Raw genomic sequence first — 55,669 nt, 5'->3', positions numbered from 1 at the left:
GCGACGGTATCGCCCAAGATGATGGGGGTGATCCGCGAGCAGATGGGCTTTGAGGGGCTGATCATGACTGACGATATTTCTATGAAAGCCCTTAAGGGCGATCTGGGAGAGTTGTCGAAGGCGGCCATCGAGGCAGGCTGCGATGTGATCCTGCATTGCAACGGCACGCTGGACGAGCGCAAGCAGGTGGCCGAGGCTGCCGGTGTCATGGGCGACGTGGCGCAAAGACGCGCCGAGGCGGCGCTTGCCGCGCGCCATGAGCCGGACAGCATTGACATCGAGGCGCTGGAGGCCGAGCTTGACCGCCTGATGGGCGGAAAGGTTTATGGCTGAGGACGAGTTCACCGAAGAAAAGCTTTCAGTCAGCGACCGCCTGGCCGCCGAGGCGCTGATCGTCGATGTAGACGGCTTTGAAGGGCCGCTCGACGCGCTCTTGATGCTGTCGCGGACGCAGAAGGTTGATCTGCGCAAGATCTCGGTGCTTGATCTCGCGCGGCAATACCTTGCCTTCGTGGACCGGGCCAAGCAACTGCGTCTGGAGCTGGCCGCGGATTATCTTGTCATGGCGGCCTGGCTGGCGTTCCTGAAGTCGCGGCTGCTCTTGCCACCCGATCCGGCGGATGAAGGCCCCTCGGGCGAGGAACTTGCCGCACACCTTGCTTTCCAGCTCGAACGTTTGCAGGCGATGCGCGATGCCGCTGCCCGTCTGATGGCGCGGGACAGGTTGGGGCGCGATTTCTTTGCGCGTGGGCAGACCGAAGTAGTCGCCCGTGTGCGCAGCGTGAAATACACGGCGACCCTGCTGGACCTGATGCAGGGCTACGCCCGCATTCGAACTCGCGACGAATTCCGACCCTTTGTCATGGACCGGGACAATGTCTTTACCATGGAGCAGGCGCTTGACCGGATGCGGGGTCTGATCGGCTATGCCGCCGACTGGACCGAGATTTCCAGCTATCTGCCTGAGGGATGGGAGATGGACCCGGTGCGCCGGCGTTCGGCCACGGCGGCAACTTTCGCGGCCTCGCTTGAATTGGTAAAGGAAGGGCATCTTGAGATCCGCCAGAGCGAGGTCTTTGCCCCGATAGAATTGCGCAAGAGGACCTAATGGCCGTGAGCGAAGAGACGGAACCGCAGGAAGATACGCTGTTCGAAGCGCCGGTCATGGCTGAGCAGGAGCGCATGGTCGAAGCGGTTCTGTTCGCGAGCACCGAACCGATCACCGTGCGCGAGCTGGAATCGCGGATGCCGCATGGGTGCGACGCGGCCGAGGCATTGGTGCGGCTGCGCAAGCGCTATGAAGGGCGAGGCGTGCGGGTGGTCAAGATCGACGATGCCTGGGCCATGCGTACGGCACCGGATCTGGGCTATCTGATGCAGAAGGAAACGGTAGAGACGCGGAAACTGTCGCGTGCCGCGATCGAGACACTCGCGATCATCGCCTATCACCAGCCCGCCACCCGGGCCGAGATCGAGGAAATTCGGGGGGTTTCCGTGTCGCGCGGCACCATCGACCAGTTGCTTGAAATGGAATGGATCCGATTTGGCCGTCGCAAGATGACGCCGGGCCGCCCGGTGACCTTTGTGGTCACGCCCAGCTTCCTCGATCATTTCGGGCTGGAAAATGCCCGTGATCTGCCGGGGCTCAAGGAATTGCGCTCGGCCGGGTTGCTGGAAAACCGTCCGCCCCCGGGGGCGTTCTCGGTTGCCGAAGAGGAAGATGAGGACGAGGCAACCACCGGCCAGTCCGAACTTTTCGAGGATTAATCGGGATTTTACCCTAAAATCTGCAAGATTGCGGATTAGGTTACGCGCGAAAGCAAGGGAAACCGCCATGAATGCAAACCAGATCCTCGACATGATCGTCAAAACCGTCGTTCGGCGGCTGGTTGGCACGGGAGTCAAGGCCGGTATGGATGTGGCGAGCGGCAAGATGCGCCAGCGCGGGCGCGGGCAGCAGGATCGCTATCTGGCAGATGAGCAGGAAAGCGATATCCGTCCCAGCCCGATGCAGCCCGGAAACGCGCCCAAATCTGCGGAAGAACAGGAAGAGCAACGCCGCCGTGAAGCGCGACGCGCTGTACGGCAGGCACGGCGGGCCGCGCGTGAGAACAACAACGGCTGATTTGCCGTTCAGGTGCTCTTGAAATGCTTACTGAGCTTCAGGCCTTGGCCTTGGTAGTTCGAGGCGATCCCCGCCCCATATAGCTGGGTTGGCAGGTGGGCCATGCGTTCGTAGACGAGGCGGCCGACCACCTGACCGTGCTCAAGTACAAAGGGGGCTTCGTGACAGCGAACTTCGAGCACGCCGCGCGAGCCTGAGCCTCCGGCAGCGTCATGGCCAAAGCCCGGATCGAAGAATCCGGCGTAATGCACACGGAACTCGCCTACCATCGCAAGATATGGCGCCATCTCGGCGGCATATTCCGGCGGGATATGAACGGCTTCGCGGCTGACAAGAATGTAAAATGCGCCCGGGTCGAGGATGATACGGCCTTTGTCGGTGTGCACTTCTTCCCAGTATTCGCGCGGGTCATATTCACCGATACGGTCCAGATCGATAACGCCGGTATGCGGTTTGGCACGGTAGCCGACGAGCGTCGTGTCCTTCAGCGCGAGATCGACGGAAAAGCCGAGACCTTCCTTGATGACGGCGGGCCCGTCCACAAGCGGTGTCTTTTCGTGGAGCGCGGTCAATTCGGCATCGCTGAGCACCGCCTGACCCGAGCGGAACCGGATCTGGTTCAGGCGCATGCCGGGACGGACCAGAACCGAAAAGGAGCGCGGGCAGATTTCGGCGTAGAGCGGACCGTTGTAGCCGGAGGGAATCCGGTCAAACTCGGTTCCGCCATCGGTGATCGTGCGCGTGAGCAGGTCGAGCCGACCGGTGGAACTCTTGGCGTTGGCGACCGCCTGAATATCGTCCGACAGGGCCAGAGATTCCATCAGCGGAACAAGATAGACGCAGCCCTTTTCCAGAACGGCGCCGTCGCTGAGGTCAATCCGGTGCATCTCGAACTCGGCAAGCCGCTCGGTCACAGTCTTGCCACGCCCGGCCAGAAATGAGGCCCGGACACGGTAGGCAACCGTTCCCAGCCGCAGGTCCAGGCTGGCCGGCTGAACCTGCGCGGGGATCACCGGCGGATCGGCCCTGATGGCACCCTTGGCGATCATCGTCTCGATAGTCTGGTTTGGGCAAACGCCGGTCAATGCACACACTCCCGCCCACGAGGGGGAGAGGGGCGTTGATATCGTCGGTAGATTTTGGTCGGGCTAGCAGGACTCGAACCTGCGACCTTCCGTCCCCCAGACGGACGCGCTACCAGGCTGCGCCATAGCCCGACGATGGGCGTTACATACCCGTTTTGAAGCGGGGGACAAGAGCAAATCACCACATTATCCTCAGGAGATGCGCGTACCCGCAGCCCGATCCAGCCAGCGGCGCAATTCCTGTGTCAGCGCGGCGACCTCGCTCCGGTTTTCTTTCGGAATAACATTCGTGCGGGACAGCAGAGATAGGGTTCCGGCGGAAACGGGCAGGGCGCTTTCATCCGCGACCTCAGGTACATCGACGATTTCCGGGCGCAGGTTGTCGATAGAATCACCCGAAGGCTCCGACCCGGGGAGGGCTGCATCTTGTTGGAGATTCGCGGGTTCGTCCTTAGCCGGGGAGCGCATTTCGTTCTCGCCGAGCGATGTCGTAGCGGCATCGGCGGTTGCGGGTTCCAGTCCTGCGTTGTCTTCCGAACCGAACATGGTGGATGGTGCCGGGTCGGGGGTCTGCGTAGGCTCGGGGGCGTCAAATTCCGCAGCATCCGAAGAAAAGGATTCGTCAATTTCGACTGGCGCGGAGGTATCTGCGCCCGTTGTTTCCGTGCTGGGTTCGTCGGCCCGAGAGTGGGGCGCGGCGGTCTTTTCTGCCTGCCGGTGTTGGGGCATGTCCATCGGCAGTTCGGGCGAGGTGAAATCCTCTCCGGTTTGCATCGTGGCATTGCTCTGTTCCGCCGCCGGCTCTGGATCCGGGCGGGATTTGAAGGGTAGGACGGTACCCGCCCGAGCGCCGGTTGCCACTGAAGCCGCAGTTGCATCGAGCGTTTCGGGAGCCGTCGAACCGTCGAAGGAGTCGAGCGGTTGAGAGAGGTTGCAGACATGTGCAACCCCTTGTTCACGAATGATCTTTTGGGCGCCTTTGATGGTCATCCCGTCTTCGTGCAAGAGCTGTTTGATCCCGCCAAGAAGCTGCATGTCGGCGGGGCGATAGTAACGGCGGCCGCCCGCGCGTTTCACCGGCTTGATCTGTGCGAACTTGCTTTCCCAGAAACGCAGGACATGAGGCTGAAGGTCAAGCCAGTCCGCGACCTCGCTAATGGTGCGAAATGCATCGGGGGACTTGCTCATCTTTCAGTGCCCAGTTCAGGATTTGTTACCGTCGGCAACACGATCTTTCATTAGATGCGACGGGCGGAAGGTCAGGACGCGCCGCGGCTGGATTGGTACTTCTTCGCCGGTCTTGGGATTACGCCCGACCCGCGCCGATTTCTCACGCACGCTGAACGTACCGAAAGAAGAGATCTTGACTTGTTCACCACGTACCAGAGCGTCGGACATGTATTCGAGCATGCTTTCGACGAGTTGTGCGCTTTCATTGCGAGAGAGGCCGACTTCACGGAACACGGCCTCGCTCAGATCCATACGAGTCAGAGTCTTGTCGCCCATTGTGATCCCCCTGTGGTTTTATTCAGCATAGGGGCTGCACAATTTGCGAGTCAACATCAATGAGTTGTAAGGGCTTGGAATTGCTATTTAATGCAAAGCTTTGGCGCTACCAACGCAGGACAACGGCGCCCCATGCCAGCCCGCCGCCAATGGCTTCGGTCACGAGCAGGTCGCCCTCTTTGATCTGCCCGCGCTGCTTTCCGACGGACATGGCCAGCGGAATCGATGCGGCAGAAGTGTTTCCGTGATCCTGAACCGTGACCACGACCTGGGACATGGGCAGGGCCATCTTCTTGGCCGTGCCTTGGATGATGCGAATGTTTGCCTGATGCGGCACGATCCAGTCAACATCGGAACTGGTTAAGGAAGCTTTATCAAGAGCTGCCTCGGCAGTGGCGGCCAGCTTCTCGACCGCGTGTCGGAACACTTGGTTGCCCTGCATGCGCAGGTAACCGGTGGTTTTGGTGGAAACTCCGCCATCGACGTAGAGGAGGTCGCGGTAGCGACCGTCGGAATGCAGATCCACGGAAAGGATGCCACGATCATCGGAGGTGCCCTGACCTTCTTTCGCTTCGAGGATCAGCGCGCCGGCGCCGTCACCGAAGAGCACGCAGGTGGACCGGTCCGTCCAGTCCATGATCCGGCTGAAGGTTTCGGCGCCAATCACGAGAATCCGGTCGCACTGGCCCGAGGCGATCAGCGCGTTCGCATTGGCCAGCGCATAGACGAACCCGGCGCAGACAGCCTGAACGTCAAAGGCAAAGCCGCGCGTCATGCCAAGAGCGGCCTGAACCATTGTCGCGGCGGACGGAAAGGTGAGATCGGCAGTCGAGGTCGCGAGAATGATCGCATCAACGGAATCAATCTCGATTCCTGCGTCTTTCAGAGCGGCCTGCGCGGCCTTGGTCGCAAGGTCCGAGGTGCCTTCGCCTTCGGCGGCGAAATGGCGTCGCTCGATACCGGAACGGGAGCGAATCCATTCGTCGGTTGTGTCTAGCGTGGCTTCGAATTCGGCGTTGGGTACTACTCTCTCGGGGAGGTAGTGGCCAACCCCCGTCACAACCGCTCTGCGTGTCATGCCCGTCCTTCTTTTCTTTCTTCCGTCGGCTTTTCGGACGGAGCCTGACCATCATGGGAAAGCTCGCCGACAGATGCAACCCGAGCCGCCAGTTTTTCCGAGAAGCCGGACTGGGCGAGTTGAAAGGCAAGTTTGATTGCAGAGGAAACGCCGGTCGCATCGGCGCTGCCGTGCGATTTGACAATAGTACCGTTCAGACCGAGGAAAACTCCGCCGTTCACCCGCCGGGGATCGATGCGTTTTTTCAAGCGCCGCAAGGAGGTTATCGCCAGAACCGAGGCAAGACGCGACATTGGGGAGTACTTGAAGGCCTCACGGAGCAGGTCTCCGATCAGGCTGGCGGTGCCTTCGCCGGTCTTGATGGCGACATTGCCGGTGAAGCCGTCGGTGACAATCACATCTGCGACATCGCCGGGGATGTCGGAGCCTTCAACGAATCCGACAAAATCGAACCCGTTGTCATCGGCAACCTGAGAGATCAGGCCGTGCGCTTCTTTCAGCTCGGTGCGACCCTTGTGTTCCTCGGTGCCGACATTGAGCAGGCCGATCCGGGGGCGCGACAGGTTAAGCCCGTTGCGCGCGTAGGAGGCGCCCATAAGAGCGAATTGCAGGAGGTCGCGGGCATCGGCACGCACGTCGGCGCCGACATCCAGCATGACATTGAACGCCTGCGGATTTCGGGACGGCCACATGATGGCAATGGCGGGGCGGTTGACGCCGGGCAGGCGGCGCAGGCGGATCGTCGACAGCGCCATGAGCGCGCCGGTATTGCCGCAGGAAACGGCTGCCGCAGCTTCGCCTTCGCGCACCGATTCGATCGCGGACCACATGGAGGTGCCTTTACCATTCCGGACGACCTGGCTTGGCTTGTCCTCCATCGTGACGACATCGGCGGCATCGCGGAAGGTTACACGTTCAGAGAGGCCGCGCCGACGCGCGACCAGCGGTTCAAGCTCTGACTTGGGGCCGTGCAGAATGAACCGGATTTCCGGGTTCTTCTTGGCAGATTCGGCGATGCCGGCGACAACAGCTTGTGCGCCCGCATCCCCACCCATCGCATCCACGGAGATCGTGGTGCGTCGGTCAGCTCTATTGGTTTGATCAGGCTGGGCTGTCATTCAATTGCCCGCCGCCTTTGCTCAAGCCGCGTCTTCGTCCAGGTCGATTTCGTCGACTTGTGCAACAATTTCCTTGTCGTCATAGTGACCGCAGGCGGCACAGACGTGGTGAGGACGCTTCAACTCGCCGCAGTTCGGGCATTCGTTGGGGTTCGCCGCGACCAGTGCGTCATGTGCGCGGCGGTTGTTGCGGCGCGATTTCGATACTTTGTTCTGTTGGACGGCCATGTCTCAACCTTTATCTCATGTTACGTCGCGGGCGATCCCGGCGACCTCTGTTTCAATTCTTCAGCAGTGTGAAGCGGCGTGACGTGCGTTTAGGGCGGTACCCCAGCAATGTCCAACCATAAATCCGATGAAGGCGCGAAAATACGTCGAAATCTGCATAGTGCAAGTTCTTTTTCACGCGACCCTGCGGAACATGATCGGCAGCTGGCGCTCAGCTATCCTTTTTCAGCGCGTCCCGCAACCCGGCAAGCCCGGCAAAGGGCTTCACGTCCTCGTCGCTGAGCGGCGTCGTACCGGGCGCGGCATACGTTGCATCGCCGGATTCCGCATCTTCTTTCCGCGGGTAGAGGGGCAGGGAGAGGGCCAGCGCTTCGGCCATGACAACGGCGGGATCGATGACACTGCCCAGTGGTTCGAGGGTTTCGTCCTCGGGCATCTCTACCTCGTCGCCTTCGGGTTCGGGCATATTCGCAAGGTAGGTGCGACGGACGGCAACATCGATCCGGGTGGTGACCGGCTCCAGTGTCACGACGCAGGGCTGAACGACGGTGGCACCAAGCTTGCCGGTCAGAACCCAGTCGCGTTTGCCTTCGGCCGCGATTTCTCCGGCAAAAGAAAGCTTGCGCAGGGCAAGCAGATCAAGCTCTTGTGCCATTGCCTCAAGCTGTGCGGAATCGGGCCGAAGCTCGAAGGGAGTCGGCGTGTTCTGGGAAAGGTCGGCAACCCGTAGGGCAGAAGGTCTGGTCATATCGGCGCTTTCGTTTCTTGAACCGGTGGCGCGAAGCCGTTATGCGACATAGAAGCCATAAGTGGTCAAGGCAAGAGGGTGACAAGCGTATGATACCAGTACACGGAAAGTATGTACGGCAAGCGGTATTGGCAGGAATCGTCGCCTTGACCTGTACAGCCTGCGCTTCGATCTATCGCAATCACGGGTATGTCCCCACGGCTGATGACCTTGCTGCCATCCAGGTTGGCGTTGATACACGTGACACTGTGACCGAGGCAATCGGAACGCCGGGCGCGAGCGGTGTGCTCGACAGCAGCGGCTATTACTATGTAGCGACCCGGATGCGCCATTACGGCGGGTTCGCCCCCAAGCCGGTTTCCCGCAATCTCGTTGCGATCAGCTTTGATCAGCGCGGCGTTGTCCGTAACATTTCGCGCTACGACCTTGAAGACGGGCGCGTGATTCCGCTGGAACGTCGGGTCACAGATAATGGCGAATCTGACAGCACCTTCCTGCGTCAGCTGCTGGGGAACCTTGGCCGCATCGGACCGGGAGCGCTCGTTCCCGAAGAATAAACGGTGATTATGCCCATTCTTCACGGCACTGATACATCTTGTGGATAGCCGGGGTCGGGACTAGCGTTTCAGGTACCGTCAGCGCGAGGCCCCGATGCATCCTGCCATGCCCCCAATGACTCGTGGAAACTATCGCGTTTACGTGGCGCAAACACGCGAAGATATCGCCGAGGCGCAGGTCTTGAGAGGGCTTGCCTTTGGTTCAGGCGGTGTTGATCGCGACGACTATGATGATTCCTGCGCGCATGTTCTGGTGCGGGAGATGCAAAGTGGGACGCTGGTCTGCTGTTTTCGGATGCTTCTGCTGGAAGACGGTCGGGACGTTTCCCGCAGTTACTCGGCCCAGTTCTACGAGTTGTCCGCTTTGCAGAACTTTACCGGTCGGATGGTCGAGATGGGACGATTCTGTATCCATCCAGACTGGTATGATCCGGACATACTGCGGCTAGCCTGGGGGGCGATGACGGCTTTTGTCGATGCGAACCGGGTCGATATGCTGTTTGGGTGTTCTTCCTTTGCCGGAACTGAAACCGGTGACTATCTGGACGCTTTTGCCATGCTCAAGGCGCGGCATCTGGCGCCGAAGCGTTGGTGGCCAAGGATCAAGGCTGCCGAGGTCTTTCGTTATGCCGCGCGGTTGCGGCGCAAGCCGGATCTGAAGAAAGCGATGTCGGGCATGCCGCCGCTGCTGCGCACTTATCTGTCGATGGGAGGCTGGGTCAGCGATCATGCGGTGGTCGACCGGCAGATGAACACGCTGCATGTTTTTACAGGTGTCGAAATCTCGGCAATTCCACCGGCCCGCAAGCGGTTGCTGCGCGCTGTCGCGCAATAGGGCACGGGCGATATCGGCGACTCGTTGACAGTTCTGCGCCTATGTCATAGCGCAGCGAAATGGCCCAGATCCCCCTTTTACAGCTCTCCGATATCTCCCTGACATTTGGCGGCGACCCGTTGTTCGACGCGCTCGATCTGGTCGTTCAGCCGGGCGACCGGGTGGCGCTGGTCGGGCGTAATGGATCGGGCAAGTCGACCCTAATGAAAGTCATGGCCGGGCTGGTGGAACCGGACGGCGGCACGATTGTGGTCCCGCCGGGCCGGACCGTGGGCTACATGGAGCAAGACCCGGATATGGCGGGTTGCGAGACTCTGGGGGAATTCGCGACCCGCGATCTTGATCCGGGCGAGCTTTACAAGGTCGAACGCGCCGCCGAAGGGTTGAAGTTCGACCCCGACCGGCTGGTTTCGACCGCCTCGGGCGGAGAGCGGCGGCGTGCTGCGCTGGCCGCTCTGATGGCGCGGGCGCCTGACCTCATGCTGCTGGACGAGCCGACCAACCATCTTGATATCGAGGCGGTGCAATGGCTTGAGCGCGAGTTGGAAACGACCCGCGCCGCTTTCGTCATGATTAGCCACGACCGTGCCTTTCTGCGTGAATTGTCGCGCGCAACGCTCTGGATTGACAGGGGAAGCGTGCGTCGGCAGGAAAAAGGGTTCGAGGCTTTCGAGGCCTGGCGCGATCAGGTCTGGGAAGAAGAGGACATGCAGCGCCACAAGCTGAACCGCCTTATCAAATCCGAGGCGCGTTGGGCGGTCGAAGGCATTAGTGCGCGGCGTAAACGCAACCAGGGCCGGGTGCGCGCCCTTGCGGATCTGCGGGCCGAACGGGCGAACCAGATCCGACGGCAGGGCACGGCGGATCTGAACCTCGATTCGGGACCGAAATCCGGCAAGAAGGTCATCGAGGCCTTTGATGTCTCGAAGTCATTCGGTGACAAGAAGATCGTGACTGATTTCAGCCTGAGCATTCAGCGTGGCGACCGCGTGGCCTTTGTCGGGCCGAATGGCGTAGGCAAGACGACCCTGCTCAAGGTGCTGCTGGGACAGGAAACACCCGACGGCGGTGAGATCCGGCATGGCACGAATCTGGAAATTGCGGTCTTCGATCAGGCGCGTGCGCAGCTTGATCCCGATATGTCGCTTTGGGAATCGCTGACCGGCGAAAGCGATATGCGCGTGTCCGGTCAGGCGGATCAGGTGATGGTGCGGGGCAATCCGCGCCACGTGGTCAGTTATCTCAAGGATTTCCTCTTTGACGAGTCGCAGGCGCGGGCACCGGTGCGCGCCCTGTCTGGCGGCGAAAAAGCGCGGCTTTTGCTGGCGCGGTTGATGGCGCGGCAGAGCAACGTGCTGGTGCTTGACGAGCCGACCAACGATCTGGATGTCGAAACGCTTGACCTGCTTCAGGAGGTTCTCGACGATTATGACGGGACCGTCCTGCTGGTCAGCCACGACCGCGACTTCCTTGACCGCGTGGCCTCCACCACCGTGGCGATGGAAGGCGACGGCCAGGCTGTCGTCTATCCCGGAGGGTGGAGCGATTACGTGCGCCAGCGTGGAGAACGAGCGCCAAAGGTGGAAGAGAAATCAAAGTCCTCTGAGGTGAAGGTAAAGCAGTCCGGTGAAAAGAAGAAAGGGCTGTCCTTTACCGAAAAGCACCGGCTGGAAGCATTGCCGTCGGAGATCGAAAGGCTTGAGGCAGAGATCGCCAAGCTGGAACAACTTATGGCGGATCCGGAGCTTTACAGTCGCGAACCGCTGAAATTCAAGAAAGCGACCGAGGCGTTGGTCGAACGGCAGGAAAAGCTGTCCGCCGCCGAGGAAGAATGGCTGCTGCTTGAGGATAAGGCCAGCGCGGAAGCAGGTTGATCCGCGCTGGACCCGACGCGATCAGCGCATACGCAGCGCGCCGTCGATCCGGATGGTTTCGCCGTTAAGATAGCCGCATTCGACAATGAACCCGGCCAGACGGCCATATTCCGACGGATCGCCAAGGCGCGGCGGGTTCGGCACATCGGCGGCGAGTTGCTTCTGCACATCTTCCGGCAGGCCAGCCAGCATCGGGGTCATGAAAATGCCGGGTGCAATAGTCATCACGCGGATGCCGACGGAGGCCAGATCACGCGCCATCGGGACGGTCATGCCCACGACACCGCCCTTTGAGGCGGAATAGGCGACCTGACCCTTTTGCCCCTCAAAGGCGGCAACGGAAGCGGTCGAGATGATGACACCGCGGGCACCGTCGCTTTCAGGTTCGTTCTTGGCCATGGCAACCGAGGCGAGCCGCGACACGTTGAACGTGCCGACAAGGTTCACGTCCAGTGTCTGCTTGAACTTATCAAGGGGGTGCGGACCGTCCTTGCCGGATGTCTTGATGCCAAAGGCGATACCGGCGCAGTTTACCGTCGCGGTGATCTTGCCCATCTTTTCCATCGCAAGATCGATGGCCGCCTGCACCGACTCTTCGTCTGTGACGTCTGTCTTGGCAAAGTAACCTTTCAGTTCCTTGGCAACGGCTTCGCCGCGTTCCGCGTCACGATCCAGAATGGTGACCTGCGCGCCCTGCGAGGCGAAATAGCGGGCGGTCGCTTCGCCCAGTCCGGAAGCGCCGCCGGTGATGACCGCAGCGGTAGTGGACAGTTTCATGCTTCATACTCCCCTTGAAGAACGTCGCCTTGAATAATCACGGGCACGCGCAGGTGTCCAGAGAGGCGAGGTCAGGTGAGAAAGCTCTGCCGGTCGAGCCGCGCGAGAGGACGCAGGGCAGTGCCAAGCGGCGGAAACCATGCCCATGTGCCGCCAAGTCGGCGGCATCTGGCGCCGCATTCAAGCTTGAAACGGGCAAGTCCGGGGGCGTGAACGGAATCGATCAGCCCTAGGTCGAATCTTTCATACCCTTTTGATTTCAGCCATTTAGCGGCGTTGTGCAGCAAAAGGTTATGGGCCGACAAGGATTTCCCCCTCGGGGTCGTATAGCCGATGTGGTAGGTTGCGGCCGTACCGTGGCACAGCACCAGTATTCCGGCGACAGGAACCTTGCCTTCATGCGCGGTGAAAAGCTTACCAGCGCCGGGATTGGCGCGACAGTAGGCAAGCGTGAGCGCGATGGGCCAGCTTCGATAGCCGCGTGCCTGCCGCTGGGCAAGATCAGCCTGCAAGAGCCAGTGATCACTGGATTGCGGCATGATCTGGCGGGTAACCCGCAACCCATGCGCCTCGGCATGGCGCAAACGATTGCGCCATTTCTGGTGCATGACGCCAAGCAGATCCTGGTCCAAATGCCATTCGGCGACGCTGGCAGGCGTGAGAATCGGCACGGCACCCATATCTTCAAGTTCCGGAGAGGGATGGTCGGGCGTGATCAGCATGAGCGACCGGCGAACCCCTTTGCTGTTGCGGAACTGCGAGAGGTCACGCGACCTCAGGTCGACGCGTGACAACAGGTTGACCGCGAATCCTATGGAGAAGCGGCGACGCAGCATCAACAGGGGCGTATTGCTTTCGAAAAAGAGGTGGTTTTGCCCGATTGCGCGAAGCGTTCTGGCAAAGTTGGCATGCTGTTGAAGCGGCTGAGGTAGCGCACGGTCAGAAGAATCGAACATGCCTGCTATTTACGCGCCATTAACCTAAAGGCGCGTTAATGGTCGTATGACGCAGAGAGACACCTTGCGGCGCACCCCCAGCGCCAAAATTGCGGCCCCGGCTCGCCCAACACGGGCCGGGGCTTTGCTCTTGGCGATTGGACTGTCGATACCGGTCTTTCTGATCCTGACCGCTATCGACTGGCTGCTCTAGTCGTTGAGTTGCACCAGCGCATGGCGTTTACGTCCGGCGCTGATCTTGACGGGCGAGGCGAGGGCACCCGCGTCGAGCATCATCCCGGCATCCGTCAACGGAGCATCGTCCAGACGGGCGCCGTTCTCGGCGATCAGCCGCTTGGCTTCCTTGCCCGACTTGGCGAGACCGGAGCGTACGATCACCTGCACGATGGAGATACCATCACCGATTTCCGCGCGGGTCAGGCCAAGCGTCGGAAGATCATCGCCTACGCCGCCTTTTTCAAAGACTTCGCGGGCGGTGGCCTGAGCGGTCTGCGCTGCCTCGGCCCCGTGGCAAAGGGTCGTGACCTGATCCGCAAGGATGATCTTTGCCTCGTTGATTTCGGATCCGGCCAGCGCCCCCAGTCTTTCGCACTCATCCACCGGCATTTCGGTGTAGAGCTTGAGGAAGCGCCCGACGTCCGCATCGGTTGTATTGCGCCAAAATTGCCAGAACTCGTAGGGGCTGAGCATATCGGCATTCAGCCACATTGCTCCACCCTGGCTCTTGCCCATCTTGCGCCCGTCCGATGTGGTCAGGAGCGGTGACGTCAGTCCATAGATTTCGTGATCGAGCACCCGGCGGGTGAGGTCGATCCCGTTCACGATGTTACCCCACTGGTCGGAACCGCCCATCTGCAGGATGCAGCCATAGCGGCGGTTGAGCTCAAGAAAGTCATAAGCTTGCAGGATCATGTAGTTGAATTCGAGGAAGGACAGCGACTGTTCGCGATCCAGCCGCGATTTCACCGACTCGAAAGACAACATCCGGTTCACCGAGAAATGGCGACCGATATCGCGCAGGAATTCGAGATAGTTCAGATCGTCGAGCCATTCGGCGTTGTTGAGCATGATGGCATCTGACGAGCCTTCGCCATAGCTCAGGTACTTGGCAAAAACACTCTTCATGCTGGCGATGTTGTCGTCGATCGCATCTGGCGTGAGAAGCGGGCGTTCGTCCGAACGGAACGACGGGTCGCCCACCTTGGTGGTGCCGCCTCCCATCAGGGTGATCGGCTTGTGCCCGGTTTTCTGGAACCAGCGCAGCATCATGATGTTGAGCAGATGGCCGACATGCAGCGACTTGGCAGTCGCGTCATAACCGATATAGGCAGGCTGACCGGGCACCATCAAAGCCTCGTCGAGACCCTGATAATCGGTGCAGTCGGCGAGATAGCCGCGTTCCATCATTATGGCGATGAAATCCGATTTGGGGTGGTAGGTCATGTCTTGCCTCCGGTTTCAATTCAGGGTGAGTGTATAGGGGGCTGGGCAGTGAAGGAAAAGGCCATGAATTCGGCCATTCGGCAGGGCGGCGTTCTTCGGGCGCTGGGGGCGATGAGCGGTACATCGCTAGACGGTGTGGATGCGGCAGTCGTAGAGACAGACGGGCATCTGATCACCGGCTTCGGAGAGCATGGCTATCGCGGTTACTCAAACGATGAACGCAGGATTTTGCGGGCCGGGCTGGGTGTCTGGACCGGTGAGCCAGTGGAGCTTGCCGGTGACGTGGTTGATGTCGCGCATTACGAATTGCTGAGTGGTTTTAAGGACGTGGACATCGTCGGGTTTCATGGCCAGACGCTTGCCCATGAGCCGCGCGGACGGGGAACCTTGCAGGTGGGGGACGGCGCCGGTCTTGCGGCGGCGCTGAAACGACCCGTTGTCTGGGATTTTCGCAGCGATGATGTACGGATGGGCGGCGAGGGCGCACCGCTTGCGCCGTTTTTTCATTTTGCCTGTGCCAAGTGGATCGGCGCAAAGGAGCCCTTGTGTTTCCTGAACCTTGGTGGGGTCGGAAATCTCACCTACGTCGATCCGGGTTTCGACCGGCCCGAAGAGGTCGGGGCGCTTTTGGCCTTTGATACCGGGCCTGCGAATGCGCCTGTCAACGACCTGCTTCAGGCGCGGCTTGGGCTAGAGATGGATCGGGATGGCGAGATCGCCCGCGGAGGAGACGTCGAAGAGGGCGCTTTGGAACTCTTCCTGGCCGAGCCGTATTTCGCCCGTATGCCTCCGAAATCTCTGGATCGGAACGACTTCGCCGAGATGATCCGGCTTGTTGGCGAGCTGGGAGATTCGGACGCTGCGGCAACCCTGACCGGGATGGCGGCGGCGGCCGTGGTTCAGGGCCTTGAACACTGCCCACGTCCGCCTGCGCGTGTCCTTGTCACGGGGGGAGGGCGGCTTAATCCGGTGCTTATGGAAATGCTGCGGGTCGGACTCGATTGTCTGGTGGATCCTGTCGAAGAGGTTGGTCTGGATGGCGACATGCTTGAGGCGCAGGCTTTTGCCTATCTCGCGGTGCGTGTCGCAAGGGGCTTGCCGACATCATGTCCCGGAACCACGGGGGTAAGGGCTTTGGTCGGGGGCGGCGTCGTATCTTTTTCGGGGACATAGATCGAGGGCGTCTGTTGCGCAGACATTGGACAGCCCTATTGGCTTGACATAACCATCCTTTAGGCGGGCAGGTCGCGTCGCTCTTTGGATTTTTTTTGACCCAAAGAAGAGGGATGCAGCGTTTAGCTGCGGGGAATATCGAATCCGGGTTCGGCGAGCGTGAAGCCGGCAAAGTCGAAGCCGGGGCTGACCGTACAGCTGACGAGCGTGAAATCGCCGGTGCTGCGTGCGGCCTGCCAATGATGTTCGGGCACGATCAATTGAGGCTCGCCCTCGGTCAGATCGGGGGTCAGGAGGTGGTCGATCGCCGGGCCGGTTTGCTTTTCGGCGATAGAAAGGACCAATGGCGCACCTGAATGATAGAGCCAGATCTCGGTGGCATCCACCTTGTGCCAGTGGCTAGCCTCGCCGGATTTGAGCAGGAAATAGATGCAGGTACCGGTTGGCCTTCCGTCATTGCCGGCGATCCAGGTCTGGCGATAATGTCCGCCTTCGGGATGGGGCGAGAGGTTCAGGCGGGTGATGATCTGGTCGGCTGTCATGGCGCAAGGATAGGGGCTGGTTTGGCGGCGCGCTATGGTATTCTTGCGTGATGCACTTATGTTTGCGGGCATGAGCATGCAGATATCATTCGACAACAGTTTCGCCCGACTGACAGGCGGTTTCTACGCGCGGCAGGATCCCGTGCCGGTGCGGGAACCGAAGCTGGTGGCGTACAACAGTGACTTGGCGCGGGTGCTTGGGCTTCCGGAAAAGGAGCTGCCGGAGTTCGCGGAGATTTTTGCCGGGAACCGGGTGCCGGACGGCGCGGAACCTTTGGCCCAGCTATATTCCGGCCATCAATTCGGGCAGTATAACCCTCAGCTTGGCGATGGCCGCGCGATCCTGCTGGGAGAAGTTGTCGGTGAAGATGGCATACGACGGGATATCCAGCTTAAGGGGTCGGGTCGCACCGCGTTTAGTCGCATGGGTGACGGCAGGGCATGGCTTGGTCCGGTTCTGCGCGAATACGTGGTTTCCGAAGCGATGCACGCCCTTGGCATTCCGACGACACGGGCCTTGGCGGCAGTTGAAACCGGCGAGGTTGTTCTGCGCGACGGGATGCTGCCGGGCGCGGTACTGACCCGGGTTGCCAAGAGCCATCTGCGTGTCGGGAGCTTTCAGGTTTACGCTGCGCGCGGAGAGACAGAGAATCTCAAGATACTGACGCAATATGCGATTGACCGGCATTATCCCGAAGCGGAAGGACCCATGGGGCTGTTGCGTGCGGTGCGCGATGCGCAGTCGCGGCTTATCCCGGCCTGGATGGCCGTGGGTTTCATCCATGGGGTGATGAACACGGATAATGCGTCGATCGCCGGGGAAACCATCGACTATGGCCCGTGCGCCTTTATGGACGTGTACCATCCGAATACCGTTTTCAGTTCCATCGACCAGATGGGGCGCTATGCCTATGCGAACCAGCCCGATATCGCGGTCTGGAATCTTGCCCAGCTTGCAACGGCCCTGATCCAGCAGATGGAGGACCGCGAGGCGGCGGTGGAAGAGGCGACCGAAATTGTCCACGCCATGCCGGAATTGATGCGACAGGAATGGCTGAGGCGGTTTGCAGCCAAGCTGGGCATCAGCGATGTTCGCGAGGAAGATGCGGCGCTGGTCGCGGATCTGTTGACCCGGATGGCGCATCAGCAGGCGGATTTCACTAATACTTTCCGATCGCTTGGGACTGACAAGGCGCGCGATCAGTTCACCGACCCGGGTGCTTTCGATCAATGGTCCGACGGGTGGAAAGCGCGGTTGGAGTGTGAGCCGGACCCCGAGGCGCTTGCGCGCGCGTCCAATCCTGCCTTTATTCCCCGTAACCACCGGGTTGAGCAGATGATCGAGGCCGCTGTGAAAGGCGATTACGCGCCGTTTCACCGGCTGAACTCGGTGCTGTCGAACCCCTATGACGATCAACCTGATCATTCGGATCTGCGCCGTGTGCCAACGCCTGAGGAGGTCGTTCCCGCGACCTTCTGCGGGACCTAACGGCGGTTAATCAGGAATATCCCTGCGGCAACAAGGATGAGTGCGACGAACACGGCTGGCCCGATCCTTTCGCCAAGGATGACCCATCCGAAGAGCACCGCGAGAACGGGCGACAGGAAACTGAAAGAGGCGACGGCACTGGCGCGATAGATGGTGAGCAACCAGAACCACACAAGGAAGCCAAGGCTGGCGACGCAGATCGCCTGAAATGCCAGACCGGCCCAGTGGATGGGCTGGGGATCGCGCAGGAATTCGCCGTAAAACGGTGCGGCCAGCAGCAGGATCGGCGCGGATATAGCGACCTGAAAAAGCAATTGCGTGGCCGGCGGAACATGTACCAGCGGGGTCATGCGCACGACCAGCGGTATACTGGCCCAGATAAAGGACGCCATAAGGGCCAGAACATCGCCGAGGAGTGACGCCTGACCGTTGGAGCGGTCGGAGAGCGCCAGAACGACACCGGTGACCGCGAGGGCCATGCCAAGAATGCGAAGACCGCTTAGCTTTTCACCGGGAAGGGCAAAATGACTCACTAGGGCCAGCCAGACCGGCATCGTGTAGAAGATGATCGACGAGCGCGAAACGGTCGTATGATCGAGGGCGGTGAACAAGCAGAGGAATTCAAGCGCGAATAACCCGCCCGAGATGATACCCCAGGTCCAGGCCGAGCGCGGGATGTGTAGCGAGGTGCCGCGCAATTTCATCCAGATCAAGAGCACAATCGCCGCGCCGACCGAGCGCAGCCCCGCCTGGAATGCAGGGGCAAAACCTCCGCCAGTGATTTTGATGACGACTTGGTTGAAAGCGAGGAGTGTCGCGAACCCGATCAGGGCCGCTGCCCCGAATCCGTCAATGGCACGCTTTTCTTCCATGCGGCCAAAGGAGCCGTAGCCCCGAGCCAAGTCAAGCGCCGAATGTCTGGGGCTCGGGTCCACTGGGGGCGGTGGGATTTTTGTTGCGAACCAAGGGGGTGGCGACTCTGACTGGCAGGGGGCGTTTGCTAATCAGAGAGAGTACCTTGCCGACGTGTCTCTTCGTCGGCAAGGTCGGTGGTTCAGGCTGCGGCGCGGTTGTTGCCCGAGGGCCGACGGCGACGGCGCGACTGGCTTTTGCCGGGGGCGTTACCCCCTCCGCCATTGCCGCCGCCATTATTGCCACCGCCACCGCTGCGACGACGCTGCCCACGGCCTTTGCCCTTGGGCTTTTCCGGCGCTTCCATGGGCGTCCACGGACGACCCGAGGCGACGGGGATGCTGATCCCCATGGTTTTCTGGATCGCCTTCAATTCGTCCATCTCATCCGGTGCGCAGAAAGCAACGGCAGCACCGTCCTTGCCCGCGCGCGCGGTGCGTCCGATCCGGTGCACGTAGTTGTCCGGCACGTTGGGAAGGTCGTAGTTGTAGACGTGTTTGACGTCCGGGATATCCAGACCGCGGGCGGCAACGTCTGTTGCGACCAGAACCCGGACATCACCGGATTTGAAAGCCGCGATGGCCCGGTCGCGCTGACCCTGGCTCTTGTTGCCGTGGATCGACATGGCGGCAAAGCCACGTTTTTCCAGTGTTTTCATCAGCTTTTCCGACCCGTGCTTGGTGCGCCCGAATACGAGAGCGCGTTCCTCGCGATGCTTGTCGAGCAGTTCGATCAGCAGGTTGGTCTTTTCCGCTTTGGCGATAAAATGCACCTCTTGCGTGACCTTGTCGGCGGCCTTGCCCGGGGGGGTGACTTCGACCCGGATCGGGCTTTTCAGATAGCTCTGCGCCAGCTCATTCATCTGCTTGGGCATGGTGGCCGAGAACAGCATGGTCTGACGTTCTTCGGGCAGTAGCGCGGCGATCTTGCGCAGGGCATGGATAAAGCCGAGGTCAAGCATCTGGTCCGCTTCGTCCAGAACGAGGAAGGTGCAGGTCTGCAGCTCGACAGCGCGGCGGTCGAGCAGGTCGAGCAGACGGCCCGGCGTCGCCACCAAGAGGTCGGTGCCGCGTTCAAGGCGCTTCATCTGCGCATTGATCGACTGGCCGCCCACCACAACGCCCACTTTCAGAGGGGTATTTTCGGTCAGACCGCGCAGGTGGGTGGCGATCTGGGTAGCCAGTTCGCGCGTCGGTGCGAGGACAAGGCCACGTACGGTGTATTTCTCCGGCTTCTTGCCGAATTCCAGCATCTGTTTGACGATGGGCACGCCAAAGGCGGCGGTCTTGCCGGTACCTGTCTGGGCCAGGCCAAGTACGTCGCGCCCGTTCAGGGCGTGGGGGATGGCCTGTTTCTGGATCGGGGTCGGCTCGGTGATGCCCATCTCTGCAAGGCGGGCAACCAGCTTGGCCGGCAGATCCATCATATCAAAGTCGCTCAAGTCATATCCTTTCGGTACGATGACGCCCTTGCGCCACACGCACCTGTTTCGCCACCCTACAGGTGGCCGTTGGGGACGCCTTTCCTCGGGCCGCCGGGCAGAATGCCGCAGACAGGCCGGATTGGCGCTTTGGCCCCACGCGTGATTTTGGGAACACGGTTTAATCGCTGTCTTGGTCAGAGGCCCATTCAGGGCAGCAGGGGCATATGGCCCATGCGTCTGCTCACGCGGCAGAAGACGGCGGTTGAAGCGCAAATGGACCTTCGCTCCCTTAAAGTCAACCTTTGCAGAGGCAGAAAACCCGGTGGATCGAAACCGTTGCATTGGGTACACCATAATTCAGGACAGAAGACGGGAACTGCCATGACGCAGACAATCATCGATCGTTGCGAGGCCAAGGGCCTTCGCATAACGGGCCAGCGCCGCGTGATTGCCCAGGTGCTGGAGGACAGCAGCGATCACCCCGATGTCGAGGAACTTTATGCGCGGGCCAGTGCGGTCGACAGCGGCATATCGTTGGCAACGGTCTATCGTACGGTCAAGCTGTTCGAGGAATCCGGTATTCTGGAGCGTCTGGAATTTGGCGATGGCCGCGCCCGCTACGAGGACGCGACACGCGAACACCACGACCATCTTATCGATGTCCAGACCGGTGACGTGATCGAATTCGTCGACCCCGAAATCGAAGCCCTGCAGGAAAAAATCGCCGCCAAACTTGGCTATGATCTCCGAGGGCATCGTCTTGAGTTATACGGGGTGCGTCGCAAGAAATCCTGAGCCGGATCAGCCTAAGATTGCCGCCCGAGCATCAGGGGGATCAGTCCGATCAGGATGACCAACCGCATGATATGACAGGCCGCGACAAAACCCGGATCCGCCTTTAGTACGGCGCCCAATGCGATCATGGTTTCAAGCCCGCCGGGCGCGAAAGCAACCAACACATGGGCGACCGGCATACCCAGCATGTACGCGACCGGCACGGCGGTCAGCACGGCCAGGATGGCCGCGATCACCGTTATCGTCACCCCGGCCAGAAGCGCGCCTTGAGCGTCGGCGCGCGTCATCCCGGAAAAACGTGTACCGATCACCGTGCCAAGCGTCATGAAAGCCGGGGTCAAGATCCAGGACGGCACACCGCCGTCGATCTGCGAGGTAACATGGGTCAGACCTGAGACCGCCATGCATCCCATTAACAGCGGGGCAGGTATCTTCAGCTTTTGGAAGATTAGCCCGACGGCCACGCCCCCCGCTGACAGTATCGCCAGTTCCCAGAGCATCATTGGTGGCCCACCCATCGCGCCGATATTGCGCAGGGGGTAGCCCATAGCCTGCGCCACGAAGGGAACTATGAGCGTCAGCGCAAGCAGTCGCGTGCTTTGTGCGAGAGCGATTTTGCCGATATCCGTGCCGGTCGTTTCGGCAAGGCTCATCACGAAGCTCAGGTGACCGGGCGCGGCGGCGAGCACAGCGGACCGGTGATCGAATCCAAATATGCGGGTGAGTGTTATTCGTGAGATCAACATCGTCGCGAAAAGCCCGACCGCCAGTGTCACAAAGGCCAAGGGCCAGTGAAGAATCGCGGCGCTTGCGTTGGGGTCGAAACCTGCGCCGATACCGACACCAAGCAGCACGAAACAGACGTTGCGGATACGGTCGTCGACATGAACGCGGACGCCGGCAATGCCGACAATACTCACAAGAAGCGCGGGCCCGACGATGATCGGCGCGGGCATGGAGAGCGACCATGCCAGACCCGCCCCGATGGCGCCGATACCCAGCGAAAAAAGAGACACCCGTAACGGCGGCGGAACTGAATTTGGCTGCATGATCCGGGCTTTACCACCGGGTATAGCGGCCTGCAATTCAAAGCGCTTGCAAGGTAACCGGCTTTCGTGCAGGGCGATGCAGGAACAGGCACAGAGAAGGTAGACATCATGGACAATCTGCGCGGAGCGGTGCTCATGACGGTTGCCATGTTCCTGTTCGCGCTTGAAGACATGTTCATCAAACTCATGGCTGGCGCGATGCCAACCTGGCAGATCGTCTTGTCGCTTGGGCTGGGCGGATCGGCGATCTACGCGATGCTGATCCTTTTGCGCGGTCAGTCTCTGTTCACGCGCGGATACCTTTCTTTTCCGGTGTTCATGCGGTGCCTCGGCGAACTGATCGGCACCACCGGGTTCGTCACGGCGCTTGCCTATACCCCGATCTCTTCGGCCTCGGCGATCCTGCAGGCGACACCGCTTGCGGTGACGCTGGCCGCGGCAATCTTTATGCGGGAACCCGTCGGTTGGCGGCGATGGAGCGCGATTTTCATTGGTTTCCTCGGTGTCCTGCTGGTTGTGCGACCGGGCATGGAAGGGTTTAACGCGCTGTCGCTATTTGCCGTGATCGGTGTGATTGGTCTTGCGCTGCGGGACATTTCGACAAGGGGCGTTCATGGTCAGGTTTCCACCTACCAGCTCAGTTTTCTGGCCTTTCTGACGTTGATCCCGACATCTCTGATACTTGGTTTTGTCACGCAAGATATGCCTGTGGTGCCGGACAAGATGCTTTGGGCCCTGATCGTCGGTTCAATCGTGTTCGCGGCGCTGTCTTATTACGCGATCGTGGCGGCAATGCGGATCGGCGAGGTGTCCTTTGTGACGCCATTTCGCTACTCGCGAATGCTGTTCGCGCTTTTCGTCGGTTTCTTTGTGTTCGGCGAACGTCCTGACGCGCTGATGCTTTTGGGCGCGGCGATCATCGTGGCTTCGGGCATCTACACTGTTCTTCGCGAACGCAAATTGCGCATTCGGGCGTGACGGGTCTTTTCCTGCGGGCCAGCGCCCGGTAAGACGCGGTAAAGTTTTTCAGACAGGGTTAGATTTGCCATGAGCACCATCATCGACATTCACGCGCGCGAGATCCTCGACAGCCGCGGGAATCCCACGGTCGAGGTCGACGTGATCCTTGAGGACGGCACGATGGGCCGTGCCGCTGTGCCCTCCGGCGCATCCACCGGCGCATACGAGGCCGTCGAAAAGCGCGATGGCGACAAGGCCCGGTACATGGGCAAGGGTGTGCTCGAGGCCGTCGCCGCGGTTAACGGCGAGATTTCCGATCTCCTTATCGGCTTCGATGCGACCGAACAGGAAGGCATCGATGCCGCGATGATCGAGTTGGACGGCACCGATAACAAGGGCCGTCTGGGCGCAAATGCTATTCTTGGTGTTTCGCTGGCCACGGCCAAGGCTGCAGCAGATTTCACCGTACAGCCGCTGTTCCGCTATGTCGGCGGCACCTCGGCGCGGATGCTGCCGGTGCCGATGATGAATATCATCAATGGCGGTGAGCATGCGGACAACCCGATCGACATCCAGGAATTCATGATCATGCCGGTCGCGGCGGAAAATATCCGTGATGCGGTGCGTATGGGTTCTGAAGTGTTCCACACCTTGAAAAAGGAACTTTCGAGTGCTGGCATGTCGACCGGTCTGGGCGATGAGGGCGGATTTGCACCAGAACTGGGCTCGACCCGCGAGGCGCTGGATTTTATTCTGAAATCTATCGAGAAGGCAGGTTACAAGCCGGGTGAGGATATCTACCTCGCGCTCGATTGCGCGGCGACGGAATACTTTAAGGACGGCAATTACGTCTTTGCTGGAGAAGGCAAAACGCTTAGCTCGGATGAGAACGTCGCCTATCTCCAGGCACTGGTTAACGACTATCCGATCATCTCGATTGAAGACGGGATGAGCGAAGATGACTGGGATGGATGGAAAGCTCTGACCGACGCTCTCGGTGGCAAGGTTCAGCTTGTCGGGGACGATCTCTTCGTGACCAATCCGGCGCGTCTGGCTGAAGGTATCGCCAAGGGATGTGCGAATTCAATGCTAGTTAAAGTGAACCAGATCGGCACGCTCTCGGAAACGCTCAAGGCTGTCGATATGGCGCACCGGGCACGTTACACGAACGTGATGAGCCACCGTTCAGGTGAAACCGAAGACGCAACAATCGCCGATCTCGCGGTGGCGACAAATTGCGGTCAGATCAAGACCGGTTCGCTTGCCCGCTCCGACCGGCTTGCCAAATACAACCAGCTGATCCGCATCGAAGAGGCGCTTGGCGAAACGGCGGAATACGCTGGCGCAAGCATACTCAAAGGCTGATGCAGTAAGAAAAGAAAAACCCCACGGTTTCAAAGCCGTGGGGTTTTTTATTGCTGTGCTCGATTAGGAGCAGGGTGCCGTGTAGTAGGTACCGTCGCCGCGTGCATATGCGCAGCTTTGTGCTGCAGAATTCTGAGCGACAACCGTACCGGCAGCGGCTCCGCCAAGTGCAGCAATCAGTTTCCAGTCGTCGTCGGCTTTGAGCGCATCCGCCGCGATCAGACCGGCGGCGGCGCCGCCAGCAACGCCTGCAACGGTGCGTTGGTCTTCTGTGAGTTGCATGTCGCCACAGGCCGATACCAGCAGGGATGTTGCGCCCAATGCGCCAATGATCCACGATTTCATATTGGAAACTCCTTGTCCTTTGTCTTTGGCCCGGCAATTGCCAGACCCTTTTAGCCAAGCGTTATCCTTGGCCGGCACGCATTAACGCAAACGCCCGTCATGTGTTCCTGAAAAGTATTGATGGAACTCTTCTGCCAGCAAGAATTTGCTGACATCAAGCGGTAGCGTACTGCTTCAGGAGCGCAATCGCTTGGACATGATCACATAGCTTTCGCGGGGGCGAAAACCGATGCGTTCGTACAGTTTCATCGCGCGGGCATTGTCGCGATCAACTTCGAGATGGATCGTGTTTAATCCGGCTTCGGCCAGTTTGGCGGGCAGGGTTTGCATGACCTCACTGGCGATCCCGCGTCCACGGACGGCCGGCCTCAGGTATATCTCGTCGATGAACCCGTCGAGGCCACCGTATTCAACCGACCAGGTGAAGGTCAGAACGATATAGCCAATGGGCGCCCGCGCTGGCCCGATCAGATAGGCTACCCCGTGCGGAATACCCTCCAGCAAGGGAAGCAGCCCGCTCTGCCTTTGATCGGGCGATAGTTCGATCCCTTCCTCTTGGTGGAAGGCGGCGACCAAGGCGTCGAGCCGGTCGAAATCCTCAGGCTTGGCAAGGTGAATAGCGGTCACAATCGGGCCAGCCTTTCGGTCAGGAGGGCAAAGAAACCTTCCGCATCGATGTCGCCAATAAAGGTCGCATTCGGTTTGCGCTCGGTCACACCCCACCAGTCGGCGACGGTCATGCCGAGCGTCAGTTCCGAGGTGGTTTCGATTTCGACATTGATGTGCCGGCCGCTGAAAAGTTCAGGCTTCAAGAGATATGCCGTTACGCAAGGATCATGCAGAGGGGCCCCGGTCGAGCCGTATTTTTCCTTATCGAACCGTTCGAAGAAATCAGTCATCTCGGCAACAGCGACGCCGACCGGGGTCCCAAGTGCCCGGAAAGCGTCATTCCGTTCCTTGGTGACCAACGCCTTATGCGTGACATCAAGCGGCATGACCGTGATCTTGATACCGGATTTAAACACGACGTCAGCGGCTTCGGGGTCGACGTAAATGTTGAACTCAGCCGTGGGGGTGATGTTGCCGACCTCGAAATAGGCGCCGCCCATCAGAACGATTTCCTGCACTTTTGCGGCGATGTCAGGGGCTTTTTGCAGCGCTGTCGCGATGTTTGTCAGCGGCCCCAGCGGGCACAGGGAGACGGTCCCTGCCGGTTGTTCCCGCAGGGTTTCAATAATGAATTCGACGGCGTGTTCGGGCGCGATCTCCATGGTCGGTTCAAGAAGCTTTGGCCCGTCCAGCCCAGTCTTGCCATGCACATGTTCTGCGGTAACCAGATCGCGGCCCAGCGGCCTGTCGCAGCCCGCATAGACCGCGACATCCGTCCGCCCGGCGAGTTCGCAGACGATCCGGGCGTTGCGCGTGGTCAGGTCCAGCGGCACGTTGCCCGCCACGGTCGTGAGACCGAGAACCTCGATCTCGTCCGGGCTCGACAAGGCAAGAAGGATGGCAACCGCATCGTCCTGCCCTGGGTCTGTGTCGATTATGATTTTTCTTGGGGGCATGACATTCTCCGGTTCTTGCGAGGCCGGACAGTGTCAATCCGGGTCCGTAATGTCCAGCCGCAAGCGGGCTATGGTTTGGCCGGATAGCCGAAAGCTTCGAAATCCGCTTGGTAGAGGTCATGAATCGCGGCGATGCTGGCTTCATCCAGATCTTTGGTCGTAGCCTTGCGCTTGGGAGAGGCATTCACATGCGGCAGCGCCGAGGAAAGCCCCGTGGCCGCGCGAACCTTCGGGAAATCGGCGGTTATGTCTTCGAGCGGCAGAATCAGTTTCACAGCAATGTCACCGTCGGCGTCGATAACGAAATCCCGCTGTGGCCGCACAAAGTGGAAGCGGCCCTTGTAGCCATGATTTTCCTGCTCATAACTGCTTGCATGAGAAAACTGTTTGCGCAGCCAGATCTGCACGAAATCGGATAGGTTCTCGGCGAATTTCAGGTAGTTGAAAAGCGAGATCACCCGGGCGAAAGGGTTCCGGACGACGGCAAAGCTGAAGTAACTCTCAAGCTGCTCTTCGGTGAGGTATCTGTAGCGCAGGTATTCGCGCAGCGTGAGGTGCCCGAGCAGGGGCGGGCCGAGTCGCGCGTCGTCATTGCGCCGCAATAAAAGGGGTGCCCGCGTTTCCCATGTCAGATCGAGATCGTGGAGAAAGGCCGTCTCAATGCTTTGACCGCCACATTTCGGAATGTGAACGAAAAGGGTCTTGTGATGATGAGAAATCAAGTTCCGGCCTTACCGCTTTTCTTTAGCTTTTCTTCGGCCTTCACATCATCCCACAGCCTGTCCATTTCTGCCAGGTCGCTGTCCTGAGGCCGCTTGCCGGATTGGGCAAGCCGTTCTTCGATTGCCTGAAATCGCCTTGTGAACTTGGCATTGGTACGGCGTAGCGCGGCTTCGGGGTCGATCTTGAAGTGGCGGGCGAGATTGGCGATGACGAAGAGCAGGTCACCGAATTCTTCTTCTACATGGTCAGCGTCCAGCGTTTCGCGTGCTTCGACCAGTTCGCGGGTTTCCTCCAGCAGTTTGTCCAACACCTGTTCCGTCTCTGGCCAGTCAAATCCAACGCGTGCCGCGCGTTTCTGGAGTTTCACGGCCCGAAGCAGGGCGGGAAGGTTCGGCGCCACACCGTCCAATGCGCCTGCCTGCTTCTTGTCCTTGCGTTCTGCGGCCTTGAGGGTTTCCCAGTCGCGAGTCTGTTGTTCTGCTGACTTCTCGCGGGACTCGTCTCCGAAAACATGGGGATGCCGCGCGACCATCTTGTCTGAGATATTGCGCACAACGGATTGGAAGGAAAAGAGATTTTCCTCCTCTCCCATCTGGGCGTGATATACGGTTTGCAGCAAGAGGTCCCCCAACTCGCCTTCAAGCTCAGACCAGGATTCGCGTTCGATGGCATCAGCGACTTCATAGGCCTCTTCGATCGTATATGGCGCGATCGAGCTGAAATCCTGCTCGATATCCCAAGGACAGCCGGTTTCCGGATCCCGCAGCCGCCGCATAATCTCAAGAAGCCGTTCTAACCCCGCGTCGCGGTCGTGAATCAGGGCGTCATCGGGCATTGCAGCGGCCTTTGGTTCAGTGTCAGATAGCATCGTCTGTGCCTACCCAAGGATTTGCATCGAATGCCCGTTGTCAACCGAATTGCCGAGTTTTCCAAGGATATGTCAGAGTGGCGAAAGCACCTGCATACGATTCCGGAGCTTGGCCAAGAATGTCACGAAACCTCGGATTTCGTCGCCGATCGACTGAAGGAATTCGGCGTGGACGAGATTCACCGCGGATTCGCGAAAACTGGTATCGTGGCGATCATAAACGGGCAGGGGAACGGTCCTACGATTGGTCTGCGTGCAGACATGGATGGTCTGCCGATTGTCGAGGCCACCGGGCTGGACTATGCCAGTCAGAAACCGGGCAAGATGCATGCCTGTGGCCATGACGGGCACACGACCATGCTGCTGGGCGCGGCGCGCTATCTCGCTGAAACGCGAAACTTTTCCGGTCGGGTCGCGCTGATTTTCCAGCCTGCCGAGGAAACCGGCGGCGGCGCCGATGTCATGGTCGAAGAAGGGATCATGGACCGGTTCGAAATTTCCCAAGTATACGCGTTGCATAATGCGCCGGGAACGGAAGCTGGCAGCTTTCGCACAACACCGGGGCCGATCATGGCTGCGGTTGATACATTCCACATCAATATCAGGGGCGTAGGCGGACATGCGGCAATGCCGCATAACACCCGCGACCCGGTCATGGCGGCTGTATCGATCGCTCAGGCGATTCAGAGTATTGTGAGCCGTAACCATTTTGCTTTGGATGATCTGGTTGTGTCGCTCACTCAGATTCATACAGGTTCCATAGACAACGTGATCCCGGATACAGCCTACCTGAACGGCACGGTGCGCAGCTTTCGGCCATCGGTTCAGGAGATGGTTATCGAGCGCATGGAGATGATCACGGCAGGTCAGGCTGCAAGCTACGGTGTGGATGCCGAACTGAACTATGTGAAAGGCTATCCCGCCACGGTGAATGATCCGGCCAAGACCGCGTTTGCGGCAGAAATCGCCCGTGAGGTCGCTGGTGACGCCCGGGTTCAGGATGACGCGGAGCGCGAAATGGGCGCTGAAGATTTTGCTTTTATGCTGAATGAGCGACCGGGCGCCTACCTGTTCATCGGTCAGGGGCATACCGCCGGGCTGCACCACCCGCAGTACAACTTCAACGATGAGATCGCGCCGGTCGGTGCATCCTTTTTTGCCCGGCTGGTGGAACGCGCCCAGCCGGCGGCCGTGAGGTAAGTTATGGGGCTTGAAGACGCTAAAAACCAAGTAGATCAGGCGTTTACCCGCGAGAGTTTGCGCGGAGGCAGCTTTGAAAACACCTTTGGTGGCGCCACATCGTTTCTGCGTCGTCGCTATACCAAGGATCTCACCGGCGTGGATATTGCTGTAACGGGGGTGCCGTTCGATCAGGCCGTCACGAACCGGCCCGGGACACGTCTTGGGCCGCGTGCCATCCGCGAGGCGAGCACCCTGCAGGCTTTTGACCCACCGTATGGGTGGCCCTTCGACGTGATGGCCGATTTCGATATCATCGACTACGGTGATCTCGCGTTCGACTATGCGAATGTGCCTGCGTTTCCCGACCGCTTGACGGATCATATCCGAACGATCCTTGCGGCTAACGTGGCGCCGGTCACCTTGGGGGGAGACCACTATATTTCCTTCCCGATCCTCAAGGCGATGGCCGAGAAACACGGTCCGATGTCGCTGGTGCACTTCGATGCGCACAGTGACACCTGGCAGGACGATGACATGTCGCGTGTCGATCATGGTACCATGTTCTACAAGGCGGTCAAAACCGGCATCGTCGATCCTTCGCGGTCGATTCAGGTGGGGATCCGAACCTTTAATGAAGATCCGTTGGGCGTGTGCACAATCGATGCACCATCTGTACACAAAATGGGTGCCGAAGAGGTCGTTAACCAAATCAAGGCGGTGGTCAAGGATCACCCCGTCTACCTGACGTTTGACATCGATGCGTTGGATCCGGCCTATGCACCGGGGACCGGAACGCCGGTATGGGGTGGGTTGACCAGTGCGCAGGCGGCAGCGATGTTGCGCGGATTGGCGGGGATCAACATTGTCGGTGGCGATGTGGTAGAGGTTTCGCCGCCCTTTGACACGACAGGAGCCACAGCCATCGCCGGCGCACATGTGGCTGTCGAACTACTCTCACTTCTGGGATGGAATATGCGGAAATGACCGAATTTAACCAACCGCTCAGCGGAAATGATCTCGCCCGGTTCTCGGGGCCGAACACGTTCATGAGACTGCCGCAGGCTAATGGGCTGAGCGGGCTCGATGTTGCGCTGCTGGGCATTCCGATGGATATCGGAACCTCCTGGCGTTCGGGCACCCGTTTCGGGCCTAAACAGATTCGCGCGGAAAGCGCCATGATCCGGCCCTACAACATGGCGACCGGCGCTGCGCCGTTTGACCATCTGCAGATTGCAGACATTGGCGATCTGGCCATCAACACGTTCTCTCTTTCGGATACTATTCGCATTATCACAGAGACTTACGATGCGATGCTCTCCAATGACCTTATCCCGGTCGCGATGGGCGGCGATCACACGATGACCCTGCCGATCTTGCGTTCCATCGCCAAGAAACACGGTCCTGTTGCGCTGGTGCATGTGGATGCACATGCGGATGTGAATGACGAGATGTTCGGCGAAAAAGAGGCCCATGGCACGGTGTTCCGTCGCGCCTATGAGGAAGGTCTTCTTCAAGCGGACAAAGTATACCAGATCGGCCTGCGTGGAACCGGCTATGCCGCGACCGATTTCACCGAAGCGCAGGGGTGGGGCTTTCAGATCTTTCAGGCGCATGAGCTTTGGGGACGGTCGCTTGATCAATTAGGAGCCGAGATCCGCCGGGATATCGGCGATCGGCCTGTCTACATCACCTATGACATCGACAGCCTTGATCCGGCCTACGCGCCGGGCACCGGTACGCCAGAGATCGGTGGCCTTACCACGCCGCAGGCGCTTCAGCTGATCCGGGCATTGCGCGGAGCGTCGATTGTCGGGTGTGATCTTGTCGAGGTTTCGCCACCCTATGATACGTCGGGTAACACGGCGCTTACTGCAGCGAACCTGATTTACGAGATGCTTTGCATCCTGCCGGGCGTTGCCGCGAGCTGAATGCTTTCATTGTCGGTGCGGTAACCGGGCGTTACGCCGCACTGACAACTACCTTCAAACGCTGCATGCTGGCTCAGGGGACAGAAGCGGCTGGACGTAATGGTTAAGATCTTGACAGGCTTGTGGATTCTGCTTTGCGTGGTTGTGGTTGCCGACGGTTATGTCCGCTTAGCGCCAAGTGACCCCAAGGTATGGCACAAGCCTCTCAAGTTTAATGAAAACAAGGAATTGGCCGGTGGGGTTGAACGTGTGCTCGAAGGTTCGCCAGCCGATCTGGCGCGGCTGGATAGTGTCATACGGCAAACGCCCAGAACAAAGGTTCTGGCCGGAAGTGTCGATGATGCGCATCTTACCTATGTAACCCGCAGTGCTTTTTTCGGCTTTCCGGATTACACGACCGTGGAGTTGACAGATGGGCAGATCAGGATTTTCGGACGCTTGCGTTTCGGACGGTCAGACCTTGGCGTGAACCGAAAACGTGTCGATGGCTGGCTGAGTGCTTTGCAGACGCGATGAAACGCAGCCCTCGGTGATCTCACGCCACATAGGCACATTCAGGGACATCTGGCATTGGGCCATGAACATGCGACCGTCCACATGCAGGCAGATGGTCTCGCCCAGTTCGATGCGATTGCCGCCGGTGTCGGTGCAATAGCAATCCTGAACCTTTCCGCTGGGGCCGATCACATCGGCTGAAACGGGCGTTGCCGCGAGCATGCAGATGAGAAATATACGTTTCATGTGGCCGAAGTTACCATAACCTTGGCCTTGACCAAACAGAATTGATATCGGACACCCCGCCAATGGTCCCAGAAGATCGCCTCATCCAGATTGACCAGCGTTTCCAGTATCTGGAGGCGGCGATGTCCGATGGAAAAGGCGATATCGCGAAACTGGCCAAGGAGTATTCATCGCTTAAACCGGTGGTCGAACAGATCTCCTATTGGCGACAGATCCGCGACGGGATCGAGGACGCGAAGGCGATGCTAAGCGACCCAGACATGAAGGATCTGGCCGAAGAAGAGCTGGGCGATTTGCAGGAAAAGTTGCCCGAGGTGGAGTACGCCCTGCAACTTGCCCTCTTACCCCGTGACGAAGCCGACGTACGTCCTGCGATGCTTGAAATCCGTCCTGGAACCGGCGGTGACGAAGCGGCGCTTTTCGCCAGTGATCTGCTGCGCATGTACCAGCGCTATGCCGAGGAACGCGGCTGGAACTTTGACATCATCGAACAGCAGCTGACCGAGCTTGGCGGTATCAAGGAGGTGGTTGCGCATATCAAGGGCGAAAACGTATTCGCTCGTCTCAAGTATGAAAGCGGTGTTCACCGGGTTCAGCGGGTTCCGACAACCGAAAGCGGTGGTCGCATCCATACCTCTGCTGCGACGGTAGCGGTTCTGCCAGAGGCCGAAGACGTGGATATCGTAATAGATCCCAATGACATACGGATCGACACGATGCGATCTTCGGGGGCGGGCGGGCAGCACGTCAACACCACGGATTCGGCTGTGCGTATCACACATATGCCGAGCGGAATCGTTGTGACGAGCTCGGAGAAATCACAGCACCGTAACCGCGAAATTGCCATGCAGGTCCTCAAGACGCGCCTTTTTGATATGGAACGTCAGCGGGTGGACAGTGAGCGTTCTGCCAGCCGCGCGGCACAAGTCGGCAGCGGTGACAGGTCGGAAAGAATCCGAACCTATAATTTTCCGCAGAGCCGGATGACCGATCACCGGATCGGCCTGACACTTTACAAGCTCGACCAGATCATGGAGGGGGATCTCGACGACATCATCGACGCTCTGACGGCCGACGATCAGGCGCGTCTCCTTGCCGAGATGAGCACATGACAGCCGGTGAAGCGATGGCAAATGCCGCAGCCCGGTTGCGGGCGGCTGGCATTCCCGATCCGGCGCGTGACGCGCGAATCCTTCTCGCGCACGCAGCCCGGGTCGAGGCGAGCCGTGTGACGCTGATCGCACCGGAAGATCTTGCCCCTGAAATCGAGGAGCGATTCGAACAGCTGATTGCATTACGCTCAATCCGGGTGCCGGTATCGCAACTGATTGGTGAGAGAGCCTTTTACGGTCGACGTTTCAAGGTGAGCCGTGATGTGCTTGATCCGCGCCCGGAAACCGAAACCCTGATCGAAGCGGCCTTGGCCGAACCGTTTCGGAACCTCCTCGATCTTGGGATCGGTTCCGGTTGTATCCTCGTGACCCTGCTGGCCGAACAGCCGGATGCCAAAGGGGTGGGTGTCGATATGTCCGAGGCTGCCTGCCTGCAGGCCAGCGCGAACGCTGTGCTGCACCGGGTCGCGCATCGTGCGCAGATCCTGAAATCGGATTGGTTTCAGTCGGTTCGCGGACAGTTCGATCTTATCGTATCCAATCCGCCCTATATTGCGCTCGACGAGTGGGACGCGCTTGACGCGGGGGTGCGCGAACACGAGCCCGAAATGGCGCTGACCGATGGGGGCGACGGTCTGGGGGCTTATCGTGAGATTGCGCGAGGCGTCGGTCAGTACCTGATGCCGCGGGGGCGCGTCCTGCTTGAAATCGGCCCGACGCAGGGCGCCGCCGTATCGGAAATGCTCGGGCAGGCGGGGTTGAATGAGATCTCCGTAATACAGGATCTGGATGGGCGCGATCGCGTCGTTTCTGCCCGCCGCACCTGAATTCACTTAGGAATTCCCCCTTGGCAGCAGCAATTCGCCGTCAAAAAAGGAACAATTCTAACGAAAAATGCGTACAAGGACTTGTCTGGCGGCTCAGAACGTGTTTTTTCATTCTTGTTGCTTCGGTAGATGCTATGGCGGCTCCCATGCAACGCAAGCCCAAAAAGTCGATGATCCGGCGTATTACAGAACGCAAGAGGCGTGAAACGGATCATACGTCAAAGCAGACAAGGCTGACAAAAAGTACATGAGATCTTCTAAATCACGTTCGCGTTCCAAATCGAACCGCAACCGAGGGTCATCCAACGGCGGCGGCAATGTGGTCAATCGGGTATTCGACAGCTCGGGGCCCGAAGGCAAGGTGCGTGGTACGCCGCAGCAGATTATTGACAAGTACAACCAACTCGCGCGTGACGCGCAGCTGGGTAACGACCGCGTTGCAACTGAGAATTTCCAGCAGCATGCGGAGCACTACCTGCGCCTGCTGAGCTCGGCCCAGAAGGAAATGGACCAGCGCCGCGAAGAGCAGGAACGCCAGAACCGCGAACGTCAGGCCGAACGGGACCGCGAACGTCAGGATCGTGGCGATCAGGACGGGCAAAAGCAGGCACCGGCACAGAACCACGGGCAGCAGGGGAACCAAACTCGCTCTGATGACCTGTCTCAGACGCCGCAGCCCGATGTCCTCGAAACTACCGAAACGGCGGACTCCGACGAAGACAGCGGCTTGGTCGAAACGCCCGAAAGCAAACCCAAGAAACCGGCGCGCAAGCCGCGTGCGCGCAAACCTGCGGCCGACGCGGATACCCCTGCCGCAGAAGGTGAAGCCGAGGCGCCTGCGCCGCGCAAGCCCCGTACGCGCAGCGCCAAACCCAAAGAGGCGCCTGCTTCTGACAAAGGCCTGGAAGACGCGCCCAAGGACGGCAACGCGCCCGAAGCGGCTGAATAAGCCGTTCAGTCCCTGCTGTTCTTCTCTATTTCGCAGGCGAGAGCACAGAAACCTTCCAAGGAAATCTGCTCCGCCCGGTCGGTCGGGTTCAACCCGGCCGCACGCAGTATGGTTTCGATATCCGGCGATAGTCCTTTGAGCGAGGCGCGCAGCATCTTGCGCCTTTGATTGAACGCCTGCGCCACGACGCGGGACAGTACCGCAGCATCCGCCGGAAAGCGCGGTTCGGGCAGGGCCGTCAGATGAACGACGGCACTGGCGACCTTTGGCGGCGGCGTAAAGGCACCGGGAGGCAGCGACATGGCGATACGTGCCTCTGCCCGCCATTGGGCGAGAATAGCAAGCCGGCCGTAGGCCTTGCTACCGGGCTGCGCCACGATCCTTTCTGCGACCTCGCGCTGGAACATCAGCGTCAGGCTTTCCCAAAAGGGCGGCCACTCTTTTGGTGTAAGCCAGCGCACCAACAGCTCAGTCCCGATATTATACGGAAGATTTGCCGCAATTCGGATTGGGGGTGTCAAATGCGCCAATGGGTCGATTTCAAGCGCGTCGCCCTCGATGACCTGGAGCTTGCCCGGATAAGCCTTTGCGATCTGGGCGAGCGCAGGAATGCAACGACTGTCCTTCTCAACCGCAAGAACCCGCCGCGCGCCTTCGGACAAAAGTCCACGTGTCAGCCCTCCGGGGCCGGGCCCGATCTCAAGCACATCGCATCGGGATAGATCCCCTGCCTGCCGGGCGATTTTGGCCGTCAGGTTCAGATCCAGCAGGAAATTCTGGCCGAGCGACCTTCGGGCCGACAATTGATGTTCGGCAATAACAGCTCTTAGAGGCGGGAGTTCGTCGATCGCGCTCATCTGCTCGCCCCTTCTTTGGGTTCTAAAATATCCCCGCCGGAGGCATCCGGCAGTGGCGAAGGGTTCCGGCCTTCGTTGACATGCCTCATAGGGTCGCCATCCGCCGGGCAAGCTTCAGCGCTTCGATCAGGCTGGAGGGATTCGCCAGCCCCTTTCCTGCGATATCGAAAGCCGTGCCGTGATCCGGGGAGGTGCGCACGAAGGGAAGGCCCAGCGTGACATTTACCCCCATGTCGAAATCAAGCGTTTTGATCGGGATAAGCGCCTGATCGTGATACATGGCAATCACCGCGTCATAGCGAGTGCGGGCGGCTGCGTGAAAAAGGGTGTCCGCAGGATGCGGTCCGGTCAGCCCATAACCTTCCTCTATCATCGTACGGATGAGCGGGGCGATCCAGTCCAGTTCCTCGCGGCCCATTGCGCCGCCTTCGCCAGCATGCGGGTTCAGCCCTGCGATGGCAATTCTGGGATTGGAGAGGCCAAACCGGGATTTGAGCCCTTCATGAGTGATCTCGATCGTGCGGCGCAGTCCGGTTGGTGAGAGAGCTTTGGGAACGTCGGACAAGGCGATGTGAATGGTTGCAGGAACCACGCGCAACTGGTCGCTGGCAAGCATCATGACAACCTCGTCGACGCCAGCCAGTGCGGCGAGAAATTCGGTATGACCGGGATATGCAAATCCCGCGCCATCAATCAGCGCTTTCTTGTGGATGGGGGCAGTGCAAAGCGCCGATGCGTCTCCGGACCGGACCAGGTCGACCCCGCGCTCGATGGCGTTGATCACCCCAGAGGCGTTGGCGGGATTCGGAATGCCCGGTACCGTTTCATCCGCGAAGGGATGATCGAGGACAGGCAGGGCAGAAGCCGCAACCTCTCGCGCTTGCGAAGGGTTTTCGATGACCTCGAAGGTGGCGTTTTCCGGCAAATGGCGCGGGTCGCCGATCCAGAAGAACGGACAGACCTCCCGAAGCACATGCCAAGCTTTTGCCGCGAGTTCCGGGCCGATACCCGCAGGTTCGCCACAGCTCAGCGCGATCGGCGCGTCGGTCATTTCTCGACGATCAGTGCATCCGCGCGTCGCTGAGCCAAGGCGCTGTCTGCATAGGATTGCAGTCGTTGCTGCGTCAGAAAATTGCCGATGTCATCGCGGGTTGCGTCCTCGTTCACGGCGGCGGTACGTCCGCAGAGCATCAGAACCACAAGTGTCTGTCCGTTCGAACGTGTCAGCGCGGTCGAGGTTTCGTTTTGGTCAAGCTTCGCCAGTTCAAGAGCGATGTCGCGGGGAATGGCACCCGGCGCCTGGCTCTGACGCTGGAATACGCCCGGCGTTTCGATGCCGGGAAGACCGTAGAAGTCGTCGCAACGGTCGACCTGCGCGAGAACCGAAGCTGCGGCTGCCTGTGCCTCGGCCGAACGTCCGCCGGGAACCATGTAGGTGGCGTAATCGATGCTTGAATAGCTTGGCGTGCCACCCGGTATCTCCTGAATACCGCGCATCTGGAATATGGCTACGGCGTTCGGGAGCGGAATGGGTTGCGTGGTCTCGCCAGGGTTGAGCTCCATGATGACGGGGCGAAGCTGCTCTGGCAGGTTGTTGATGGGCAGCCAGTCGAGCCGACCGCCGGAATTGCGGGTTTCCGACGCGGAATACTGGCTGGCGGCCTGCGAAAACGCATCGTAGCTGTTCAGCCCCGCGATTTCATTCGCCAGCTGTTCGACCTGCGGCAGGTTATCTGGGGTGAAAGGGATGATGACTTCAGAAAGCAGAACGCTGACGCTGCCTGATGAGGGATTATTGGCGAGAGCGCGATCTATCTCGGCCGGGCTCGGGCGGGCCTGCTCGCCATAGCGGCCACGGATGTATTCCCGCCATCCCAGATTGATTCGTACGAATTCGCGCAGGGTTTCCGGCTCGACCCCGCCCTGTGCGAGGGCGCCGAGGAATTCCTGCGTGGTCATCTGCGTGCGGGCGGCGAAGTCGCTCATGCCCTGTTCGAGCTGTTCCGGCGTGACGACCACATCGAACTCTTCAAGGATCTGTGCGCGCAGGCGGTCTTCGATCAGAGCCTCGCGGGCTTCTTCCTCGGGATTGCCGGGGGCGCGGAGCAATGCCATGAACCGTGCGCGCTGGCCCAGTTCGTAATTGGTGATGACATCGTCATTCACGATGATGGCCGGAGCAAAGAGGTTCTGCGCTGTACCGGCGACAGGTGCCGAGACCAATGCCAGCGATGCCAGCGCGCATTTCATCCATCTGGACAAACCCCGTCCGACCGAAAATCCGAAATTCAACTGCATGACCGCCTGTACTTCTCTTTTTCACCTTGGACGGAGAACCCGTTCAACTCGATGGTAAACCCGAAATCTGTCGTGGGCTCAATACTTGTCGAGGATGTATAGCGCCGGTTAACTGCCAAACCGACCGTAACACATTCGTTACGGTAGACGAATCCAAGCCCCGCCCGCGTTGCCCGCGCGTCCGATATATCATAGCGGAGATTGGCGTTCGCGGTCCATCCCGTGCCGATTTCGTAGCCGCCGCTGAGCCAGACTTCGGAGAGGGCGTCGGTGCGGTTCTCCTGGGCATCTTCGTCCAGCCAAAGGTATGTACCACTGAGCTGGGCCGTCTCTCCGAGCCAGTCGCCGCGCAATTCGGCCTTGGTGACGCCAAAAGATTCGTTCAGCAGGGTGCGCGCGCTTACGGCCAACTTGTCGCCCATCTTAAGCTGACCGGCGAGTAGAAGATCGGAGCTGGTTCCGGTCAGGCCGGAAGACTGCGTGAAATCGGGTTGCGCCTCTTCGCGGATTACCTGCCCGAAAGTCGCATAGGTTTCCCATCCGCCGCGCGCATAATTCGACCAGTTGAACCCGTAGGCAATGGCAATTCCGTCTTCGCGCCGGTCGAGCCCGGGAAAGCGGGAGAGTTCAAGCAGGTTGCCTTGATCGAATTCGGCATAGGTGCTTTCTTCGTTCGGTACCGTCGGCCCGATCACGTTGCTCCAGCCGATCTGAACGAGGGGTTCAAGAAATTGGTTCCCGCCATTGGCGGTGCCGCGCGTCATCGGCAAGGATAGCTTGAGCGCGGAATGCGGAGTCACCCGGTCGATCCGGTTGTCAAAGGTGCTGTCCTGAATGACTTCGTAGGCGTCGCCGGCAAGACCGATTTCCCAATCCGCGCGCACCCCGCCGCGCAGAATCCAGCTGCGTTGCCAGCTCATGTCGACGGTGGCGCGGTTCATGTCCCGGCCGAATACATCATCATTCGATGTCCGGTGCAGGCCGGTGACGTCAAAGCCGACCCGCAGTTCACCACCGATGGCGTCCGGAAAAAAGCGCCTTTCGAGTCCTGCCTTCAGCACGATAGTGGGCAATAGCGATTCATCGTCAGTATCGCGCAAAGAGTCATAGTTTATGAGGCGCGCCCGAAAGGCACTGCGGACCTTGTAGCGGCTGACGGAGATTTCGCTTTGAAGCCGGTCAAGATCGGGCAGCCCGTAGTCGACGAGATAGCCATTGTCAGAGGTCGTCTGGATCTGGAAGTCGAGGTCATAACCGCGCGGCAGATCGAAATGCCCGTTCCCAAAGAGGTATCCGCGCGAGGTGCCGACGATCAGGTCATCCTTTGTATAGGCGCCTTCCAGTTCTATCCGGCCATTTCGGAAAGCCTGTCGATAGCGATACCCCAGCGTGCGGGTACTGGAGGAAACATACGGGGCGAGCGTCAGGTCCGCGTGGTCGCCCAGCATGAAAAAGTAGGGAACGCGGACCCCTGTACCAAGAGTGGATGTCGTGCGCACGGAAGGGATCAGGAATCCGTTCGCGCGTTCAAGACTGGGGTCGGGGAGCCGCATGCCCGGCAAATAGAAGATCGGCACGTCGTAGACGAGGAACTGAGCCTCTTCGAAATAAAGTTGCTGTTCCTGCTGGTCGTGCGTGATTTTGCGCGCGCGGATCTGCCAGAGCGGCGGTCGGCCGTCGCCGCAAACCTCGCAAGAGGTCACGGCCGTTTTGTAAAGCTGGGTGTAGCGCCCGTTGACGCGGGCCATTTGCAGCGAGGCCATCTGGACCTGCTGGTTCAGAACCATGCGGGCACCGGTAAGCAGACCGTTTTGCAGACCCCGGTCGAGTTCGGCAAAATCAGCGAAAACGGTGATCTCGCCGCCCTGGTCAATGCGGATTGGGCCCTCGACCGTCAGCGTCTCGCTATCCTGATCGAAGGTGATGCGTTTCGCGCGCATGCGGATATTGTCTTGAAATGCCTCGACATTGCCTTCAGCGACCAGCGTGCGGTCGGGCGTGACGTAGACATCGTCTGCGACCAGCACCGCAGGCGGCCGGGCCGCCGTCTGCTGGGCCTGGACGGCCGGCACCGCGACGGAGGATGCCAGAGCGAAAGAGAGGAGCGCGGCGCGCAAGTAGGGCAGGCTCATCCGTCCTCCACGTGAAGCAAGAGGCCGAGTGTCAGGAGGATCGAGGCAATCGGCGGGCCCCAAGCCGCGAGCAGAACCGGGATCTGGCCGTTCTCTCCGAGGATCTGCGCAAAGTTACGAATGAAATAGAGCGCGAAACCAAGAAGGACCGCAGAGATTACGGCGATCCCGGTGCCGCCGAAACGGGCGTGGCGCATGGTAAAGGACGCACCGACGAGAACCATCGCCATAAGGAACAAGGGACGGGCCAGTTCGACCTGGTACCAGACCTCGTGCCGCTTGGTCGAAAACCCTGCCAGTCGCAAAGCGCGGATCGTGTCCGGCAGGTCGTAGATCGAAATGCCGGCGGGTCTTCCAAGGCTTTCGCGCACGCGGTCCTGCGTCAGGGTCGTGGGGACCTGCAGTTCCTCATGGTGAGTGGCTGTGCTCTCCGGATTTTGGCCAGATCGAAGCTCCCACACCTTGGCATCGGACAACAGCCATTCGTTGGGTTCGAGCCGTGCGCTCTTGGCGTCGATGCGCCGCACCGGGCCGCCTTCGGGGGCATAAGACAGGAAGGTCACGTCGAACAGGATGACTTCGTTCACGCCGCCGTAGCCGGTCGCATGGATAACCGATTGCCCTTGAGTGCTGCCCTGCCGCAACCAGAGCCCTTCACCGCTGATCGACAGGGTGGAAGGGCCGCCGGAGCGGTAGTTGTCGGAAAGCTGCTGCGCCCTGTTCGATGTGGCTGCAGCGATCGGGTTCAGCGTGCTGACCGCCAGCACACCGATGATGAAAGCGACGGTGGCTGGTGCGGCAAGCGCCCGGATGCCTGACCGGCCCGTCGCACGGGTCACGACCAGTTCGCTGCTGCGCGCGAGACCGATGAAGAGCACGATGGTCGACATGATCATCAAGAGCGGCAGAACTTCCTTGATCGCAGTCGGCGCGTTCAGCATGGTAAGCGCGAGCATCTGTGCAAAGCTGATGTCGAGCCCTTCAAACCGGCGCAATTGCTCGATCAGGTCGATGAGCATAATCAGCGTCAGGAAAACGCCACCGATCATCAGGAAACTCTGCAGGAAACGGCGCGCGAAATATCTGTCGAGTATCATGTGGCACCCTCCACAGGAGGTGTTTGCCGACGGGGACGTAACCGCAGTGGTCGACCTGCGAACCGCAGGAACAGGGCCGATATGGCAATGCCCAGAAGGGTAGGCAGGTAGAGCAGCGGCCACATAGAGGCGTTTTCAAGCACCGGGTCGGAAATCACACCGCGCATCGCTTCAAGAAGGATCAGCAGCAGGAAGGCGAACAGAGCCTGTCTCCAGACACCGAAACGCGAAAAGCTGCCCAGCATGAGCGTGGAATAGCCGATCAACGCGACCGCGATACAGACGGTGGCACGGGAGAAGCGCAGGTGCAATTCCTCGGCAAGCTGACCGCGGGTGAAACCTTCGTTCTCGGAAATTTCGCTGGCTTGTGTCATCAGGTCGGGGGTGGATATCGCGCGGATGCTACGGGTTGTGCGGTCCTCGATCTTGATCAGCTTGCTGATGTCATAGGTGAAATCGGCGAAAAGCGTGGTCGAAAGTTCTTGTGTTTCCGTGTTCAGACGCTGGGCCATACCATCGACCATGATCAGGTCGGTCCGGCCCGCGTCGCGCACCAGAAAGGCACGTGTACCGGTGTAGGTCGCGTTTACAGTCGGATCGCGACGGTCAGAGAGAAATACATCGTTGAGCGTGCCATCCGGGTCGATCTGGCGGATATAGAAGGTCACGCCGGGCGACGGATGCAGGAAACTGCCCTCGGTCAGCAGTCGGGCGGTCAGGTTACGCGCAATTTCGACCTCTCTCTGGGCGAGCTGCTTGATGGAGGCGGGGAGAAGCACGTGGGTCAGCACGCTCATCATCAGCATCGCGATCAGGCCGAAAACCAGCGCGGGCCGTGCCAGTCGCCAAGGACCGGTGCCGGTGGCCTGCATCACTGTCAATTCGCTTTCCGAATTCAGCCGGTTGGTGACATAGACGGTGGCCGCGAATGCTGCCATGGGCAGAACCATGCGGATCAGGTTGGGCAGGGTAAGTGCGGAGAATTCGAAGAAAACCATCGCCGACTGGCCGTCGCCGATCAATCGGTCGAACAGGACAACGGCCCGGTTAATCCAGAAGACAGCGACAAGGATCAGGGCAAAGAATCCAAAGAACAGAAGGTATTGGGAAAGGACATATCTGTCGTAACGTGACACGATTATCCTCTCTGCTCCTGTACCGACTGCTTTGGTTTTACACGATCTTAGTGGAAATGCAGATCGGGGAAAACTGCTATCTGGTCAAGGCCTGACTGGCGCGCTAGGTCTTGATGAGCAGAAAACTGGAGCTGAGAATGAGCATGCCGACCCCAATCCAATTCCTGGAAACCGATCTTGACGCGATGGCTGAGGCAAATGGCCGTCTGGTGGTCATGGTGACACCGGATGGCAAGCTCGATCAGGCGGCGCGTCGGGCCAATCGGCTCTCTAAGGGGGCGGTCGCGCGTTTTGTCGAGAGTGACGGGTTCGACAAGGTCAAATCCGGGCAGGTCGTATCGCTTGGCTGGCCCGCGGGCATGGCGGCCGAAGCGCTGGATATCCTGATCATCGCGCGTAACGCGGGAGCGGTAGAAATCCGTAAGGCCGGGGCTAAGCTTGCAAAGCTAAAAGGCGACAAGCCGCTCAACGTCATGGCGGGCAACCTAAAGGGCGCCGCTGAACTGGCGCTTGGGATCGCGCTGCGCGATTACAGCTTTAACAATCACAAGACTTCGGAGAAGGCTGACGCCGAGGCCGGCGACGTGACGATCTACCACAACGTGCCGGAAGATATTCAGGCTGTCGCCAAGCCCTTGCTGGCGGTTGCCGAAGGCGCGCATTTCACCCGTGATCTGGTCAATGAACCGGCCAACGTGCTGACCACCACCGAATTCGCGAACCGGCTGGAAGAAATGAAGTCGCTGGGACTCAAGATCGAGGTTCTGGAGGAGAAGGATCTCGAGAAACTCGGGATGCGGACATTGCTGAGCGTCGGGCAGGGGTCGGACAGCCCCTCCAAGGTCGTTGTTATGGAGTGGAATGGCGGTGAAAAGGGGGCGGCGCCGCTCGCGCTGGTCGGGAAGGGTGTCGTGTTCGACACCGGTGGCATTTCGCTGAAACCTGCGGGCGGCATGGAAGATATGACGATGGATATGGGCGGCGCTGGCGTCGTTTCCGGCGTCATGCGGACACTGGCGCTGCGCGGGGCCAAGGCGAACGTGGTTGGTCTGGTCGGGCTTGTGGAAAACATGCCCTCCGGCAACGCGACACGTCCGGGCGATGTGGTTAAATCCATGAAGGGCGATACCGTCGAAATCATCAATACCGATGCGGAAGGGCGGCTCGTCCTTTGTGATGTGATGTGGTACGCGCAGGATCGGTTCAAGCCGGCTGGTATGATCGATCTGGCCACGCTGACCGGCGCGATCATCGTTGGTCTCGGCCACGATAATGCCGGGGTGTTTTCGAATGACGATCGGCTTTGCAATGCCTTCCTGAAAGCAGCCGAAGCCGAAGGCGAGGGCGCGTGGCGGATGCCGCTGGGACAGGGCTATGACGACCTTTTGAAATCGCGGATTGCCGATATGAAAAACGTGGGCGGCAGGCCGGGTGGTTCGATCACTGCGGCTCAGTTTCTCAAGCGGTTCGTCAAGGATGAAACTCCTTGGATTCATTTGGACATTGCCGGGGTTGCCTCGCTCAAGTCCGAATCCGATTACGCGCCCAAGGGTGCGACGGGCTGGGGGGTTGCCGCGCTGAACCGTCTGGTTTCGGATATGTTCGAAAGCTAATCGATGGGCGCTGCCTATTTCTATCACCTGACCCGTGCGCCGCTTGAGCACACGCTGCCTGTGTTGCTTGGCAAGGCGCGCGGGGCAGGGTGGCGTGTTGCGGTGCGCGGGGTGGAAGCGGCGCGTATGGCCTATCTGGATGACCGCCTTTGGCATGGGCCCGAGACGGATTTCATGGCGCACGGTCTGGCTGGGGGTTCCCATGATGCGGATCAGCCGATCCTTTTGACAACATCTGAGCTCGGCAACGACCCGGCATGTCTGATGGCGGTGGACGGCGCCCCGGTTTCGCCGGACGAGGTGCGCAAGATGGAACGGGTCTGCATCCTGTTCGATGGGAACGATCCCGAAGCGGTGCAGGTGGCGCGGGGTCAGTGGAAACACCTGACCTCGGAGGGGTGCAGCGCGCAATACTGGTCCGAGGCCGCGGGTCACTGGGAAAAGAAGGCGGAATCGAACTGAGCCTTTGTTTCGGTGGTTTACCGCGTCAGGACCATCTCGCCGCCAGAGATTTCGATCTTTTGAAACCTGTGTAGATAAGTCATTCCAAGCAGGGATGTCTCCATCTCGCCATCGTTGATCGAGGCGCTGATATTCCTGTCGATGAAGGGGCCGATGGCAACTGTTTCGATCGTGACCGGTGCAACGCGAACCACCCCGTTTGCCGTTTGAGCGCGACGGTAAAAGGGCGCGTTTTCAATATCGATACCTGCTGTTTCAGCGTCCTGCCGCGTCAGCACCATGTCACTGGCGCCTGTATCTACAACGAACCGGACCGGTTCGCCATTGACTTCGAGCGTCAGGTAATAATGGCCGTCCGGCGCACGCGGGGAAGTGATTTCGCCAGTTTGGCTGCTGACGTTCTGACGGAATGTCCCGCTGCGTTCGATATCTTTCCAGAGGCCGAATCCCGCGACCACACCAACAAAGAGCAGCGCCCAGACAACGACCTGCTGAAGGATACGGTTCAGCGACTGACGGCTGCCCCGGAACATCCAGAACAGGATCACGGCGCCCAAAAGGCTCAGGAAAACTAGCCTTGCTATCTGGTCGGGGGTCACAGCTCACCTGCTCAAGTTCAGTTCAGACAGATATAGGTCGGACCAAACGTGTTTCTAGGCGGCGAAGCCAAAGGCGCGCAGCCCGTCGAGCACGAATTGCACCGACAGCGCAGCAAGCAACATGCCGAGAAGCCGCGTCACCACGGTAATACCGACGCGGCCAAGTGCGCGTTCGAGAAGGCCGCTGACGAGAAAAAGAAGGAACGCGATGAAAATCACGCAGATCGTTACGGCGATTGCAAGTAAAGGCCCCTCAATACCTTCACGCTGGCCCGCCAGCAGGATGATCGAAGCGATGGCACCCGGGCCGCTGATGAGGGGGATGGCGAGTGGGAAGACAGACGGATCTTCGAGGTCTTCATCGGTCTTATCCTCGCGGCGTCTTGTCCGCCGTTCGAACAGCATGTCGAGCGCCGTCAGAAAAAGCAGCACACCACCGGCGACGCGGAAGGCTGGCATGGAAATGCCGATGAAGCCGAGGAGCTGCTCTCCGATCAGTGCGAAAAGGGAAAGGATCACGGCTGCAATGACACAGGCCCGTATCCCGATGGAACGGCGCGCACGATCGCTCATCCCTTGCGTCAGAGCGACGAAAAGGGGCGCGAGGCCAAGGGGGTCGATCACCACGAACATCGTGACGAAGGCCGTGATAAGAAACGCGGTATCCAAGAAAGCTTGCCGTGCCAGATGAAGAGACAGTTGGCGGGAAACTAGGTTCCCGAGCAATCATTGTCGAGGATCAAGGCGAAATCAGGCGTGATCGGGTTTGGGACGCGGGATCAGGGGGAACAGCATTGTTGCGACAGTTCCACTTCCTACGGTGCTTTGCAGGTCAAGGCCGCCACCGCATTGCCGACAGAAACCGGACGCGACCGAAAGCCCAAGCCCGTCCCCCTTGCCGACGGGTTTGGTGGTAAAGAAAGGCTCGGTCGCCTGACGCAGCACCTCTTCGGACATGCCCTTGCCATCGTCCGCGATGCTGACCGCTACATAGTTTCCGTCCGCCAGTGTCTCGCTGCCGCCAAAGCCTGTGACCTCTTTGCCGATCAGGTGCACGACATGAGTGGCGATTGCGACGACGCCACCTTCGGGCATGGCATCGCAGGCGTTGTTGAACAGGTTGACAAAGCATTGGTTGAAATGCGCTTCGTCAATGCGGACATGGGCACCGGGAGATTCCAGATCGGTTTCAAGAATGACGTTGGAAACCCTAAGAATGTAAAGGGTCGTCAGAAACGACCCCACCAATTTGTCGATTTCCACGAGATGCGCATCGAGGCGCGACTTACGCCCGTAGGCCAATAATTGTCGAGTGACGTGGACGGCGTGGTTGGAAGCGTTAATCGCTTGTTTCAATTCACTTCGTTGTCGCGAATCCAGGTCGGACGTCTCGATCAATTCGAGATTTCCGAGAATGACGGTCATCGTATTATTGAAATCATGTGCTACACCACCAACAAGCTGGCTTAACGCCGTCATTTTCTGTGCGCGCGCAACTGCGCTATCGGTGACGACTTTCTTGCGCTCGTTGGCCAATACCTGTTTCTCGGCGGCCGCGGCACGCTTTTCCAGGGTATTGACCCGATCAGCAAAATAGATGCTGGCCGCGGCGGTGAAGAGGATCATGAAAAAAGCGAGCCCGGCCAGTTTCAGGTTGAGGGAAATGCTGGAATTCAGCCCAATGGCAAGTGCTGCCCCGCAAAAGACCAAAGGTAGGATAACCAGCACCGGAAGAATCCGGCGCAGCATTTCGCTGCCGCGTTCGGGTGACAGCAGGATTGCCAGCCATCCGAATTTCTTGAACTTCAGCAGATGTGCGACGAGCAAAAGCTCGAAGCTGATGGCGGTATGGATTGCCATACTGGTGAAATTTTCATCCGAGAACAGTAGAGTAGCGTTGAATAGATAGCCGAGCAGAGGCAAGGAGCAGATGCAAATCCCGATGGAGAGCAGTGAAAATTTCAAGCGCCGCACCCACTGTAGCTCGACCGTGGACAAGAGCAGACAGGTGGCGACGGTGCCGCTGCAGATTAGGGTAAATACAGACATCTCGTCGTCGGATAGCATGTCCGAATGCAGCAGAGGCATCAGACGGGACTGCGCCATGAGAAGGTAGATCGCAGCGGCACAGATCAGCGAGTTTGCCCGTATAGCCTGACCGGCTGGGGTAAAGGAATTGCCAAAGACGCCTATGGCGCCGAACAGAATCGCAAGGGCAGTCTCGGGAACCATTGCGGGATATTCAGGAAGAACGCGAACCAGAGAACCCACCCCCAGCCCCCAGCCAAGGACGAGGTTCATTAAGGCAATTGCACCTGCGATAACTGCAAGCGTCTTGGATAAATGAGTTGTGACCAGTGATTCCCAGGCAAATCGGTTCTTTAAGACTGTATTAATATACATCAGCCACCAAGGGGATGTTTTCCCCTTACTCCACCGTTTCTAGCCACCCATTGATGGGTGCATATTAATAGTTAACGAACTATTAACAACACGGTCGGGGAATATTAATGCCCTTAGCGTCTTGAGAAGAGTCAATTAGTTGGTCTAATCATTGATTCAATTGATTTATTTCGCCTGCGCGGCTTCGAGTTTTTCGAGCGCCGTCATCCAGAGCGTTTCCGCCCGTTCAAGTCCTTCCATGACCTCGGCGTATTTCTTTTGCCACACTTCCATTTCGCCACGCTTGGACGTTTCATAGAGTTCCGGGTCGGCGAGTTTCTTGGCAAGCCGGTCTCGCATTTCGTTAAGCTTGGCTACGCGTTCCTCGCCTTTGCGAACGTCGCTACGCATGGATTGGATCGCCTCGCGAGACGTTTTTTCTTGTTCGGGTTTTTCCTGCTTCGCGGATTTCTTCACCGGTTTGTCGCGCGATAGCAGAAGGGTACGATACCCTTCGAGGTCATCCTCGTAGGGTTTCACCGTTCCATCCGACACCAGCCAGAGCCGGTCGGCCACCAGTGACAGTAGGTGCATGTCGTGGCTTACGAGAATGACGGCGCCGCTGTAATTGGTCAGTGCCTCGACCAATGCCTCGCGGGATTCGATGTCGAGGTGGTTGGTCGGTTCGTCGAGGATCAGCATATGCGGTGCATCGATCGTCGCGATCAGCAGGGAAAGCCGGGCCTTCTGTCCGCCCGAGAGCCTGCCGACGAGCGTGTCGGCCTGATCGGCGGTTAGGCCGAAACCCGCAAGGCGGGCACGCCAGCGGCCGGGCCCTTCGGAAGGACGCAGGCGGCGCAGATGGTCCAGCGGGGTTTCATCGACGTGCAGCTCGTCTACCTGATGCTGAGCGAAATAACCGATGCGCAGCTTGGTGGAACGGGTCATCGTGCCAGCTTGCACCGCAAGGCGGTCTGCCAGCATCTTGGACAGGGTCGATTTGCCCTGACCGTTCTTGCCGAGGAGCGCGATGCGATCATCCTGATCGATGCGCAGGTTCAGGCGGCTCAGAACCGTGCTGTCGCCGTAGCCGGTACTGCCGTTTTCGATATTGATAATCGGTGGCGAAAGCTCGTCAGGTTGAGGGAAGGTGAACACGAGCTTGGCGGCCTCTTCGGGGGCCGTGATCATGTCCATCTTCTCGATCATCTTGATGCGGGCCTGCGCCTGCTTTGCCTTGGACGCCTTGGCTTTAAAGCGGTCAACGAATTTCTGCAGGTGATCCTTACGGGCCTGCTGTTTCTTGGCCATCGAAGCCTGTACCGCGCGCTGTTCTGCCCGCTGGCGGACGAACTGGTCATAGGGACCGGTCCAGTAGGTCAGCTTGCGATCTTCAAGGTGCAAGATTCCGTTCACGGCGCGGTTCAGCAGGCCGCGGTCGTGGCTGATGATGATGACCGTATGGGGATAGCGGCTTAGGTAGTTTTCGAGCCAGAGCGCCCCTTCGAGATCCAGATAGTTGGTCGGTTCATCGAGAAGCAAAAGATCGGGCTGGGCGAACAGTACGCCGGCCAGCGCCACACGCATCCGCCAGCCACCGGAATAGGCCGAGCAGGGGCGAAGCTGGTCTTCGTCGTCAAAACCGAGCCCTTTCAGGATCGAGGCCGCACGCGACTCGGCAGACCACGCGTCAATATCCACCAGACGTGTCTGGATCTCGGCGATACGCGTTCCGTCGGTCGCGGTTTCCGCCTCTGCCATCAGCGCCGCGCGCTCGGTATCGGCGGCAAGCACCGTATCGATAAGCGATACCTCGGAAGAGGGAACCTCTTGGGCGATCCCGCCAATGCGCGCTTTGAGCGGCAGTGAAATGGATCCCCCTTCCAGTGCCAGTTCATTGCGGATCAGGCGAAAGAGCGTGGTCTTTCCGGTGCCATTGCGACCGACAAGGCCAACCTTGTGTCCTTCGGGAATGATGGCACTGGCCCCGTCGAACAGGGGGCGGCCTTCCACGGCATAGGTGATATCGTTGATACTAAGCATGCGCGGCGCTTTAGCAGAGGCTTTGGCGCGGTGAAAGCGGAGTCATGCGTTTGACAGGTGGCTTAGAGACGATTGCAGATCGCTGACGCGATTGCGCCTGTTTCTAGACCTTTCCAAGAGAATTGAGCCGTGTTAGTCGGGCGCCGACGCAAATTCAGCCTGGGCGCAACGCCGGGGCCGCAGCTATGGAGACGCCACGATGGCATTGGAACGCACTTTCTCGATCATCAAGCCCGACGCAACCCGCCGTAACCTGACCGGCAAGATTAATGCCAAGTTCGAAGAGGCAGGTCTGCGAATCGTCGCGCAAAAGCGCATTCACATGACGGCTGCTCAGGCTGGCGTGTTCTACGCGGTTCATGCGGAACGCCCGTTCTATCAGGAACTGTGCGAATTTATGTCTTCCGAGCCGGTTGTCGTTCAGGTTCTCGAAGGCGAAGACGCAATCACCAAGAACCGCGAAATTATGGGCGCTACCAACCCGGCCGATGCGGCTCCGGGTACAATCCGCGCGGAATTCGCTGAGAGCGTTGGCGAAAACTCGGTTCACGGTTCCGATGCGCCGGAAACTGCCGCCGTCGAAATCGCATACTTCTTCTCGGGTCTCGAACTGGTCGGCTGATCAGACGAAATTGGATCTTTTCGAAGGCGTGCCTGCGGGCGCGCCTTTTTTCTTGCCGTATCGCTGTGATAAATTGGTCTGTTCAGCGTTACGCTGTTCAAGATGACTTCGGATTAGTGCCACGTTGCGCCTGTTGGCTTTGAAACCGACGTCGAACAGGTCGCCGACCAGTGGTACCGCGCCGATCACCCAGTCAATTGCAGTATTGACCCCCATACGGAACTTCGTGCTGGTGGGTACGCCCATACGGTGGCCGCGGTAGACGATATATGCCGCAGGAAGAAGAGCCGCCGTATCGCCAACGCCGGGGATAAGGCCGAGAATGGAATCCAGACCCACACGCGTATTGATAACGGGAAGCCTGAAAAACGTGTCCATACGGTGTGCAATGCGTTCAAGCTTTTCCAGTTCGATGAAATCCGGATGCAGGACACCGGCGCCCGGGGCGTGATTAGCGCCGGTTCGGTTTTCTTCCTTTGAGAATCCTTGTTGCATCGTCGTAAACTCCGTTATCTATGATCAGACAACGTGCTGGTCGCGGGCCCGGTTCCGATCCGGGGGATTCCCCAAGTTGTTTGTCAGTTGCATTCTTCAGGTCCTGTTCATGGTTTTTGTCTTTTACGCATCAATAATCTCGCAAGTTTCCGGCTGGGAGATATAGGCGTGAGCAGCGTTCAGGCAACGCCGGTCAGCAAAGAACCTTTCAACGCCTGGCTTCACTACCAGCACTGGGCCGATCCGGTTCTGACCTTTGGTTTTCCGCAGGATGGCACGCACTTTCCCGGCTTTCCGGTGAACCAGCTGCGGGCCCTTTCCGACAGCCAGCAAGATGCCGTGCGTGGGATATTCGCAGATATCTCCAGCTTTACCTTGCTCGGGTTCGAAGAAAGCAAAGCGCCGACCCTCCGCTACATAACCGATCGCAAGGCTTATGGCGCCAGCGCGTTCTTTCCATCGGCCGACGGTTCCGGTGGCGACGCGTTTTTTGGTCCCAACACTGATGACCCCACTCCGGGAAACGAATCTTATCTCTATTTCATACATGAGATCGGCCATACGCTTGGGCTGGAGCACGGCCATATCTACAAGCGCTTTTCCCGCTCGGATTATAACTCGCAAGAGTTCTCGATTATGACCTATGCCGATTATGTCGGGGATACGGATATTTCGTCCTACGACAGCGGCAATATCGACTGGGCGCAAAGTTATATGCAGTTCGACATTGCGGCTTTGCAGTTCCTCTATGGTGCGAATTACGCTGAAAGCGGATTTGGGTGGAGCGGGGATACGACCTATGGTTTTGACCCGCAGACGGGTGAAATGTCGATCAACCATAACGGGCAGGGCGATGTCGCCGGCAACCGGATCTTTCGCACGATCTGGGATGGTGACGGGAATGACACCTACGATCTTGGAAATTATGCCACCAACCTGTCTCTGGACCTGAGACCGGGAAAGTTCTCGACTTTTTCACCCGCGCAACTGGCTGATCTGAATCGCTTTGACGACGATCCGGCCTTTATGGCCCGGGGAAATCTTGCCAACGCCAGACTGATCGATGGCGATGAACGTGCCCTGATCGAAAATGCGTTGGGCGGGACCGGAAACGATCGGATCCGCGGCAATGATGCTGACAATATGCTGTCAGGAAACGAGGGGAACGACAGGATCTTCGGCGGTAAGGGCGAGGATCTCCTTTTTGGGGAGAATGGTCGCGACCGGCTCAAGGGGAACGGCGGCCGGGATGAGCTTTGCGGCGGTATGGGCGACGACCGCTTGAAGGGAGGCAAAGGCGCTGACGTTCTGAATGGCGACGATGGTGATGATTTGCTATTCGGTGGGCGCGGACGAGATACCATCAACGGAGGCGCGGGCTCAAATCACCTGACCGGCGGTGGTGGGCGCGATACCTTTGTCTTTGATGCGATTGGGCGTGGTGGCGAGAATACGATCCGCGATTTCACCACAGGCAAGGACAAGATCGATTTGACCGGTGTTTCTGAGTTTGATCTGGAATTGAAACTGAACGGCACTTTCGCCGTCTCCATGGCAACTGTCATCTCAGTCCAAGAGACAGACGGGACCCTGATCGAAGTCGATCGGGACGGAGACGAGCATTCGGACCTGTCGATCTTTCTTTCTCAGGTCTTTGAGCTGCGCGAAGGCGATTTCCTGCTTTAAGTTCAGGCTGCTGGTCACTCGTTGACACCCTGACGCCGGTGCAGGATGATCTGCACGGGAGGATCGAATGACAACGAATACGATGAGCGATGGCAAGGCAATTGCCACAAGCTTCGACCTTGCATCGCCGCCGCCGGGCTTTGTCGACGATCCCTTTGAGATCTACGACGCGCTGCTTGCCCATGCCCCGGTTTTACGTCAACCGGATGGCTCGGTGCTCCTTTCGCGCCATGCGGATCTTGAACGGATCTACAAGGACACGAGCCTGTATTCCTCCGATAAGAAAGTTGCTTTCGCTCCGAAATTCGGTTCGGATTCCGCCCTGTACGAACACCACACGACATCGCTCGTATTCTCGGATCCGCCCTTGCACACGCGGGTTCGGCGGATCATGACGTCTGCTTTGACACCGCGTGCGTTGCAGCGGATGGAACCCGGTCTGATCGATACGGTGGATGTGCTTTTGGATGAGATGTCCGGGGATGCAGAAACCGACATTATCGAAGATTTTGCCTCGGCCATTCCAATCCAGATCATCGGTAACCTGCTGGACGTGCCGACGTCGGAACGCGGCCCCCTGCGCGATTGGTCGCTGGCCATCCTCGGCGCGCTTGAACCCTCACTGTCCAAGGGGCAGCTCGATCTGGGAAATCGCGCGGTTACCGAATTCAAAAGCTATCTTGAGGACCTGATCGCGTGTCGCAGGCGCTCTCCGGGCGATCCGGAAACTGACGTGCTGACGCGCCTGATCAACGGTGACGGAGCCGATGGCAAGTTGAGCGAGACGGAGCTTATCCAGAACTGCATCTTCATTCTGAACGCGGGGCATGAGACGACGACAAACCTGATCGGGAACGGTCTGGCGATTCTGAATGACTATCCTGATCAACGACGAAAGCTTCTGAAGGAACCGGACCTGATTGCGCCGGCTATCGAGGAATTCCTGCGGTTTCGCTCGCCTAACCAGCTTGGCAACCGGGAAACCACCGCAGAGGTCGAGATCGGTGGCTTGACGATTTCGCCCGGTACGAACCTTCACCTGTGTATCGGGGCTGCCAACCGCGACCCTCAAGTCTTCGAAAATCCGCAAGCGCCGGACATTACCCGCAAACCAAACCGCCATCTTGCCTTTGCCGGCGGGCCGCACGTCTGTGTCGGCCTGACACTTGCACGGATGGAGGGCCGCATTGCGATTTCGCGGTTTCTGAGCCGTTATCCGGAGTACCGAATTTTGAAGGGACGGGTGGGAGGCGGCAGAATGCGTTTTCGTGGGTATGCCCGCCTGCCTGTTGCTCTCAGCTGAGAACGGGGAGGCCGAGCATATTGGGCGAGGCACCGGGTCAGCAGATTGCATCGCCGGTTCAAGTCATCTTCACCTCTGGACGGTATGGACGCGTAGTAACGGCCAGTTGAGCCTTTGCAATTTGAAGACAGCAGACATCAGCGCTTCTTATGCCACCTTGAATCTTGCCTCAAATGATTGTGGCCTCATCGAAAGCCGACGGGACATTTCCAAGTTTTTTTTTGAACATCGCCATGCAACGAGCGGAAGAAATCGAAAATCTCAAGCTGTTGGAAAATGGATCTGGAAAGGACCGCAAACGAGCTGTCTCGATCGCCAAACAGGGACGCAATGCCCTAATAACTAATTCGGAACACTCGGAAAGGTTCGACCCAGTTGCGCATCGGCAAATGCGAACCTATGAGCGAAGAGCCCAAATGCAGTGAGACAATTTTGACCAAGTATCCCGATCTTTTCATCCTTCGGCACGGAGAAACGGAATGGAATCTTGCGGGGCGAATGCAAGGGCATCTGGATAGCCCGCTGACCGTACTTGGACGTGAACAAGCCCGGAAGCAGGGGCGGTTGCTCTCGCAGGTGGTGACCGACGCATGCGCATGGTTTTCATCTCCGCAAGGTCGCGCATTCAATACTGCTCAGATCGCTGCGCAAAATGGCCAGTACATTCAACAGGATATCCGTTTGAAAGAGATAGAGATGGGGGACTGGACGGGGATGACCCGGCAAGAAATCGGACAGGTGCGACCGGATCTTTTCGAAGAAGGAGCCGCCCCTCTGTCTTACTATGGGCAAGCGCCGGCAAGCGAGAGCATCAATGCCGTCGCCGAGCGTGCGCGTGATTTCCTGTCGTCGCTCACGACACCTGCGGTGATTGTCACCCACGGTATCACGAGCCGGGTTCTCCGCTGTGTCGCGCTGGATCTGGATCCTTCATGTTTTGCCCAACTGAACGGCGGGCAGGGGATCGTCTATGCGATCCGCAACGGCGAATACGGTGCTCTGGATGATGACGGATGGCGAAGCGAGGCTTTTCCCTAGTTTTGACGGGAAATCCTCTTGCGCAGTTGCGCAACCTCCGTTAAGTCCGCGTCGCACGGGTGATTAGCTCAGTTGGTAGAGCGCTTCGTTTACACCGAAGATGTCGGGAGTTCGAGTCTCTCATCACCCACCATAATTCCTTGGTATAACAAATTTTCCGCGGTGCGTTTCGCCGTCTGTTTCCCAAATTCGGCAAGAAGCAGCACTGATTCAGTGTTCATCTGTTCTGCACTCGCGTGTCTGGCGTCGCTTTTTGACACGCACCCGCGCATGAATGGGACCGCCGGGAGGCGCTCTCCAGTGACGTCATCAACCAGGTTGAACAACCGGAACCGCCGGCCATTCGTGAACTGGTTATGGTCGAAATCCAACGAAGTGCACGCATTAGGCCGTGTCTTTACCAAGCAAGGCGAAACCTTGGGCTTGAAAACTGGTCCAAAAAGTAAAGCCGGACAACGCCCATCGCAATCCCGGCGGATTAATCCGACACTTTTTTCACATATTGAGATTTCAAGCTCATCTGACCAATTCCCGGAACCTTGCAATCTATGTCGTGATCGCCATCGACCAATCTAATGCCGCGAACCTTTGTTCCAACCTTAACCACCGACGAAGAACCTTTGACTTTCAAGTCTTTGATCACGGTGACTGTGTCGCCGTCCACAAGCACATTCCCGACGCTATCGCGAACCTCTGGCGCTATGTCGGCTCGCTCATCCGGTACCCATTCGTATCCGCATTCTGGGCAAATCAATAAGGCATCGACCTGATAGACGAAAGTCGAGGAGCATTCGGGGCAGGGTGGTAATGTATTGGTCATGATGTTGGCCAATAGACTGATGGCAGTCTGGAGAACAGCAGAAACTCTCCTTCATCAGGAGCTTAAGACCCAGACTTGCCTTTTATCCCGCCTGAAACCCGAAAAGGCTTCAAGGCCTCGAATAGGTAGCGACATAGCTTCTTGATGAGTGTCAACGATGGTTTCGGCTGCCGTACTGACGTGCCTACCGTCCTGACGCGCTTACCGTCCTTAAAACAGGTTGCTCTGTGAAATTCACTGCAACGGTTTGCATTTTCAGCGAACGTTTTTGCATAAGCCGTCGATTAGCCGGAGTTCCCGTAATGCGATGCTTTGCTCTGCTCGGTCTTCCTGCAATACTTGTTGCTTGCACAGAAGCCGAAACTACAGCCTTGATCGAAGATCCCTCGGCCTTTTCCTGCCGAGAACGCGCCGTTGCCACAATGTCTGTAGGATTCGAAGAGGCGGTAGCCCGTCCAGCCAACACGGACATCTTTGGTACTCAGAATTATGAGGTGGACGCAGACGGCTTGCGATTCCGTTGTACCTTGAATTCTGACGGCGGTATTATTGGATTTAGGCGCGTGTAACGCTGCTCCCGAAGCCGTGTGACGGCGTAATGGAGTGACCTGCTCCCCTGAAAAGTCCGCATTTTGAGGTTAGCCTGTTCTCCAAACGAGGAGACAGACGATGCGGAAGAGCCGTTTCAGCGAAGAGCAGATCATTGGCATCCTGAAGGAGCACCAAGCGGGCATAGGCGCCAAGGAGCTCTGCCGGAAGCACGGGATCAGCGATGGCACGTTCTACAAGTGGCGCTCGAAGTATGGCG

At 58.9% G+C, this 55,669-nt stretch carries 58 protein-coding genes and 2 tRNA genes (1 of these 60 cut by a window edge); 27 read left to right on the top strand and 33 right to left on the bottom strand.

The annotated features are described in order from the left end of the window. From nagZ to ACU0FH_RS00985, 4 genes are all read left to right on the top strand, one after another. Nucleotides 1–333, top strand: the final stretch of a protein-coding gene (nagZ, locus tag ACU0FH_RS01000) for a beta-N-acetylhexosaminidase (RefSeq protein WP_446192961.1). Its footprint begins 672 nt before the window's first position; the window shows 333 of its 1,005 coding nt (coding positions 673–1,005); its start codon lies off the left edge, out of view; it ends in the stop codon at nt 331–333. After that, a complete protein-coding gene (locus ACU0FH_RS00995; protein ID WP_446192960.1) occupies nt 326–1,108 on the top strand; it encodes a segregation and condensation protein A in 783 nt (260 codons plus the stop codon). The genes nagZ and ACU0FH_RS00995 overlap by 8 nt, the downstream gene beginning before the upstream one ends. Beyond that, nucleotides 1,108–1,767 (top strand): SMC-Scp complex subunit ScpB, encoded by a 660-nt coding sequence (scpB, locus tag ACU0FH_RS00990; protein ID WP_446192959.1) that lies wholly within the window; start codon nt 1,108–1,110, stop codon nt 1,765–1,767. The genes ACU0FH_RS00995 and scpB overlap by 1 nt, the downstream gene beginning before the upstream one ends. A 67-nt stretch (nt 1,768–1,834) precedes the next feature. Beyond that, complete coding sequence (locus tag ACU0FH_RS00985; protein WP_446192958.1) at nt 1,835–2,125, top strand: hypothetical protein; 291 nt, start codon at nt 1,835–1,837, stop codon at nt 2,123–2,125. Nucleotides 2,126–2,133: 8 nt separating this feature from the next. Here the strand turns inward: ACU0FH_RS00985 and ACU0FH_RS00980 are convergent, their stop codons facing one another. The 8 genes from ACU0FH_RS00980 to ACU0FH_RS00945 form a co-directional block, all read right to left on the bottom strand. Then, nucleotides 2,134–3,210, bottom strand: coding sequence for a 2'-deoxycytidine 5'-triphosphate deaminase (locus ACU0FH_RS00980; RefSeq protein WP_446192957.1), 1,077 nt, complete (start codon nt 3,208–3,210; stop codon nt 2,134–2,136). 55 nt (nt 3,211–3,265) lie between these two features. Beyond that, a tRNA-Pro gene (locus tag ACU0FH_RS00975) sits at nt 3,266–3,342 on the bottom strand. A gap of 60 nt (nt 3,343–3,402) precedes the next feature. Beyond that, on the bottom strand, nt 3,403–4,398 hold the full coding sequence (locus tag ACU0FH_RS00970; RefSeq protein WP_446192956.1) for a MerR family transcriptional regulator: 996 nt from the start codon (nt 4,396–4,398) through the stop codon (nt 3,403–3,405). 15 nt (nt 4,399–4,413) lie between these two features. Next, nucleotides 4,414–4,716, bottom strand: a complete 303-nt coding sequence (gene ihfA / locus ACU0FH_RS00965; protein WP_088632519.1) for an integration host factor subunit alpha — start codon at nt 4,714–4,716, stop codon at nt 4,414–4,416. A gap of 106 nt (nt 4,717–4,822) precedes the next feature. Further along, nucleotides 4,823–5,794, bottom strand: a complete 972-nt coding sequence (locus ACU0FH_RS00960) for a beta-ketoacyl-ACP synthase III (protein ID WP_446192955.1) — start codon at nt 5,792–5,794, stop codon at nt 4,823–4,825. Beyond that, nucleotides 5,791–6,912 carry a phosphate acyltransferase PlsX gene (plsX, locus tag ACU0FH_RS00955; RefSeq protein ID WP_446192954.1) on the bottom strand — a complete coding sequence of 374 codons (1,122 nt, stop codon included), beginning with the start codon at nt 6,910–6,912 and terminating at the stop codon, nt 5,791–5,793. Before plsX ends, ACU0FH_RS00960 begins: the two co-directional genes overlap by 4 nt. A 21-nt stretch (nt 6,913–6,933) precedes the next feature. Beyond that, on the bottom strand, nt 6,934–7,140 hold the full coding sequence (gene rpmF / locus ACU0FH_RS00950) for a 50S ribosomal protein L32 (protein WP_088632516.1): 207 nt from the start codon (nt 7,138–7,140) through the stop codon (nt 6,934–6,936). A gap of 211 nt (nt 7,141–7,351) precedes the next feature. Continuing rightward, nucleotides 7,352–7,888: a YceD family protein gene (locus tag ACU0FH_RS00945; RefSeq protein ID WP_446192953.1), complete on the bottom strand. Its 537-nt coding sequence runs from the start codon at nt 7,886–7,888 to the stop codon at nt 7,352–7,354. A gap of 89 nt (nt 7,889–7,977) precedes the next feature. Between ACU0FH_RS00945 and ACU0FH_RS00940 the strand changes: the two genes are divergently transcribed. The 3 genes from ACU0FH_RS00940 (at nt 7,978) to ACU0FH_RS00930 (ending at nt 11,154) form a co-directional block, all read left to right on the top strand. After that, entirely contained in the window at nt 7,978–8,445 is a 468-nt protein-coding gene (locus ACU0FH_RS00940; RefSeq protein ID WP_446192952.1) for an outer membrane protein assembly factor BamE, read from the top strand. A 115-nt stretch (nt 8,446–8,560) separates the two neighbouring features. Continuing rightward, complete coding sequence (locus ACU0FH_RS00935; protein ID WP_446193066.1) at nt 8,561–9,280, top strand: GNAT family N-acetyltransferase; 720 nt, start codon at nt 8,561–8,563, stop codon at nt 9,278–9,280. 59 nt (nt 9,281–9,339) lie between these two features. Then, nucleotides 9,340–11,154 (top strand): ABC-F family ATP-binding cassette domain-containing protein, encoded by a 1,815-nt coding sequence (locus tag ACU0FH_RS00930; RefSeq protein WP_446192951.1) that lies wholly within the window; start codon nt 9,340–9,342, stop codon nt 11,152–11,154. A 21-nt stretch (nt 11,155–11,175) separates the two neighbouring features. On the opposite strand, the gene ACU0FH_RS00925 is transcribed toward ACU0FH_RS00930, so the two are convergent. The 3 genes from ACU0FH_RS00925 to tyrS form a co-directional block, all read right to left on the bottom strand. Beyond that, nucleotides 11,176–11,931 carry a 3-hydroxyacyl-CoA dehydrogenase gene (locus ACU0FH_RS00925; protein ID WP_446192950.1) on the bottom strand — a complete coding sequence of 252 codons (756 nt, stop codon included), beginning with the start codon at nt 11,929–11,931 and terminating at the stop codon, nt 11,176–11,178. A gap of 71 nt (nt 11,932–12,002) precedes the next feature. Then, entirely contained in the window at nt 12,003–12,887 is an 885-nt protein-coding gene (locus tag ACU0FH_RS00920) for a GNAT family N-acetyltransferase (RefSeq protein ID WP_446192949.1), read from the bottom strand. Nucleotides 12,888–13,076: 189 nt separating this feature from the next. Then, nucleotides 13,077–14,330, bottom strand: coding sequence for a tyrosine--tRNA ligase (tyrS, locus tag ACU0FH_RS00915; protein WP_446192948.1), 1,254 nt, complete (start codon nt 14,328–14,330; stop codon nt 13,077–13,079). Between the two features lie 63 nt (nt 14,331–14,393). Here tyrS and ACU0FH_RS00910 point away from each other — a divergent pair, with 63 nt between their 5' ends. Continuing rightward, nucleotides 14,394–15,503 carry an anhydro-N-acetylmuramic acid kinase gene (locus tag ACU0FH_RS00910; RefSeq protein ID WP_446192947.1) on the top strand — a complete coding sequence of 370 codons (1,110 nt, stop codon included), beginning with the start codon at nt 14,394–14,396 and terminating at the stop codon, nt 15,501–15,503. A gap of 122 nt (nt 15,504–15,625) precedes the next feature. Here the strand turns inward: ACU0FH_RS00910 and ACU0FH_RS00905 are convergent, their stop codons facing one another. Continuing rightward, nucleotides 15,626–16,045, bottom strand: a complete 420-nt coding sequence (locus ACU0FH_RS00905; protein WP_446193065.1) for a cupin domain-containing protein — start codon at nt 16,043–16,045, stop codon at nt 15,626–15,628. Nucleotides 16,046–16,115: 70 nt separating this feature from the next. On the opposite strand from ACU0FH_RS00905, the gene ACU0FH_RS00900 reads away from it, so the two are divergent. Beyond that, on the top strand, nt 16,116–17,534 hold the full coding sequence (locus ACU0FH_RS00900) for a protein adenylyltransferase SelO (RefSeq protein WP_446192946.1): 1,419 nt from the start codon (nt 16,116–16,118) through the stop codon (nt 17,532–17,534). On the opposite strand, the gene ACU0FH_RS00895 is transcribed toward ACU0FH_RS00900, so the two are convergent. Next, nucleotides 17,531–18,406: a DMT family transporter gene (locus tag ACU0FH_RS00895; protein ID WP_446193064.1), complete on the bottom strand. Its 876-nt coding sequence runs from the start codon at nt 18,404–18,406 to the stop codon at nt 17,531–17,533. The genes ACU0FH_RS00900 and ACU0FH_RS00895 overlap by 4 nt on opposite strands. Nucleotides 18,407–18,588: 182 nt before the next feature. After that, the gene (locus tag ACU0FH_RS00890) at nt 18,589–19,887 is read right to left on the bottom strand and encodes a DEAD/DEAH box helicase (RefSeq protein WP_446192945.1); all 1,299 of its coding nucleotides are present in this window, start codon (nt 19,885–19,887) and stop codon (nt 18,589–18,591) included. A gap of 363 nt (nt 19,888–20,250) precedes the next feature. Here ACU0FH_RS00890 and ACU0FH_RS00885 point away from each other — a divergent pair, with 363 nt between their 5' ends. Further along, nucleotides 20,251–20,664, top strand: a complete 414-nt coding sequence (locus tag ACU0FH_RS00885) for a Fur family transcriptional regulator (RefSeq protein WP_088632505.1) — start codon at nt 20,251–20,253, stop codon at nt 20,662–20,664. Nucleotides 20,665–20,675: 11 nt separating this feature from the next. On the opposite strand, the gene ACU0FH_RS00880 is transcribed toward ACU0FH_RS00885, so the two are convergent. Continuing rightward, entirely contained in the window at nt 20,676–21,713 is a 1,038-nt protein-coding gene (locus tag ACU0FH_RS00880) for an AbrB family transcriptional regulator (protein ID WP_446192944.1), read from the bottom strand. A gap of 108 nt (nt 21,714–21,821) precedes the next feature. Here ACU0FH_RS00880 and ACU0FH_RS00875 point away from each other — a divergent pair, with 108 nt between their 5' ends. Continuing rightward, a complete protein-coding gene (locus ACU0FH_RS00875; protein ID WP_446192943.1) occupies nt 21,822–22,691 on the top strand; it encodes a DMT family transporter in 870 nt (289 codons plus the stop codon). Between the two features lie 69 nt (nt 22,692–22,760). Further along, nucleotides 22,761–24,038 (top strand): phosphopyruvate hydratase, encoded by a 1,278-nt coding sequence (gene eno, locus ACU0FH_RS00870; RefSeq protein ID WP_446192942.1) that lies wholly within the window; start codon nt 22,761–22,763, stop codon nt 24,036–24,038. Between the two features lie 63 nt (nt 24,039–24,101). Here eno and ACU0FH_RS00865 read toward each other — a convergent pair whose 3' ends face one another. From ACU0FH_RS00865 to mazG, 5 genes are all read right to left on the bottom strand, one after another. Then, nucleotides 24,102–24,383, bottom strand: a complete 282-nt coding sequence (locus ACU0FH_RS00865) for a glucose-6-phosphate isomerase (RefSeq protein ID WP_088632502.1) — start codon at nt 24,381–24,383, stop codon at nt 24,102–24,104. 174 nt (nt 24,384–24,557) lie between these two features. Continuing rightward, on the bottom strand, nt 24,558–25,013 hold the full coding sequence (locus ACU0FH_RS00860) for a GNAT family N-acetyltransferase (protein ID WP_446193063.1): 456 nt from the start codon (nt 25,011–25,013) through the stop codon (nt 24,558–24,560). Further along, the gene (locus tag ACU0FH_RS00855; RefSeq protein ID WP_446192941.1) at nt 25,007–25,948 is read right to left on the bottom strand and encodes a nucleoside hydrolase; all 942 of its coding nucleotides are present in this window, start codon (nt 25,946–25,948) and stop codon (nt 25,007–25,009) included. The genes ACU0FH_RS00860 and ACU0FH_RS00855 overlap by 7 nt, the downstream gene beginning before the upstream one ends. 68 nt (nt 25,949–26,016) lie before the next feature. Beyond that, the gene (locus ACU0FH_RS00850) at nt 26,017–26,670 is read right to left on the bottom strand and encodes a sulfotransferase family 2 domain-containing protein (RefSeq protein ID WP_446192940.1); all 654 of its coding nucleotides are present in this window, start codon (nt 26,668–26,670) and stop codon (nt 26,017–26,019) included. Beyond that, on the bottom strand, nt 26,667–27,506 hold the full coding sequence (gene mazG / locus ACU0FH_RS00845) for a nucleoside triphosphate pyrophosphohydrolase (RefSeq protein WP_446192939.1): 840 nt from the start codon (nt 27,504–27,506) through the stop codon (nt 26,667–26,669). The genes ACU0FH_RS00850 and mazG overlap by 4 nt, the downstream gene beginning before the upstream one ends. A gap of 63 nt (nt 27,507–27,569) precedes the next feature. Between mazG and ACU0FH_RS00840 the strand changes: the two genes are divergently transcribed. From ACU0FH_RS00840 to ACU0FH_RS00825, 4 genes are all read left to right on the top strand, one after another. After that, complete coding sequence (locus ACU0FH_RS00840; RefSeq protein ID WP_446192938.1) at nt 27,570–28,739, top strand: M20 aminoacylase family protein; 1,170 nt, start codon at nt 27,570–27,572, stop codon at nt 28,737–28,739. A 3-nt stretch (nt 28,740–28,742) separates the two neighbouring features. After that, complete coding sequence (speB, locus tag ACU0FH_RS00835; RefSeq protein ID WP_446192937.1) at nt 28,743–29,705, top strand: agmatinase; 963 nt, start codon at nt 28,743–28,745, stop codon at nt 29,703–29,705. After that, nucleotides 29,702–30,649 carry an agmatinase gene (speB, locus tag ACU0FH_RS00830; RefSeq protein ID WP_446192936.1) on the top strand — a complete coding sequence of 316 codons (948 nt, stop codon included), beginning with the start codon at nt 29,702–29,704 and terminating at the stop codon, nt 30,647–30,649. The genes speB (ACU0FH_RS00835) and speB (ACU0FH_RS00830) overlap by 4 nt, the downstream gene beginning before the upstream one ends. A gap of 99 nt (nt 30,650–30,748) precedes the next feature. Further along, nucleotides 30,749–31,165 carry a DUF1499 domain-containing protein gene (locus ACU0FH_RS00825; RefSeq protein ID WP_446192935.1) on the top strand — a complete coding sequence of 139 codons (417 nt, stop codon included), beginning with the start codon at nt 30,749–30,751 and terminating at the stop codon, nt 31,163–31,165. Here ACU0FH_RS00825 and ACU0FH_RS00820 read toward each other — a convergent pair. Next, nucleotides 31,103–31,390: a hypothetical protein gene (locus ACU0FH_RS00820; RefSeq protein WP_446192934.1), complete on the bottom strand. Its 288-nt coding sequence runs from the start codon at nt 31,388–31,390 to the stop codon at nt 31,103–31,105. The genes ACU0FH_RS00825 and ACU0FH_RS00820 overlap by 63 nt on opposite strands. 62 nt (nt 31,391–31,452) lie before the next feature. Between ACU0FH_RS00820 and prfA the strand changes: the two genes are divergently transcribed. The 3 genes from prfA to ACU0FH_RS00805 all read left to right on the top strand — a co-directional run bounded on the left by prfA (nt 31,453) and on the right by ACU0FH_RS00805 (nt 34,278). Then, entirely contained in the window at nt 31,453–32,502 is a 1,050-nt protein-coding gene (prfA, locus tag ACU0FH_RS00815; RefSeq protein ID WP_446192933.1) for a peptide chain release factor 1, read from the top strand. Continuing rightward, a complete protein-coding gene (gene prmC / locus ACU0FH_RS00810; RefSeq protein WP_446192932.1) occupies nt 32,499–33,329 on the top strand; it encodes a peptide chain release factor N(5)-glutamine methyltransferase in 831 nt (276 codons plus the stop codon). Before prfA ends, prmC begins: the two co-directional genes overlap by 4 nt. A gap of 247 nt (nt 33,330–33,576) precedes the next feature. Then, complete coding sequence (locus tag ACU0FH_RS00805; RefSeq protein WP_446192931.1) at nt 33,577–34,278, top strand: DUF4167 domain-containing protein; 702 nt, start codon at nt 33,577–33,579, stop codon at nt 34,276–34,278. 5 nt (nt 34,279–34,283) lie between these two features. Here ACU0FH_RS00805 and rsmA read toward each other — a convergent pair whose 3' ends face one another. The 6 genes from rsmA to lptF form a co-directional block, all read right to left on the bottom strand. Next, nucleotides 34,284–35,135, bottom strand: coding sequence for a 16S rRNA (adenine(1518)-N(6)/adenine(1519)-N(6))-dimethyltransferase RsmA (rsmA, locus tag ACU0FH_RS00800; RefSeq protein WP_446192930.1), 852 nt, complete (start codon nt 35,133–35,135; stop codon nt 34,284–34,286). Between the two features lie 85 nt (nt 35,136–35,220). Then, on the bottom strand, nt 35,221–36,186 hold the full coding sequence (gene pdxA / locus ACU0FH_RS00795; RefSeq protein ID WP_446192929.1) for a 4-hydroxythreonine-4-phosphate dehydrogenase PdxA: 966 nt from the start codon (nt 36,184–36,186) through the stop codon (nt 35,221–35,223). Continuing rightward, the gene (locus ACU0FH_RS00790) at nt 36,183–37,433 is read right to left on the bottom strand and encodes a peptidylprolyl isomerase (protein ID WP_446192928.1); all 1,251 of its coding nucleotides are present in this window, start codon (nt 37,431–37,433) and stop codon (nt 36,183–36,185) included. Before ACU0FH_RS00790 ends, pdxA begins: the two co-directional genes overlap by 4 nt. Then, the gene (locus ACU0FH_RS00785; RefSeq protein ID WP_446192927.1) at nt 37,424–39,565 is read right to left on the bottom strand and encodes an LPS-assembly protein LptD; all 2,142 of its coding nucleotides are present in this window, start codon (nt 39,563–39,565) and stop codon (nt 37,424–37,426) included. Before ACU0FH_RS00785 ends, ACU0FH_RS00790 begins: the two co-directional genes overlap by 10 nt. Then, a complete protein-coding gene (gene lptG / locus ACU0FH_RS00780) occupies nt 39,562–40,662 on the bottom strand; it encodes an LPS export ABC transporter permease LptG (protein ID WP_446192926.1) in 1,101 nt (366 codons plus the stop codon). The genes ACU0FH_RS00785 and lptG overlap by 4 nt, the downstream gene beginning before the upstream one ends. Beyond that, complete coding sequence (gene lptF / locus ACU0FH_RS00775; protein WP_446192925.1) at nt 40,659–41,798, bottom strand: LPS export ABC transporter permease LptF; 1,140 nt, start codon at nt 41,796–41,798, stop codon at nt 40,659–40,661. The genes lptG and lptF overlap by 4 nt, the downstream gene beginning before the upstream one ends. A gap of 137 nt (nt 41,799–41,935) precedes the next feature. Between lptF and ACU0FH_RS00770 the strand changes: the two genes are divergently transcribed. Continuing rightward, on the top strand, nt 41,936–43,411 hold the full coding sequence (locus ACU0FH_RS00770; protein ID WP_446192924.1) for a leucyl aminopeptidase: 1,476 nt from the start codon (nt 41,936–41,938) through the stop codon (nt 43,409–43,411). A 3-nt stretch (nt 43,412–43,414) separates the two neighbouring features. Beyond that, on the top strand, nt 43,415–43,873 hold the full coding sequence (locus ACU0FH_RS00765) for a DNA polymerase III subunit chi (RefSeq protein ID WP_446192923.1): 459 nt from the start codon (nt 43,415–43,417) through the stop codon (nt 43,871–43,873). Between the two features lie 17 nt (nt 43,874–43,890). On the opposite strand, the gene ACU0FH_RS00760 is transcribed toward ACU0FH_RS00765, so the two are convergent. The 4 genes from ACU0FH_RS00760 to ACU0FH_RS00745 form a co-directional block, all read right to left on the bottom strand. Next, on the bottom strand, nt 43,891–44,472 hold the full coding sequence (locus tag ACU0FH_RS00760; protein ID WP_446192922.1) for a retropepsin-like aspartic protease family protein: 582 nt from the start codon (nt 44,470–44,472) through the stop codon (nt 43,891–43,893). A 54-nt stretch (nt 44,473–44,526) separates the two neighbouring features. Then, entirely contained in the window at nt 44,527–45,141 is a 615-nt protein-coding gene (locus ACU0FH_RS00755; RefSeq protein WP_238370680.1) for a MarC family protein, read from the bottom strand. An 81-nt stretch (nt 45,142–45,222) separates the two neighbouring features. Next, a complete protein-coding gene (locus tag ACU0FH_RS00750; RefSeq protein WP_446192921.1) occupies nt 45,223–46,875 on the bottom strand; it encodes a sensor histidine kinase in 1,653 nt (550 codons plus the stop codon). A gap of 165 nt (nt 46,876–47,040) precedes the next feature. Next, nucleotides 47,041–48,897, bottom strand: coding sequence for an ABC-F family ATP-binding cassette domain-containing protein (locus ACU0FH_RS00745; RefSeq protein ID WP_446192920.1), 1,857 nt, complete (start codon nt 48,895–48,897; stop codon nt 47,041–47,043). A 199-nt stretch (nt 48,898–49,096) separates the two neighbouring features. Here ACU0FH_RS00745 and ndk point away from each other — a divergent pair, with 199 nt between their 5' ends. Further along, a complete protein-coding gene (gene ndk, locus ACU0FH_RS00740) occupies nt 49,097–49,519 on the top strand; it encodes a nucleoside-diphosphate kinase (protein WP_238370683.1) in 423 nt (140 codons plus the stop codon). On the opposite strand, the gene ACU0FH_RS00735 is transcribed toward ndk, so the two are convergent. After that, entirely contained in the window at nt 49,520–50,014 is a 495-nt protein-coding gene (locus ACU0FH_RS00735; protein ID WP_446192919.1) for a DUF4112 domain-containing protein, read from the bottom strand. Between the two features lie 168 nt (nt 50,015–50,182). Between ACU0FH_RS00735 and ACU0FH_RS00730 the strand changes: the two genes are divergently transcribed. The 4 genes from ACU0FH_RS00730 (at nt 50,183) to ACU0FH_RS00715 (ending at nt 54,174) form a co-directional block, all read left to right on the top strand. Then, complete coding sequence (locus tag ACU0FH_RS00730; RefSeq protein ID WP_446192918.1) at nt 50,183–51,700, top strand: M10 family metallopeptidase C-terminal domain-containing protein; 1,518 nt, start codon at nt 50,183–50,185, stop codon at nt 51,698–51,700. A 67-nt stretch (nt 51,701–51,767) separates the two neighbouring features. Continuing rightward, complete coding sequence (locus ACU0FH_RS00725) at nt 51,768–53,003, top strand: cytochrome P450 (protein ID WP_446192917.1); 1,236 nt, start codon at nt 51,768–51,770, stop codon at nt 53,001–53,003. A gap of 432 nt (nt 53,004–53,435) precedes the next feature. Further along, the gene (locus ACU0FH_RS00720) at nt 53,436–54,041 is read left to right on the top strand and encodes a histidine phosphatase family protein (RefSeq protein ID WP_446192916.1); all 606 of its coding nucleotides are present in this window, start codon (nt 53,436–53,438) and stop codon (nt 54,039–54,041) included. Between the two features lie 57 nt (nt 54,042–54,098). Further along, a tRNA-Val gene (locus tag ACU0FH_RS00715) sits at nt 54,099–54,174 on the top strand. Between the two features lie 345 nt (nt 54,175–54,519). On the opposite strand, the gene ACU0FH_RS00710 is transcribed toward ACU0FH_RS00715, so the two are convergent. Continuing rightward, nucleotides 54,520–54,861, bottom strand: coding sequence for a zinc ribbon domain-containing protein YjdM (locus ACU0FH_RS00710; protein ID WP_446192915.1), 342 nt, complete (start codon nt 54,859–54,861; stop codon nt 54,520–54,522). Between the two features lie 669 nt (nt 54,862–55,530). Here ACU0FH_RS00710 and ACU0FH_RS00705 point away from each other — a divergent pair. After that, nucleotides 55,531–55,669 (top strand): transposase (locus ACU0FH_RS00705; protein WP_446193062.1); only part of this gene is annotated, 139 nt, incomplete at its 3' end.

It is taken from the genome of Heliomarina sp. (genome assembly GCF_052826185.1).
Note: the sequence above shows the minus strand (reverse complement) of the source record. Positions and strands in the feature narration are given on the sequence as shown.

Bases quoted from the DNA above. Each gene is read 5' to 3' on its own strand.
- ACU0FH_RS00840 (WP_446192938.1), top strand. From the start codon at position 27,570: ATGCCCGTTGTCAACCGAATTGCCGAGTTTTCCAAGGATATGTCAGAG.
- scpB (WP_446192959.1), top strand. From the start codon at position 1,108: ATGGCCGTGAGCGAAGAGACGGAACCGCAGGAAGATACGCTGTTCGAA.
- ACU0FH_RS00920 (WP_446192949.1), bottom strand. From the start codon at position 12,887: ATGTTCGATTCTTCTGACCGTGCGCTACCTCAGCCGCTTCAACAGCAT.
- ACU0FH_RS00880 (WP_446192944.1), bottom strand. From the start codon at position 21,713: ATGCAGCCAAATTCAGTTCCGCCGCCGTTACGGGTGTCTCTTTTTTCG.
- ACU0FH_RS00875 (WP_446192943.1), top strand. From the start codon at position 21,822: ATGGACAATCTGCGCGGAGCGGTGCTCATGACGGTTGCCATGTTCCTG.
- ACU0FH_RS00970 (WP_446192956.1), bottom strand. From the start codon at position 4,398: ATGAGCAAGTCCCCCGATGCATTTCGCACCATTAGCGAGGTCGCGGAC.
- ACU0FH_RS00750 (WP_446192921.1), bottom strand. From the start codon at position 46,875: ATGTATATTAATACAGTCTTAAAGAACCGATTTGCCTGGGAATCACTG.
- ACU0FH_RS00855 (WP_446192941.1), bottom strand. From the start codon at position 25,948: ATGCCCCCAAGAAAAATCATAATCGACACAGACCCAGGGCAGGACGAT.
- ACU0FH_RS00785 (WP_446192927.1), bottom strand. From the start codon at position 39,565: ATGAGCCTGCCCTACTTGCGCGCCGCGCTCCTCTCTTTCGCTCTGGCA.
- ACU0FH_RS00905 (WP_446193065.1), bottom strand. From the start codon at position 16,045: ATGACAGCCGACCAGATCATCACCCGCCTGAACCTCTCGCCCCATCCC.
- ACU0FH_RS00885 (WP_088632505.1), top strand. From the start codon at position 20,251: ATGACGCAGACAATCATCGATCGTTGCGAGGCCAAGGGCCTTCGCATA.
- ihfA (WP_088632519.1), bottom strand. From the start codon at position 4,716: ATGGGCGACAAGACTCTGACTCGTATGGATCTGAGCGAGGCCGTGTTC.
- ACU0FH_RS00820 (WP_446192934.1), bottom strand. From the start codon at position 31,390: ATGAAACGTATATTTCTCATCTGCATGCTCGCGGCAACGCCCGTTTCA.
- ACU0FH_RS00895 (WP_446193064.1), bottom strand. From the start codon at position 18,406: ATGGAAGAAAAGCGTGCCATTGACGGATTCGGGGCAGCGGCCCTGATC.
- ACU0FH_RS00995 (WP_446192960.1), top strand. From the start codon at position 326: ATGGCTGAGGACGAGTTCACCGAAGAAAAGCTTTCAGTCAGCGACCGC.
- pdxA (WP_446192929.1), bottom strand. From the start codon at position 36,186: ATGACCGACGCGCCGATCGCGCTGAGCTGTGGCGAACCTGCGGGTATC.
- ACU0FH_RS00930 (WP_446192951.1), top strand. From the start codon at position 9,340: ATGGCCCAGATCCCCCTTTTACAGCTCTCCGATATCTCCCTGACATTT.
- ACU0FH_RS00710 (WP_446192915.1), bottom strand. From the start codon at position 54,861: ATGACCAATACATTACCACCCTGCCCCGAATGCTCCTCGACTTTCGTC.
- eno (WP_446192942.1), top strand. From the start codon at position 22,761: ATGAGCACCATCATCGACATTCACGCGCGCGAGATCCTCGACAGCCGC.
- lptG (WP_446192926.1), bottom strand. From the start codon at position 40,662: ATGATACTCGACAGATATTTCGCGCGCCGTTTCCTGCAGAGTTTCCTG.
- speB (WP_446192937.1), top strand. From the start codon at position 28,743: ATGGGGCTTGAAGACGCTAAAAACCAAGTAGATCAGGCGTTTACCCGC.
- ACU0FH_RS00770 (WP_446192924.1), top strand. From the start codon at position 41,936: ATGAGCATGCCGACCCCAATCCAATTCCTGGAAACCGATCTTGACGCG.
- ndk (WP_238370683.1), top strand. From the start codon at position 49,097: ATGGCATTGGAACGCACTTTCTCGATCATCAAGCCCGACGCAACCCGC.
- speB (WP_446192936.1), top strand. From the start codon at position 29,702: ATGACCGAATTTAACCAACCGCTCAGCGGAAATGATCTCGCCCGGTTC.
- ACU0FH_RS00935 (WP_446193066.1), top strand. From the start codon at position 8,561: ATGACTCGTGGAAACTATCGCGTTTACGTGGCGCAAACACGCGAAGAT.
- ACU0FH_RS00960 (WP_446192955.1), bottom strand. From the start codon at position 5,794: ATGACACGCAGAGCGGTTGTGACGGGGGTTGGCCACTACCTCCCCGAG.
- ACU0FH_RS00745 (WP_446192920.1), bottom strand. From the start codon at position 48,897: ATGCTTAGTATCAACGATATCACCTATGCCGTGGAAGGCCGCCCCCTG.
- ACU0FH_RS00940 (WP_446192952.1), top strand. From the start codon at position 7,978: ATGATACCAGTACACGGAAAGTATGTACGGCAAGCGGTATTGGCAGGA.
- ACU0FH_RS00725 (WP_446192917.1), top strand. From the start codon at position 51,768: ATGACAACGAATACGATGAGCGATGGCAAGGCAATTGCCACAAGCTTC.
- ACU0FH_RS00825 (WP_446192935.1), top strand. From the start codon at position 30,749: ATGGTTAAGATCTTGACAGGCTTGTGGATTCTGCTTTGCGTGGTTGTG.
- rpmF (WP_088632516.1), bottom strand. From the start codon at position 7,140: ATGGCCGTCCAACAGAACAAAGTATCGAAATCGCGCCGCAACAACCGC.
- ACU0FH_RS00765 (WP_446192923.1), top strand. From the start codon at position 43,415: ATGGGCGCTGCCTATTTCTATCACCTGACCCGTGCGCCGCTTGAGCAC.
- tyrS (WP_446192948.1), bottom strand. From the start codon at position 14,330: ATGACCTACCACCCCAAATCGGATTTCATCGCCATAATGATGGAACGC.
- ACU0FH_RS00735 (WP_446192919.1), bottom strand. From the start codon at position 50,014: ATGCAACAAGGATTCTCAAAGGAAGAAAACCGAACCGGCGCTAATCAC.
- plsX (WP_446192954.1), bottom strand. From the start codon at position 6,912: ATGACAGCCCAGCCTGATCAAACCAATAGAGCTGACCGACGCACCACG.
- ACU0FH_RS00925 (WP_446192950.1), bottom strand. From the start codon at position 11,931: ATGAAACTGTCCACTACCGCTGCGGTCATCACCGGCGGCGCTTCCGGA.
- ACU0FH_RS00805 (WP_446192931.1), top strand. From the start codon at position 33,577: ATGAGATCTTCTAAATCACGTTCGCGTTCCAAATCGAACCGCAACCGA.
- ACU0FH_RS00910 (WP_446192947.1), top strand. From the start codon at position 14,394: ATGAATTCGGCCATTCGGCAGGGCGGCGTTCTTCGGGCGCTGGGGGCG.
- ACU0FH_RS00865 (WP_088632502.1), bottom strand. From the start codon at position 24,383: ATGAAATCGTGGATCATTGGCGCATTGGGCGCAACATCCCTGCTGGTA.
- rsmA (WP_446192930.1), bottom strand. From the start codon at position 35,135: ATGAGCGCGATCGACGAACTCCCGCCTCTAAGAGCTGTTATTGCCGAA.
- ACU0FH_RS00900 (WP_446192946.1), top strand. From the start codon at position 16,116: ATGAGCATGCAGATATCATTCGACAACAGTTTCGCCCGACTGACAGGC.
- prmC (WP_446192932.1), top strand. From the start codon at position 32,499: ATGACAGCCGGTGAAGCGATGGCAAATGCCGCAGCCCGGTTGCGGGCG.
- ACU0FH_RS00945 (WP_446192953.1), bottom strand. From the start codon at position 7,888: ATGACCAGACCTTCTGCCCTACGGGTTGCCGACCTTTCCCAGAACACG.
- ACU0FH_RS00790 (WP_446192928.1), bottom strand. From the start codon at position 37,433: ATGCAGTTGAATTTCGGATTTTCGGTCGGACGGGGTTTGTCCAGATGG.
- ACU0FH_RS00985 (WP_446192958.1), top strand. From the start codon at position 1,835: ATGAATGCAAACCAGATCCTCGACATGATCGTCAAAACCGTCGTTCGG.
- mazG (WP_446192939.1), bottom strand. From the start codon at position 27,506: ATGCCCGATGACGCCCTGATTCACGACCGCGACGCGGGGTTAGAACGG.
- prfA (WP_446192933.1), top strand. From the start codon at position 31,453: ATGGTCCCAGAAGATCGCCTCATCCAGATTGACCAGCGTTTCCAGTAT.